The organism is Mesorhizobium sp. WSM1293, from assembly GCF_000513875.1.
GTDB lineage: Bacteria > Pseudomonadota > Alphaproteobacteria > Rhizobiales > Rhizobiaceae > Mesorhizobium > Mesorhizobium ciceri.
In genome coordinates this window covers 228931-285541 of sequence record NZ_AZUV01000010.1, presented here as the reverse complement: position 1 = coordinate 285541, position 56611 = coordinate 228931, and the positions used below count along the sequence as shown (strand labels likewise).

General features: G+C 60.9%; 56 protein-coding genes and 2 pseudogenes (2 of these 58 running past the window's edge). 17 read left to right on the top strand and 41 right to left on the bottom strand.

Translation table 11 applies throughout. The features are described from left to right. The 8 genes from M729_RS0114780 to M729_RS0114755 form a co-directional block, all read right to left on the bottom strand. Positions 1 to 2530: the 5' portion of a DEAD/DEAH box helicase gene (locus M729_RS0114780; protein WP_027162017.1), read on the bottom strand. It extends 860 nt beyond the left edge of the window; only the first 2530 of its 3390 coding nucleotides appear in the window; the start codon lies at positions 2528 to 2530; its stop codon lies off the left edge, out of view. Positions 2531 to 3515: 985 nt separating this feature from the next. Beyond that, positions 3516 to 4046, bottom strand: a complete 531-nt coding sequence (locus tag M729_RS0114775; protein WP_027162016.1) for a DUF1003 domain-containing protein — start codon at positions 4044 to 4046, stop codon at positions 3516 to 3518. Between the two features lie 40 nt (positions 4047 to 4086). After that, a complete protein-coding gene (locus tag M729_RS0114770; protein WP_027162015.1) occupies positions 4087 to 5130 on the bottom strand; it encodes an alpha/beta hydrolase in 1044 nt (347 codons plus the stop codon). Positions 5131 to 5377: 247 nt separating this feature from the next. Next, complete coding sequence (locus tag M729_RS1000000139265; RefSeq protein ID WP_245267578.1) at positions 5378 to 5494, bottom strand: DUF488 domain-containing protein; 117 nt, start codon at positions 5492 to 5494, stop codon at positions 5378 to 5380. A gap of 359 nt (positions 5495 to 5853) precedes the next feature. After that, positions 5854 to 6135 carry a hypothetical protein gene (locus M729_RS1000000139850; protein WP_164753914.1) on the bottom strand — a complete coding sequence of 94 codons (282 nt, stop codon included), beginning with the start codon at positions 6133 to 6135 and terminating at the stop codon, positions 5854 to 5856. A 159-nt stretch (positions 6136 to 6294) separates the two neighbouring features. After that, positions 6295 to 6579 carry a hypothetical protein gene (locus M729_RS0114765; protein WP_013525246.1) on the bottom strand — a complete coding sequence of 95 codons (285 nt, stop codon included), beginning with the start codon at positions 6577 to 6579 and terminating at the stop codon, positions 6295 to 6297. Positions 6580 to 7111: 532 nt separating this feature from the next. Then, positions 7112 to 7345, bottom strand: a complete 234-nt coding sequence (locus M729_RS1000000139845; protein WP_013525245.1) for a hypothetical protein — start codon at positions 7343 to 7345, stop codon at positions 7112 to 7114. 68 nt (positions 7346 to 7413) lie between these two features. Beyond that, complete coding sequence (locus M729_RS0114755) at positions 7414 to 8133, bottom strand: SOS response-associated peptidase (RefSeq protein WP_027162014.1); 720 nt, start codon at positions 8131 to 8133, stop codon at positions 7414 to 7416. Positions 8134 to 8208: 75 nt separating this feature from the next. Between M729_RS0114755 and M729_RS0114750 the strand changes: the two genes are divergently transcribed. Further along, positions 8209 to 8442: a hypothetical protein gene (locus M729_RS0114750; protein ID WP_027162013.1), complete on the top strand. Its 234-nt coding sequence runs from the start codon at positions 8209 to 8211 to the stop codon at positions 8440 to 8442. A 361-nt stretch (positions 8443 to 8803) separates the two neighbouring features. Here the strand turns inward: M729_RS0114750 and M729_RS01000000135190 are convergent, their stop codons facing one another. After that, on the bottom strand, positions 8804 to 9616 hold the full coding sequence (locus M729_RS01000000135190; protein WP_348626669.1) for an ATP-dependent DNA ligase: 813 nt from the start codon (positions 9614 to 9616) through the stop codon (positions 8804 to 8806). Positions 9617 to 9949: 333 nt separating this feature from the next. Between M729_RS01000000135190 and M729_RS0114740 the strand changes: the two genes are divergently transcribed. Then, the gene (locus M729_RS0114740) at positions 9950 to 10135 is read left to right on the top strand and encodes a hypothetical protein (protein ID WP_027162012.1); all 186 of its coding nucleotides are present in this window, start codon (positions 9950 to 9952) and stop codon (positions 10133 to 10135) included. A 536-nt stretch (positions 10136 to 10671) separates the two neighbouring features. Here the strand turns inward: M729_RS0114740 and M729_RS0114735 are convergent. The 8 genes from M729_RS0114735 to M729_RS0114700 form a co-directional block, all read right to left on the bottom strand. After that, the gene (locus tag M729_RS0114735) at positions 10672 to 10875 is read right to left on the bottom strand and encodes a CsbD family protein (protein WP_027162011.1); all 204 of its coding nucleotides are present in this window, start codon (positions 10873 to 10875) and stop codon (positions 10672 to 10674) included. Positions 10876 to 11031: 156 nt separating this feature from the next. Continuing rightward, a complete protein-coding gene (locus M729_RS0114730; RefSeq protein WP_027162010.1) occupies positions 11032 to 11691 on the bottom strand; it encodes a response regulator transcription factor in 660 nt (219 codons plus the stop codon). Between the two features lie 89 nt (positions 11692 to 11780). Further along, the gene (locus M729_RS0114725) at positions 11781 to 12188 is read right to left on the bottom strand and encodes a response regulator (RefSeq protein WP_027162009.1); all 408 of its coding nucleotides are present in this window, start codon (positions 12186 to 12188) and stop codon (positions 11781 to 11783) included. Positions 12189 to 12410: 222 nt separating this feature from the next. Next, positions 12411 to 13283 carry a DUF1515 family protein gene (locus M729_RS1000000139255; RefSeq protein ID WP_245267577.1) on the bottom strand — a complete coding sequence of 291 codons (873 nt, stop codon included), beginning with the start codon at positions 13281 to 13283 and terminating at the stop codon, positions 12411 to 12413. A gap of 66 nt (positions 13284 to 13349) precedes the next feature. Next, a complete protein-coding gene (locus M729_RS0114715) occupies positions 13350 to 13544 on the bottom strand; it encodes a hypothetical protein (RefSeq protein ID WP_027162008.1) in 195 nt (64 codons plus the stop codon). Beyond that, complete coding sequence (locus tag M729_RS01000000135180) at positions 13529 to 13762, bottom strand: hypothetical protein (RefSeq protein WP_032808467.1); 234 nt, start codon at positions 13760 to 13762, stop codon at positions 13529 to 13531. Before M729_RS01000000135180 ends, M729_RS0114715 begins: the two co-directional genes overlap by 16 nt. Next, the gene (locus M729_RS01000000135175) at positions 13762 to 14469 is read right to left on the bottom strand and encodes a glycosyl hydrolase 108 family protein (RefSeq protein WP_245267576.1); all 708 of its coding nucleotides are present in this window, start codon (positions 14467 to 14469) and stop codon (positions 13762 to 13764) included. Before M729_RS01000000135175 ends, M729_RS01000000135180 begins: the two co-directional genes overlap by 1 nt. A gap of 171 nt (positions 14470 to 14640) precedes the next feature. Continuing rightward, positions 14641 to 14865, bottom strand: coding sequence for a hypothetical protein (locus tag M729_RS0114700; protein ID WP_027162007.1), 225 nt, complete (start codon positions 14863 to 14865; stop codon positions 14641 to 14643). 488 nt (positions 14866 to 15353) lie between these two features. On the opposite strand from M729_RS0114700, the gene M729_RS1000000137240 reads away from it, so the two are divergent. After that, positions 15354 to 15545, top strand: coding sequence for a hypothetical protein (locus tag M729_RS1000000137240; protein ID WP_082827649.1), 192 nt, complete (start codon positions 15354 to 15356; stop codon positions 15543 to 15545). A gap of 123 nt (positions 15546 to 15668) precedes the next feature. Then, the gene (locus tag M729_RS0114690) at positions 15669 to 15932 is read left to right on the top strand and encodes a hypothetical protein (RefSeq protein ID WP_013525235.1); all 264 of its coding nucleotides are present in this window, start codon (positions 15669 to 15671) and stop codon (positions 15930 to 15932) included. Positions 15933 to 16710: 778 nt separating this feature from the next. Here M729_RS0114690 and M729_RS0114685 read toward each other — a convergent pair. From M729_RS0114685 to M729_RS1000000137225, 5 genes and pseudogenes are all read right to left on the bottom strand, one after another. Beyond that, positions 16711 to 16929 carry a hypothetical protein gene (locus M729_RS0114685; protein ID WP_027162006.1) on the bottom strand — a complete coding sequence of 73 codons (219 nt, stop codon included), beginning with the start codon at positions 16927 to 16929 and terminating at the stop codon, positions 16711 to 16713. A 12-nt stretch (positions 16930 to 16941) separates the two neighbouring features. Further along, positions 16942 to 17145: a tyrosine-type recombinase/integrase gene (locus M729_RS01000000135170; protein ID WP_050596255.1), complete on the bottom strand. Its 204-nt coding sequence runs from the start codon at positions 17143 to 17145 to the stop codon at positions 16942 to 16944. A gap of 140 nt (positions 17146 to 17285) precedes the next feature. Then, the gene (locus M729_RS0114675) at positions 17286 to 18434 is read right to left on the bottom strand and encodes a PHB depolymerase family esterase (protein WP_027162005.1); all 1149 of its coding nucleotides are present in this window, start codon (positions 18432 to 18434) and stop codon (positions 17286 to 17288) included. A 134-nt stretch (positions 18435 to 18568) separates the two neighbouring features. After that, positions 18569 to 19051, bottom strand: coding sequence for a hypothetical protein (locus M729_RS1000000138410; RefSeq protein ID WP_156949299.1), 483 nt, complete (start codon positions 19049 to 19051; stop codon positions 18569 to 18571). 683 nt (positions 19052 to 19734) lie between these two features. Further along, positions 19735 to 19995, bottom strand: a pseudogene (locus tag M729_RS1000000137225) (ATP-dependent DNA ligase); the annotation flags it as partial. A gap of 472 nt (positions 19996 to 20467) precedes the next feature. On the opposite strand from M729_RS1000000137225, the gene M729_RS1000000137215 reads away from it, so the two are divergent. Beyond that, positions 20468 to 22630, top strand: a complete 2163-nt coding sequence (locus M729_RS1000000137215) for a serine hydrolase (protein WP_084652644.1) — start codon at positions 20468 to 20470, stop codon at positions 22628 to 22630. Between the two features lie 109 nt (positions 22631 to 22739). Beyond that, the gene (locus M729_RS0114645; protein ID WP_084652637.1) at positions 22740 to 24455 is read left to right on the top strand and encodes a ShlB/FhaC/HecB family hemolysin secretion/activation protein; all 1716 of its coding nucleotides are present in this window, start codon (positions 22740 to 22742) and stop codon (positions 24453 to 24455) included. Positions 24456 to 24482: 27 nt separating this feature from the next. On the opposite strand, the gene ampH (M729_RS0114640) is transcribed toward M729_RS0114645, so the two are convergent. The 12 genes from ampH (M729_RS0114640) to M729_RS0114585 form a co-directional block, all read right to left on the bottom strand. Next, complete coding sequence (ampH, locus tag M729_RS0114640) at positions 24483 to 25640, bottom strand: D-alanyl-D-alanine-carboxypeptidase/endopeptidase AmpH (RefSeq protein ID WP_027162000.1); 1158 nt, start codon at positions 25638 to 25640, stop codon at positions 24483 to 24485. Positions 25641 to 25685: 45 nt separating this feature from the next. Continuing rightward, positions 25686 to 26834, bottom strand: a complete 1149-nt coding sequence (gene ampH / locus M729_RS0114635; RefSeq protein WP_027161999.1) for a D-alanyl-D-alanine-carboxypeptidase/endopeptidase AmpH — start codon at positions 26832 to 26834, stop codon at positions 25686 to 25688. A 61-nt stretch (positions 26835 to 26895) separates the two neighbouring features. Continuing rightward, entirely contained in the window at positions 26896 to 28068 is a 1173-nt protein-coding gene (locus M729_RS0114630) for a M23 family metallopeptidase (protein WP_013525221.1), read from the bottom strand. Between the two features lie 621 nt (positions 28069 to 28689). Further along, positions 28690 to 28920: a hypothetical protein gene (locus M729_RS0114625; protein WP_027161998.1), complete on the bottom strand. Its 231-nt coding sequence runs from the start codon at positions 28918 to 28920 to the stop codon at positions 28690 to 28692. Between the two features lie 239 nt (positions 28921 to 29159). Further along, a complete protein-coding gene (locus M729_RS0114620; RefSeq protein ID WP_013525219.1) occupies positions 29160 to 30236 on the bottom strand; it encodes an ABC transporter ATP-binding protein in 1077 nt (358 codons plus the stop codon). Next, positions 30233 to 31033 carry an ABC transporter permease gene (locus tag M729_RS0114615; RefSeq protein WP_027161997.1) on the bottom strand — a complete coding sequence of 267 codons (801 nt, stop codon included), beginning with the start codon at positions 31031 to 31033 and terminating at the stop codon, positions 30233 to 30235. Before M729_RS0114615 ends, M729_RS0114620 begins: the two co-directional genes overlap by 4 nt. Position 31034: 1 nt before the next feature. Continuing rightward, complete coding sequence (locus tag M729_RS0114610; protein WP_027161996.1) at positions 31035 to 31895, bottom strand: ABC transporter permease; 861 nt, start codon at positions 31893 to 31895, stop codon at positions 31035 to 31037. Between the two features lie 59 nt (positions 31896 to 31954). Then, positions 31955 to 32959: an ABC transporter substrate-binding protein gene (locus M729_RS0114605; RefSeq protein WP_032808463.1), complete on the bottom strand. Its 1005-nt coding sequence runs from the start codon at positions 32957 to 32959 to the stop codon at positions 31955 to 31957. A gap of 59 nt (positions 32960 to 33018) precedes the next feature. Then, positions 33019 to 34488 (bottom strand): aldehyde dehydrogenase, encoded by a 1470-nt coding sequence (locus tag M729_RS0114600; RefSeq protein WP_027161994.1) that lies wholly within the window; start codon positions 34486 to 34488, stop codon positions 33019 to 33021. Between the two features lie 10 nt (positions 34489 to 34498). Then, positions 34499 to 35536, bottom strand: a complete 1038-nt coding sequence (locus M729_RS0114595) for an LLM class flavin-dependent oxidoreductase (protein WP_013525214.1) — start codon at positions 35534 to 35536, stop codon at positions 34499 to 34501. Beyond that, entirely contained in the window at positions 35533 to 37332 is a 1800-nt protein-coding gene (locus tag M729_RS1000000139690; RefSeq protein ID WP_027161993.1) for an alpha/beta fold hydrolase, read from the bottom strand. Before M729_RS1000000139690 ends, M729_RS0114595 begins: the two co-directional genes overlap by 4 nt. After that, entirely contained in the window at positions 37325 to 37912 is a 588-nt protein-coding gene (locus M729_RS0114585) for an amino acid synthesis family protein (protein WP_027161992.1), read from the bottom strand. The genes M729_RS1000000139690 and M729_RS0114585 overlap by 8 nt, the downstream gene beginning before the upstream one ends. Positions 37913 to 38045: 133 nt before the next feature. Between M729_RS0114585 and M729_RS0114580 the strand changes: the two genes are divergently transcribed. Next, positions 38046 to 38717, top strand: coding sequence for a GntR family transcriptional regulator (locus tag M729_RS0114580; RefSeq protein ID WP_013525211.1), 672 nt, complete (start codon positions 38046 to 38048; stop codon positions 38715 to 38717). 503 nt (positions 38718 to 39220) lie between these two features. On the opposite strand, the gene M729_RS01000000135160 is transcribed toward M729_RS0114580, so the two are convergent. The 3 genes from M729_RS01000000135160 to M729_RS0114565 all read right to left on the bottom strand — a co-directional run bounded on the left by M729_RS01000000135160 (position 39221) and on the right by M729_RS0114565 (position 42499). After that, a complete protein-coding gene (locus tag M729_RS01000000135160; RefSeq protein WP_032808462.1) occupies positions 39221 to 40411 on the bottom strand; it encodes an ROK family transcriptional regulator in 1191 nt (396 codons plus the stop codon). 141 nt (positions 40412 to 40552) lie between these two features. Beyond that, a complete protein-coding gene (locus M729_RS0114570; RefSeq protein ID WP_027161991.1) occupies positions 40553 to 41575 on the bottom strand; it encodes an SIS domain-containing protein in 1023 nt (340 codons plus the stop codon). Then, positions 41576 to 42499 carry a BadF/BadG/BcrA/BcrD ATPase family protein gene (locus tag M729_RS0114565; protein ID WP_050596253.1) on the bottom strand — a complete coding sequence of 308 codons (924 nt, stop codon included), beginning with the start codon at positions 42497 to 42499 and terminating at the stop codon, positions 41576 to 41578. A 136-nt stretch (positions 42500 to 42635) separates the two neighbouring features. Between M729_RS0114565 and M729_RS0114560 the strand changes: the two genes are divergently transcribed. From M729_RS0114560 to M729_RS1000000139240, 6 genes and pseudogenes are all read left to right on the top strand, one after another. Beyond that, complete coding sequence (locus M729_RS0114560; protein WP_027161989.1) at positions 42636 to 43886, top strand: extracellular solute-binding protein; 1251 nt, start codon at positions 42636 to 42638, stop codon at positions 43884 to 43886. Between the two features lies 1 nt (position 43887). Further along, positions 43888 to 44823, top strand: a complete 936-nt coding sequence (locus tag M729_RS0114555) for a sugar ABC transporter permease (RefSeq protein ID WP_027161988.1) — start codon at positions 43888 to 43890, stop codon at positions 44821 to 44823. Then, complete coding sequence (locus tag M729_RS0114550; RefSeq protein ID WP_027161987.1) at positions 44820 to 45668, top strand: carbohydrate ABC transporter permease; 849 nt, start codon at positions 44820 to 44822, stop codon at positions 45666 to 45668. Before M729_RS0114555 ends, M729_RS0114550 begins: the two co-directional genes overlap by 4 nt. Before the next feature lie 31 nt (positions 45669 to 45699). Continuing rightward, positions 45700 to 46632, top strand: a complete 933-nt coding sequence (locus tag M729_RS0114545) for a 3-keto-5-aminohexanoate cleavage protein (RefSeq protein ID WP_027161986.1) — start codon at positions 45700 to 45702, stop codon at positions 46630 to 46632. An 11-nt stretch (positions 46633 to 46643) separates the two neighbouring features. Next, complete coding sequence (ugpC, locus tag M729_RS01000000135155; protein ID WP_050596252.1) at positions 46644 to 47756, top strand: sn-glycerol-3-phosphate ABC transporter ATP-binding protein UgpC; 1113 nt, start codon at positions 46644 to 46646, stop codon at positions 47754 to 47756. 310 nt (positions 47757 to 48066) lie between these two features. Then, positions 48067 to 48162 (top strand): annotated as a pseudogene (locus M729_RS1000000139240) (IS630 family transposase); the annotation flags it as partial. 155 nt (positions 48163 to 48317) lie between these two features. Here the strand turns inward: M729_RS1000000139240 and M729_RS01000000135150 are convergent. From M729_RS01000000135150 to M729_RS0114525, 3 genes are all read right to left on the bottom strand, one after another. Beyond that, complete coding sequence (locus M729_RS01000000135150) at positions 48318 to 49298, bottom strand: Dyp-type peroxidase (RefSeq protein WP_198032097.1); 981 nt, start codon at positions 49296 to 49298, stop codon at positions 48318 to 48320. A 130-nt stretch (positions 49299 to 49428) separates the two neighbouring features. Continuing rightward, positions 49429 to 50487: an alpha/beta hydrolase gene (locus M729_RS0114530; protein WP_027161985.1), complete on the bottom strand. Its 1059-nt coding sequence runs from the start codon at positions 50485 to 50487 to the stop codon at positions 49429 to 49431. A gap of 322 nt (positions 50488 to 50809) precedes the next feature. Next, positions 50810 to 51394: a glutathione binding-like protein gene (locus M729_RS0114525; protein ID WP_027161984.1), complete on the bottom strand. Its 585-nt coding sequence runs from the start codon at positions 51392 to 51394 to the stop codon at positions 50810 to 50812. A gap of 480 nt (positions 51395 to 51874) precedes the next feature. Here M729_RS0114525 and petA point away from each other — a divergent pair, with 480 nt between their 5' ends. The 4 genes from petA to M729_RS0114505 all read left to right on the top strand — a co-directional run bounded on the left by petA (position 51875) and on the right by M729_RS0114505 (position 56301). Further along, the gene (gene petA, locus M729_RS01000000135140) at positions 51875 to 52351 is read left to right on the top strand and encodes a ubiquinol-cytochrome c reductase iron-sulfur subunit (RefSeq protein WP_032808458.1); all 477 of its coding nucleotides are present in this window, start codon (positions 51875 to 51877) and stop codon (positions 52349 to 52351) included. Positions 52352 to 52366: 15 nt separating this feature from the next. Then, the gene (locus M729_RS0114515) at positions 52367 to 53716 is read left to right on the top strand and encodes a cytochrome b N-terminal domain-containing protein (RefSeq protein ID WP_027161983.1); all 1350 of its coding nucleotides are present in this window, start codon (positions 52367 to 52369) and stop codon (positions 53714 to 53716) included. 99 nt (positions 53717 to 53815) lie between these two features. Further along, entirely contained in the window at positions 53816 to 55387 is a 1572-nt protein-coding gene (locus M729_RS0114510; RefSeq protein ID WP_027161982.1) for a mechanosensitive ion channel family protein, read from the top strand. After that, positions 55384 to 56301: a pirin family protein gene (locus M729_RS0114505; protein WP_027161981.1), complete on the top strand. Its 918-nt coding sequence runs from the start codon at positions 55384 to 55386 to the stop codon at positions 56299 to 56301. Before M729_RS0114510 ends, M729_RS0114505 begins: the two co-directional genes overlap by 4 nt. 41 nt (positions 56302 to 56342) lie before the next feature. On the opposite strand, the gene M729_RS0114500 is transcribed toward M729_RS0114505, so the two are convergent. Continuing rightward, on the bottom strand, positions 56343 to 56611 hold the 3' portion of the coding sequence (locus M729_RS0114500; RefSeq protein ID WP_027161980.1) for a DUF1810 family protein. It continues 163 nt past the right edge of the window; 269 of the gene's 432 nt are visible here — the last part of the coding sequence; its start codon lies off the right edge, out of view; it ends in the stop codon at positions 56343 to 56345.

Here is a 56611-nt window from a genome sequence, read left to right as displayed (position 1 = left end):
TGACTTCGTCCAGCTGCCTCCCTTTCATTTCACCGTGCGCCGTCATGATGCCGAGTTCCGGCACCAGCCTGTTCAGCTGGTCAGAGACCGGGCCAATGTCCTCGATGCGAGGAACCACGAAGAAACTCTGTCCACCCCTGTGAAATTCACGCAAGAGGGCCGCGCGCACCGATGCTGGATCGAACGCTGCCAGGATCGTGCGGACGGGACGTCTTTTGGCGGGCGGAGAGTTTAGAACGCTGACATCCTGGATGCCCGACAGCGCCGATTGCAGCGTCCGCGGTATCGGCGTGGCGCTCATGCTCAGCGTGTGAAGGCAGGGCGCCATGTTCCGCAGGGCCAGCTTCAACTTGACGCCGAACCGGTGCTCCTCGTCAATCACCAGCAGTCCAAGATTGGCGAAAGTGACGCTCCTGGACGACAAGGCCTGAGTACCCACGACGATCGTAACCTGGCCGCTCCGCAGGCCCTCCTTTGCCGCTTTTGCCTTTGCTGCCCCGACCATCCTTGACAGGTGGGCGACCTGCAGGCCCGTTCCTGCGAAACGGCGGCTGAACGTCTCATAGTGCTGTCGTGCCAACACGGTTGTCGGCGCTATGACCGCAACCTGTTTCCCGCAGAGGGCGGCGGCGGCGCAAGCACGCAAAGCCACCTCTGTCTTGCCGAAGCCAACATCACCGCAGACGAGCCGGTTCATTGTTCTCCCCGAGGAAAGGTCGTCGAGCACAGCGCGGATGGCGGCGGCCTGGTCAGGAGTCTCGGTATAGGGAAATTTCGCCGCAAAACGGGCCAAGTCCGCGCGGGAGGGCTTGATGATCTCGGCGGGCTGGCTGGACCTCATCTCGGCAAGGCCCACCAGGCGCTTGGCCAGCCTGTCGATCTCGCGCAACGCAGCCTCGCGTCGCTTGGGCCAGCTCTCGCCGTTGAGGCGATCGAGCGACACGGCCTCCGGTTCCGAGCCGTAGCGCCATATTTTCCCAAAGTCGTCGACCGGAACCAGCAAGGAAGCCCCGCCATGATATTCCAGCCTGACAACATCCTGGTGCTGACCAGCCAAGTCGACCTGTTCGACCGCCGCGAGCACGCCCAGGCCATGGTCTTCATGGACGACGACGTCGCCGATGCGCAACTCGGGTTCGAGTATGCTTGCGGCCATGCCGGCATCCGCCTTCAGCGCAGGGCCAAACAGGTCGGCTGCGGCGACCATCGCGATACCGGATTGCGCGTCGACAAACCCTTCATCGAGGACGAAGCCAGCCTTGAGAAGAGAGCCTCTCGCGGCCGAAAGTATTTGCGGTGAGTCGACCGCTTCCTCAGCCCGCCGGCCTAGCTTTCTATTGAGCAGGCGATCTGCTCGCTGCAGTTCAGAGGCATCGCCGGTCAACACCACCCTGGCCCCGGCGCTTGTTTGCCTTGTCACGAATTCAGCGAATTCGTACCCGGGCCGGGCCAGGCGAAAGAATTTGGGAACTCGCTCGGCAGAAACGGCAAGTCTCGTGGAGCGGTTGCGCACGGAAGCATCCCACTCTTCACGCGACAGGTAAAATTGTTCCGGCAAAGGTTTCTCGCGCCCGGCAGCCTCCTGCCTGGCACGGCGTGCATCCTCGATCAGGTCCAGAATTTTGTCGAGCGGCTGCCCGTCGATACCTTCAAGGAAGGAGATCGAGGCGCTCGACGCAGTGTCGAAGACAGATGGCATCGCGCCATATAATGCGACCAGGCGCTCTTCCATCGACGTCGCGCGCATCGCTGTCAGCTCAGGATGATCACCAGCTTTAAACATCAGCTCGGATGCCGGTCCGACAGCAATCGAGTCTCGAACCTGGTCGCTGAGTTGACTGATCGGATCGTAGGTCTTGAGCTCTCGAATGCAGCTGTCTGGGCCAAGGACGACGCGAACGGGGTCCTCCGCGCCAGCGGGGAAGATGTCCATGAGATCGCCCCGAAAAGCTATTTCACCCGGTTCGTCGACCCTCTCGTCGACGACATAGCCAAAAGCTTCGGACCTTGTTCTGAAATCATCCCGGTCGAACTTTTGCCCCACCTCCAGAATTGCGAAACCGCCAGCAATGACCTGGGCGGGCGGCACCCGCTGCAGACTGGCTTCGATCGACATTACAGCGATGCGCGCACGATCGGGCTTCGTTGCCATGTGACACAACGCACGAAGCCTCCGCCCCATATTGGCGCGTGTGGGCCACACCCTGTCGTAAGGCAGGCAATCCCAGGACGGCAGCAAGATGATCTCCGCGTGCGGCAGGAACTGACGCAAAGCCCCGACGATCTCGTCGGCGCTGCGTTCCGAGGCAGTTATATGGATAATGTGCTTGTGCCGGCTGGCCTCCAGCCCACCGGCCAGCGCTGCCGCGATTGCTGAAGATGGCGGGACGCCGTGCTCTATCGTAAACCCGCTGTCATCCGTGTGATCGATTTGTTCGACATCCGTCCGCGAAATATGCCTGTTCACTGAAATCTCACCTTGTCCCCAGAAGAACGTCAGCACAGCGACCCCGTTCCTGGCGGCGCGCATTAAAGTGTTCCAGGACGGGGCAGCCGGTGCGGCGTTGATGCATTGCTTCCTAGCTGCCCTAAGAACTGGCGGCTGTGATTCTGTCACCTTGAATCACGCTCGACGCCGGCAGAACGCTCTGTGCGTCGGGCCATGCCGCGCGGTGGCCCGTCCGCCGGAGTTAGTATGTGCACATGCTGAATTGCCGAAATGACGATAACCACGCGAGGGATTGTCGAGAAAGCTGTTCGAGTTCGTCCTCGTCCGTTATCCCAGCTTGGTAGTAAGCCAGGATGCGCGATGCACTCCGTTCTCTCTTGGTCTCGGTCTCGGTCTCGTTTTTTGGGGTTGCTGCGCGCCAAAACGCGGCTCAGTACGGCCAGCTCTGATGGGGTGAAGGCGTCTCTATGCTTGCATCAACTCCGCGCCGCCCGCCTCGGGTGGGGAGCCGAGGCGGGCTGAAGCTGTGGGGATCCAGCTTCCGATGCCGGGCGACAGGCGATTGTGCAAGAGGGATTGTCCGGCGCGGCCCAACGCAGGATGGACAGAATGTTCCGGGAGTTTTGGTGAGGCGAAAATAATTGGCCAAGAGCCAGAAGCACGGCGCAGGATACGGCATGTAAGACTTGCCGGCGTGCGATCCAGTCAGCAGCTCGGGCCAAGATCCGAATCCTGGATGTGAGTTTCTGGACCTTGCTGAGCATTTAAGAGTTGAGGTACGGCCGTTATGATCTGCGGCAGAAAGAAGGGCTTGGTGATCATATTATGCTGTTGGGAACACCTTCGGCTCCCCAGTGTACCTCGCTATCGCCGCTGATACGCTGCCGCGATCGATTGACGTCCTGAGGTCGCCTTGGACAACGCCAAGACGGGCTTGGTGCTTCGACAGCCAAGTGCCAGACGATGAGGACGATTGCAGGCCTACAGCAGCCGCGCGAATGGTTTCTCGCTGTAAGCTCGTGTTGGGTTGGTACGCTGCGGCGGCTTGCCGGCGCGGTCGCTTTGATCAAGCTTCCTGCTGATCTTCAGAAGCCTGCTGGATTTGGGTCATCACCTTTCGGGGATCGACATTCTCTGCCAGTTGCCGCAGCTCTTTGTCGGCCGGGGTGGAGACATTCAGACGCACCGCCAAGGCAGCCACCATCTCGATCAGCCGCGTGGTTTCATGTTCGTTAAGGAGGCTGATCTGCAAATCCAGTTCCGCTCGGCGCTCGCTGTGTTCGGCCATTCTGTTCTGATTGATCAGCACGAAGGTAGACAGGAAGATTGCCTCGACGGAAGCGACCATGGCCAGGATCACGAAAGTTGGGTCCCAAGCTGGGATGGCTGGTATCGCGCCTAGGTTTACAAGGATCCAGGCGACGAGGATTGCGAGATGCAGATAGACGAAAGTCATGCTCCCCGCGAAGCGCGAAATAGCCCCGGCAATCCGCACCTGAACGCTTTGGTGCTCCTCCTGTTGTCGCCTGTGCTCGACCAGTGCCTCTATGTTCTGGTGGAGCACCGAATGCATGTTGGCTGGACGTTGGTCGCTCATTTGAAAAGCTCGTTTGAACGACGATCTCGTGCAAGCGGCGTCACTTGTCGCCCGCCTGGAACATTTGCGGAGCCGGACCTGGCTTGAACTCGTCGGCACGCAGCTTACCTCGCTGCCGACGGTTCGATTGGGAAAGGGCGTGCCGTGCTGAAATCGTGTGCACCATACCGACTACTGCCTGCGGGGCGCTCTGATGAACCATATGGCCAGCGCCCGGAATCACCTCGAGGAGAGACCCACCAACTTCGGCATGCAGGCGCCGTGCATCCCGTTCCGCATCGAACAACCGGTCTCCAGATCCCGCCAGGATGCCGGTCGGTACGGAAATGTCCTTATAGCTGGCCTTCTTCGACAGGGCCGCGGCCAGCATAGATGCTGACTCCGAACAAACCGCCCGCAGTTGGGAAGGGCGGCTGGCGGCATCCTTGGCGGATGCGGCGAAGTCGCTGGCGATCATAGCGGGTCGAAATATCTTTTCCATTGCCCAAGGCCAGGCAAGCCTCACAAGCAGCGGCAACAAGGTGTGGCGAAACCCCGTTCCGATCACCGGCAATGCCGGGAGTGCGGCCAGTGCAAGATCCAGCCGCGGTGGCGGATAGTAATAGCCTGAGACAAGCACAATGCCGGCGACCGATGAAGAATGCCTGCGCGCCAACTCGAGGGCGATCCAGGCTCCCCAGGAATGTCCAAGCACGAGATATTTCTTAATACCCAATCTGCCGGCGGCGGCATGTATGAGGTCGGCTTGGTCGCAAGCGGACCAGCGCCGGGTGCGCGAACGTGAGCTTCGCCCAAAGCCGGGACGGTCAAATGCGAGCACCCGGTAGGTCTTTGCCGCCTCATCGAAGACGCCGCTCGACTTGAAATCCTCCGCCATGGATCCATTGCCATGCAGGAGAAGCAGCGGCATGCCGGTTCCGGCTTCGATAAAATGCAGGCGCAGACCATCAATTGCCATCATACGTCCGCATGTCAGGCTGACGATCGCACGTTTGGCGCGGATGGCGTTGTATCCCGCTAATGCCGCTAATGCAGCGACGGACAACCCGGCCGCTAGTTTCGCCCCGTCTCTGTCCAACGCCATGCGCGTGCCTTAGAAGCTGTCTGCGTGACCCAACCTTCGAGGTCACAGCTTGTTCCGCCACCCTGTGCCTGGCGCGGAAGGCTTTTCAACGCCTGGCGATCGCCATGGCCGCGATCTTGCAATGATCCATGCTTGCGTCCCGAGGAGATGCTCCCCGGGATAAACGATCGTTCCATCATCGCGCACACAGCGCCTGGCGTCAGGCTGGCCTCCTCGGCATGACCGGCCCAAGAGTATGCATGACGCGTCAGCCTTCTCCGAGCAGGTAGTCGGAAATAATGCGGCGGTGGCACCGCCACCAGACGGCTTCCGCGCACATGATTGGGCAGCGATGCCGGCTGCTAAGCTCTCGCAGTTCCGCCAAGCCTTTGGCGAACGGCTCCGCCGGTGAGCGCTGTCTGCTAACGTGGCTCTCTTTGGAAACGTAAGCCCGCTGCCTGGGCGGGGGGCTTGGGGTTAGGCAGCGGGCTTCGTAGGCGATTAGGGGTTCAGACGAACCGAACCCACGCAAACGGTGCTCTCAGAGTGTTAACGAGACCTTAACGAAGCTCGGAGCGTTTTACCAATCTTGGCGACCTGTGGATAACCCTCGCAGTTACGCGTTCAATGACAGAGTTGAGGTCCACGGCTTCGCGGTCCCCTGGACAGCGTATTTCGAAAGTTCAGCAAGGTGCATCTCATGTCTTTCGTCCATTGAAGCCCGCCCGCGAGAACCGTGGCCCCCTAGTGCGGATCCAGCCAAGATGATTTTCCCGCGTTCCTCGATACCCCGTTGTCTAATTGAATTGCTGTGTACTGTTCGGCGAGGTCGCTTCGAAATGGGCCTTTGTCAAAGAACTTGAGATTGCAGCCGATGGCATAGCCGACATGTTTCGGGCGAATCTTCAGATCATCCTTCGGCGCGCTGCGTTGATGCTCCGGAACGTCACCGGCCTCCCGCCAGAGCCAGCAACACAGGACGCATTGAACTCCCTCGCCGCCGAGATGAACATCGGCCGGTATCATTCAGATCGTGCTGAGGGAGTGGCTAGAAACGAATGCATATCTGCCAGTCCCGATGATTGACGATAGCAACATGGCTCGCAAGGAAATGGCCCGCAGAAAAAGGCCCGTGCCTGACGGCCGGGCCAAATTTTGGGAACTACGCCTATAGAGCGGTTATTCTCAGCCGCCCATCTTCTTTGCCATGGCACAGAAATCCGCGTGCGACTTGTTGAGCGTGGTGTCGCCGCAGTCTTTCAGCACCGCCTTTTGTTCATCCGGTTTCATGGACATCCATGCGGTCTTGAAATCCGCTTCCGACCTCAAGGTTTTCATGCCGGCATCCGTGAAGAAAGGTGACATCTTTGCAGGATCATCGAGCGCGGAAGTGGTGCTGCTGCCAGCCAGCGCTGAGCCCGTCATCACTGCGAGCGCCATCGCGCCCATCGTAAGCATTTTGATGCTCATTTTTACCTCCGTTAGTTCTACACGCGCAAATCGCGTGACCTGGGGAAAAAACGTCGGCGTCTGAACTCTGTTCCCGCATCTCGCCGATTCCGCATCGGCAGCCGTCTGACGCGCGCTGGTGTCGTGGAGAATGGCCGGTGCAGTGAGCAGTCCACCGTGCGGCGACGGACCACTGCGGCCAGCCTAAAGTGCGATCGGCAAACGCGGGCCCATTAACCACCTTCCTGGATAGATCGGACCCCAATGGGGATGCGGGGAGTTTGCCCTGCATGGAAAATCACAAGCACAGATTCTATTGTCATATTGAGCGCGACGGATTGTGGGGAGTTTGGGATTGCGTCGCCAACAGGCCGGCAAGGTTGGGCGGTGGCGACCTTCGCGATTGCACTGCCCAACGGGCTGAAGCTGCGGAACACGTCCTCACGAGAATTTACGACGGCGGACTTGATGCCGTCGCTATCCGCATCGCTGGCATTGTCAGTTCTGCGGGTTCGGCCTGATCGATCCCCGGCAGCCAGGCGCTTACCCAGCCTTAGGGGGGCAGCACCGGTCCAGTGGTGTTCCACCGGATGAACTCGACCTCTTTCCCGGTGACGTCCCGCACGGCCTTCAATAGCACCTCGTGCAGGACGCGCGTCTGCCTGTAGTGGTCGCAATGTGGTGATATGAACGGCTTGATGATGCTTAGGTGCAGCGCTTCCGCTGCCACCAGGAAGCGCTCGATTTCAGCCTGTGATAACTGCTTTGAGGGTTTTGACCTAGCCATTGCGACACCTTTTGAGAGTCGCCCCACCTGAGGACAATATTCCTACCGCGAGCGTTCACTGTAAAGGCTCAAACGTCGAAAAGGTCGTTTGGTCCCACGCCAATTTCGTCAATGAGGTCCGGCGTGTTGTTTCGCGGGCTTCCGACCTTCCTGTCAATCGGCCACATCTTCATCAGTTCCGAAGGATATGGCTTCATAAGGTCGCGTGGATCCAGTTCCGGTCCGAGCCAGCGCATGTAATCGGCAGGCGCCAGAATAACCGGCATGCGATCATGGATCGTCGCCATCAACGTATTAGGCTCGCAGGTGACGACAGCGAAGGTCCGGATCAACTCGCCGGTGGCCTTGTCGGCATATTCTTCCCATACTCCAGCCATGGCAAAAGGCTCGTCATCCTTCATGGCGATAGCGTAAGGCTGCTTTTTCTTGCCCGAAACATCGAGCTTTTGCCATTCGAAATAGCCGTCGACGGGCACCAGGCAACGGCGCGCGGCGTATGCTTTTCGGAACATGCCGTTGCTGGCAATCGTCTCGCACCGCGCATTGACAGGCGGTGGCCGCCCGCCGCCATCGCGCGCCCAGCCGGGAACCAGCCCCCACTTCGCAGAAACGAAACCGGCCATGCTCGTGGAAAGCTCTTCACGTACAATGATTGGATAGGTCAGGCTGGGAGCGCCATTCCAGACCGGGAACCCGTTGCCCAAACGCTCAACGTCGCCAGGGTGCGCGAACTCGAAGCGCCGTACCATGTCCGGGATGGTCGATTTTACAAAAACGCCTCCACACATTTACGGTCGTCTCATTGACAAGGATCGAGGCCGCCCAAAATGGGAACGGAGTGAGAACGAGTCAAGGTTGTTGTGATGCCGAAGAAGCCAAAGGACGTAATGCTGCCAGGAGTATCGGGCGTCACAATCGATATCGATGACCGTGACAATCCTAGGGTCTGCCTGGTCGGGCTGTTGACTGACGAGGGAAAGCGATCCTTCACATTGAACGAAAACGGGGCACGGATGATGGTGAAGGCGTTGCACTCATTTCTCGATCTCCTCGACGGATCTACCTCCGTGACAAAGCCAAAACGCCCGGCCAACTGAGAACACAGCGCATGATCAACCCGCCGAAGCGACAGGACGAATATCAGGACCGCGCTAAGGGTCATTAAAGCCCACCGGGTGCATAAACTCTTGCGCCGACCTGGAGGAACATGCGTCCGCAGTCGAAGTTCGGAATGCGCTTGGTAAGGAAATCTCCTTGAAACAGCCGAGCAAGGCCCGCCACTGGCTCCGAGACCCGGTGGCGGGCCACCCGCAATCAAATCTTTTCGTAGGCTGGAACCTGTTTCTGAAATCGAAGTTGGAAATGTGCTTGGTTGAGATTCCCCTCCTCAAATCCAAGCTCTGGTGCAAGTGCAAGGCCCGCCGCTGTAATTGTGTCCTCAGCGGCGGGCTTACTTCGTCAGGCGCTCCACGGTCTCAATGATCGCCTTGGCCAATGCCTCGCCTTCATAGATCGGCTCTGGGCCATAGTAGCCCCGTCAACCATTCCTCGGATGGCAGCACGCCGGGAGGGCAGACCTGCTCGATGGCCATTCGGACGGGCTTCAAGGCTGCGCGTTCGCCAGTGAGTTCGATTGCCACAGGGGGCGATACCGGCTGCGGTGTCATAATTTCGCCTCGCGGATCGCAAAGTCGCATGGCGCAGCTTGTCCTCGCGCTTCAAGGTCTTCACGCGTCCGACAAGGCCAGGTTTGATCCATTCGGCGTCGGGCTTGTCCGCTCCCTTCGGCGTGCCTTTCCCCTCTTGCACCTTGGCCCATAGGCGTTCGCGCATGGCTTTGGTCAGGGCGATGTTTGCTGATCCGACGTAGCGGCGTTCCGCATCGCGGGTCGCCATCAATGCGAGGGGAGCTGAACCGGGTTTTAGCTGCACGCCTGCAACCTCAAAGTCGACTTCCTCGTAGCATTTGGTTTTCAGCCACGCTTCGGTGTCGCCTGACCGATACACGCTGTCCGGCCGCCTCGACACCATGCCCTCCAGGCCCATGCGATCAACCGCAGCGTAGAAGTCAGCCCCGCCGCCATGTACATGGTGGCTGTACTGGATCACGCCCCTGGCAGGCCCGACGAGTTCGAGCAGCTTTTCGCGACGTTCCAGCAAAGGTGCGGGGCGCAGGTTGATGCCATCGTGGTGCAGCAGATCGAAGGCGACGAAGATGATCCGATCCGGGGCCCATCGCATCGCCGACCGCAGCGAATGGAAAGCCGACACACCCTTTTTGTTAAGGACGATTGCCTCGCCGTCGATGATTGCCGAATTGGGGAAAGGGTTGCCGCCGCCTCGACAATCGTCTTGTACGTCGATGACCAGTCGTAGCCCCTTCGCGTGATCGCTCGGGCCGTGCCGTTCTCGACTTGCGTCCGATAGCCATCGTACTTGATTCCGTGAACCCAGTTGTCCCCTGTCGGCGGCACCTCGACAAGCGTGGGAAACATTGGACGGATGAACTTCAGACGCATGAACTGACCCGCAAAACTGCGATTCAATTTAGCACGCGCTAAGATGGTTCCGGAACATTTTAGACGAATTGAATGTTTGATGGCCATGGCGAAGCTATCTGACCTTGGACCACCCATTCCCGGCAAGGAGCACGGCGGCGAGCCTGCCGACGAGGACGACAATTTCTACACCTGCCCGATCTGCGGTCAGCAGGTCGACATGCGCGACCTACGCCAAGTCATTTGGCACGAACGGCCAAAACACCGGCCTCTGCTCGTTTCGGTGGAGTAGACTTTTTACGTTTTGGCCGGAACGGAGACTGCAAGAGCGGTCAACCTGACATCCAAGATGCCACTAGCAGGGCGCATAAGGATGAGACCAGAGCAGCGGCTGCAAGAAGGACTCCTGTGCTCTGCCAATCTGGCGCCGGCTCGTATAACAGCTTGGCGGGCGGCTGATTATCATTCATGGGAAGCATCAAATTAGGTTCCGCTAATTCCTGACGCTGGCACCGGGACGGCGGCCAACCCGGTGGGGAACGCGTTGCAATGATCTCACCAGGCTGCATGCGCTCTCCGTGATGAGTGCCCGCCACGCCAAGCGAGCCGTGGCGGGCAATCAACCAACCGACGATGAGGGGACTATTGATCGTCGACGTCACTGCAAACGTGCACAAAACGCCAATGTTTCACGGGTCAGACCTTTGCGCCTCGGCATTGGACTTTCGTCGAGTGCTTACGCGGCCCGGCGCGCTCGTGGGGGGGCTGCTCGTGCCACCAAATTGAAAGGGCGCCCGTTAGGCGGCCCTCAAAATCTCGAATAGTCCCCTACCAACCCTGCATCGAGTACCAGTCGTCAACGTCTCTCCGAACCCGGTCCTTCTCAAGGCCGTATCTTTCCTGAATTTTTCCTTCGAGCTGATCGCGCTTGCCGGCAATGCGGTCCAAATCGTCGTCAGTCAGCTTGCCCCACTGTTCCTTAACCTTGCCCTTGACCTGCTTCCAATTACCTTCAACGCGGTTCCAATCCATGGCCTTGGCCTCCTTGGTTGCACCGTAGTTGAAACGTTCGCAGCCCGGCTAAGTTCCGGGCACTTGATGGACAAAGAGCCGCCGCTGATGGTGGAAAAGGCCCGCCGCTGAGGGAAGCAGTGAAGGGATGCCGTGTCGTGGTCAAGTTCCTTCAGCTCAAAGATTTGGTTGTGGAGAGCGGTCACGATAATCACTCATCGCGAGAGCCGCCTCGGTGCGGTTTCGCACACTTAGTTTTGACATAACCCTGGTCATGTGGTGCTTGATTGTCTTCTCGTGGAGGTTCAGGCGCCGTGCGACCTCCTTGTTGCTCAGCCCCTCCGCCACTAGCCGCAGGATTTCCGTTTGCCTTTCGGTCATCTGCCGCAGCCGGTCTGCTGTGCTGTTAGCAGGGGACTGGAGATCCGAGAGCAGCCGTGCCGAAAGAGTTGGCGTGAGGTAGCTCTCGCCGGCCGCTACGTTGCGCAGGATGTCAGCGAGCCCGCGCGACCCTACGCCTTTGAGGACATAGCCGCGCACCCCTGCATTCAGAGCCTTAGTTACATCGGCGTTGGCCTCCGATACGGTCAACATGACAATCTTCTGGGTGGGGTAGCTGGCGAGGATGCTCTCAACCGCCGCGAGGCCGCCGCCCGGCAAAGAGATGTCGAGCAGCAATATGTCGGGTCGCACCGTAGAGGCGAGGCGTTCGGCATCCTGCGCCGTGGCGCCCGCGCCAACCATCTCGAAGCCTCCGATCTCTGACAGGCTGCGCATCACGCCTTCGCGAAAGAGTGGATGATCTTCGACAACAGCGATGCGAATGGCGCCGACCATGCTTGCTCCCCTCAACAGCGTGCGCTGAAAACGTTATTGAACTTGCTGATGGATTTTAGGTTCCGCTCATAAACCAAAAAATGCCCGCTCTACGGAGAGGGTTCGCCGCCGTTCGACGCCGTTGGGTGTTGCTGATTGAGCAGTGTGGACAACGCCGTAATGATCTGGGGAGGGAAGAACGGCTTGACGATCATCACGCTGTCTGGGACGCCTTCAGAGCCCCAGGAAATAGCACCATCGCCGCTGATGTAGACCACAGGTAGGGTTGGATTGCTTCGCCTTACATGCCTGGCTACTTCCCACCCAGTTTCTCCCGAGCCGAGACGGATGTCCGTAAGGAGGCCGGCGAACTTGTTTGGATCCTCATCAAACGCCTGTACGGCGGCTTCGGCACTCGGCACTCCTACGACGAGAAAGCCCGCGTCCTGCAAAGCTGTTTCAAGGTCGAGCAGGATCAAGAGCTCGTCTTCGACGACCAGAATAGCGCTTTCGCTCATGAACCACCCTCCCGGCCGCCACAACGGCGCGATTGAGTGTTGGTTCCACCGATCAACGGGGTGGGACAGCGGCGGCGGGGGTCTGGAGTAGCTGGGATCGCCCAGCATAGGTCAACATGCGGCGGCGGGGTTGGTGCTTTAGCCGTTCTCTGGCGATGTTTCGCTTCGAAAATTGAAATATAAAGCCCCCAGGATCCGGTTTGCCCGCAAAGGCGCCAGCGCCTATATGCTTGGACTTAGCCGAAGCAGAGGAGAATGAGCTTGATCGACGAGGATGCCGATGGAGCGACGATAGCCAGAGAGACGATTTCCGCGGCAAGAGAATGCGCTCGTATGATCGGCAAGATTGGGCCTAGGTTCACGGCGCTCGAACTGGCCGAGATGGAGGAAGCTGTTGGACGAATAACCAACGCAATCGAATTGAAAAAACGAATGAACGCTGCCCCGTAGCAAAGGCATTGGGCGCCAGGGGGTGGCAGAAGCGCGCCGAGACCATAATGCGCGCGCTGAGATCGCCAATAAGGCGGCGGAAAGCCCCTGGACAAAAGGGGCTAGTTCGGCCCCTTTTCCTCTTCGAGCTAATCGATGCGCTTTTGTAGTTTGCGCATTAGCTCCTTCTAGGTCCACATCGGCGGTAATGCGAATGCGGTCATCGTAGAGCACGAGCGATGACGTGCCCTCCGCAACAGCGACTTGCGCTACAGGCGTGGCCACTCCACCGCCAAAGAACCTAGGCGCCGGGTGCCGACTCATCTCGGCGAATTTCTTCTCCATCGACACTTCCTTGTCGCACCAATATGCGGTGATCAGCGAAGCCAGGGCCGCAGCCGCCATTCCTGTGACGCCCAGCGCACCAAGCCCCATGAGCTTCCACCGGGTAACCTCGGCAGTGACCGCCTTCACTCCCGTCATATCGTCGTTGAGCTTGCTGACAGCGGCTTCGGTTGCCGCCACACAGTCAACCAGCTCGTCGGTTTTCGCATACATCTTGGACCGGCTGGCGGCAGCGCGCTGTTCGGACTGCTCGTAGCTCAAGGCAGCACGGGAATCGCTGTCCTTGATGTCGCGTCGGATCTCCGTTATGTCGCGCTGCATGTTCTGCGTGGCCTCCAAGAGCCGCCGATTATCATTTCCAGGCTCTTGTTTGCCGAAGTTGCCATGTCAGGCTTTCCAACCGCAGAGCTTGGCGCCCTTTTCATTGTGCGCCAGGATCGCCGCAACCGACCCATCCGAGAGCGTGGCGACTTCCGCCTTCGTGAGACGGATAGGATGCTCCACGGCGCAAAAGCTGCCTCCGACCGTAGTGCAGGAGATCGTTGCAAAAAGTGCAAAGATCATCGTCAGGATTTTGACCATTCGCCCAACCTCCCCCGGTTGTCGCCAAGAGCGCGGCCGGCCACGGCATCATCGATCTTCTGGCCTTCGATGCGCGCTGCGGCGTCGGCCGCGTCCTGCTTGGCCTGGTTCTTCGCTTTGCCCATGGCATAGGCTCGCCAGAGCGCGACGAGCCCGGCCGCGCCGGCAAGGAGGTACGGCCACAACTGAGCGACGAGAGCAGCGAGGAAGGCGGACATCACTCCGCGACCTCCGCCTTGATCTGGCGCACCGCAGAGACGATCTGTGAGCGAAACAGGAGCAGGACCAGCAGGAGCACCAGCAGGACCACACCGCCAGCCAGGACGGCTTGCCAGTCCATGCCCGCAAGCCAGCCAAGCCCGATAGCGCCGGAACCGAAGAGGCCGGTCAGCCAAGACAGAAAGCCGGATTTCTCCTTGACCTTCTGTTCGACCTTTTCAGGAACAACGGGTTTGTCGACCGGCACCTTCACCTCGACAGTGACCGGCGGCGGAGTGTCGGGCAAAGCTGACAGCTTCAGCGCTTCGGCGCGCACCGACTTGACGCGGTCGGACCAGCCCTTGCCGAGGGTCTTCCATGTCGGGAGACGCTTCAGGAAGCCTAGGCGATTGTCGCACAGCGCGTCGATGACAACGCCGGCCGGCTTAGCCTTTACGGCTGCAATGGTGGCCGGGCCAATGCGCCCATCCTGCTTAATCCCCACAACGGCCTGAAGATATTTGGCCGCGCGACCGGGACCGCTATTCACTGCGAAACCAAAAACAGCGTAGTCGACCCCGCTGGGAAGCTGGGCGCCGGCCGTCGCATCCCAGTAGAAACGGCGGTAGACCGTCGCGACCTGGGCGTCAGTGATTTTGCGCAGATCGGCCTTCGTCGCATCGGCCTTCACATAGCGGCGGAAGTTGGTGAGCGTGACGCCTTTCATGGTTGGCGCCGCTGGGATCGGCCGGGTTGTCCACCCAGAGGCCTTCAGATTTCAGAACGAGCGCAAGCGCCCGCGCGAAGTTGCGGTCCATGGCTAGTACCTTTCCGCCCTGAGGGGCAGTTGTTGAATTGGCAATGGAGGTGGACGGCTGAAATCAGCCGGTTAAGCAAATCAGCGGTCTAGCCGCTGGCACTCATCAAGTAGGCCACCAAGCTCCAGGCAGAGATCGACGCGGCCGAGGCTGTTGGCCTTGTCGTCAATCCCGATGCGGCGGTTGTAGGCCGTGACGGCGTCTTTTAGTTGAGAAACACGACCGGCCTTGTGACCGCTGGAGTAGGCGAAACCAGCGATGCAAATACTAGCAGCGATTGCAAGCGCGGCAGTCTTGGGGTTCATTGGCATTTTCGCCCCTCGATCAACTTGGGAAGAATTCGTCCATGGAAGACAGTTTGACTGAATTGGCAGCGCGGCTCCAGATGCAATGGAGGGCGTGGGCTCCCGCGATTGGCCTTGGTGTTGCCTCCGCCATCGGCATGATTTGGACCGTCTATCTACCGATTGTCGGATTGCGTCACCTGCTCGGATACAACTAAACCTCTAGAATCCGCACGACGGCATTCCACGCGTAGGATTTGCTGCAACGCCGGTAACAGTGACCTCCAGGCCGAGCCTACCGAGCGCGACCGAGCAATCCAGGGATGCCGCGTCAGTCGCATTTTCGCCTATGACCGTCTTCGTGATCGACCCTTCGGTTGCCAGCGTTCCAGAAGTGTGCGCACCACGCCGGTCACAGGACTTCTCCTTCGCTTTGTACATTTCGAACGTTGAAGCGCTTTGGGCGCTATGATTTGTTGGTGCCTTCGTCGTGTGTGGGAGTGCGGGCCGTGGACGATGACCAAAGGGCTGGTGTTCGTATCGAACACATCGACGGCCAGTGGGCGGTACAACTCGTCGAGAATGGCGAAACCACCCAGCATCTTTTCGAGACCGAGGAATTCGCGAGGAACTTCGCCGCCGGTCAGTGGCTAAGGCTAAACCCGAAGCCTATTCCCCCAATGCGCCGGCGACGCCGTTAGAGCGCTAAGCTTAAAAATGCTCTTTCGCGGATGCTGCACCGGGGCCGGAACTTTGATGCAATAGCGAAGTTCGAGGAGGGAGATGCTTTCGCAACAGGCGCCACTTCACGAGAGGCCGGAGCAATGGTGGACAATCTATCTCGCAGGGAAGAACAACGCGGCACGCGAAGACTCATGGCGTGGGGCGTGGCGGTTATTGCCGTCATTTTCCTAGGCCTAATGGCATTCTTTGTACTCACGCCCTTATCGAACGGCTCTTGGCAGACGGCACCGTTCAAGCGTGCTCCTGTGCAAAACCAGGGCGGTAATGCGCCAGTGGATACGTCACCCAGCCCGGGCGTGAAAAAAGACCCTCAGGAAAATACTGAAATGCCGGAGCAGCAGTAGTGTTCCGACCCGCTGGCAAACTTTTTCCGGGGCGGGGCGGCGATCTTGTCGAACACGTCCTCTTCCTCTGCGTCGCGAATGGCCTTGGTGTCGCCTCCAAGGATCGGGACCGGCCTTCCCTCGATTGCTGAGCTTACAAAATTGCCCAATTCGGAGGCCTGATGCTACACGTGTGTCGGCACAAGCAAATCTGCACAGCAGCTATGCACGATCCACGATTGCAGAAATCGCTGGGCAGCGGGTAGATTTTGATTGTCGGCCATCTACTCCTCCCAGATGCGATGCCGGCGCTGAATGAGGCGCACCTCCTCCCGCGCCACATTCGAAAATCGAGCCCGCTGCCACCTCCTCCCGGCAGCGGGCTTTTTTTGTCTTCGCCAGCAGACACAGTGGCAAGCATCCGCGATGGCCTGCGAAACCATCCGTAAACCATGCCAAGACGGTAAATATTTTATCTCGAACCGATCGGGTTGCAGGAGGTTGTGGGCGGGTCTGCAACAAAGAGGCCCAGCCGATCCATGCACCGCTTACCCATCTTGCCCGCCCTGTTGATCTCCTTCGGGATTGCCTACGGAATTTGCGTCTGGGCGACGTCGGATAAGCCGGTCAGCTTTTTCGAAGCCCAAGCGGCATCGCAAATGCGTGGACCTGTCGATCGCTCTGAATAGCTGTAACGCCACGGAAGGTGGGGCGGTCCGGTCCTACTATTCACATGGCCACCTTCGTGCACGAGCGCGCGGGCAAGCGCCTCACGGCAATGGCGTAGGTCGAGTTGAGCTTAATAGGTTTCGGAGCGCCGTGCCTTTGCCATCGCCGTGGCTACAGCTTCTCGCACGGTTGGACCTAATGGCTCGGCCAAGCGCCGAGCGGCGTCATCTTTCTGTTCAAGGTAAGAAGGATGGGTAGCGGACTTCGCCAGCATGAAAAACGCGATTATGCACAACGCGCAGAAGCACGCGATCACGGCAAGTGAGCAGGCAATTACGACCTCAGCCATTGGGATTGTCCTCTAAATGTCGGGTGCGAGTCGGCGAATGATGTCCGCTACATAGGACGGGGCGAGGTGAGCATAGTGCTTCTCCACCATTCGGGTGTCGCTGCGACCAAGGGCCTGTGCCACGATGATCAACGGAGCGCCATTTCGAACCATCGTGCTGGCGTAGGTATGCCGCAGCTCATGTAGCGTCACATCCGACAGGCCGGCCTGTTTCAAGAGCGCTTTCCAGGGCCGATGGTAAATAGCCTTGGCCCAAACGACGCCGCTGTCTTGGGTAAGCAGGGGTTCACTGCCTTATCGATGGTTGGCTCTTGGTTCAGCAGGGTCCAGACAAAGAGCTCCTCCGCCACAACAATTCAGCGCATCAACCCCGCCGCGCGCAGAGCATTTTCGATGACCTTGGAAATCCCACTTGCCGGACCGCGCGCATTGGCTCGCTCCGGCGTGGGATCGATTCGGACTGCCCGCCGTTTTTCCGTTGGTGCAAAGGACTGCAATGCGGCGCCTGAAGCGACCTCGGCTTTGGCTTTGCGTCGCACGTCCGGCTTCGTCAATTCCCAGAAGCGGGCGATGTGGCGTGTCGAGGAAATCCCAACATCCAGCATGAAAGGCCCCGCGTTGCCGAGACCATCGCCGTCGCCAGTTTGCAGTGGCGTCCCATGGCCCATGCCGGCAATGGTGAACGTCTCGACTACCTCGCGCCCGTTGCTGTCGCTCCAGACCTTCCGCGTCTGGCCGTCGACCTTCTCTATGCGTGTTGGCTTTTCGCCGAGATTGTGCACGCTTTGCCACTGCGCCAGGACTGCATCCGCATTGGCAGGCACAACAGTCGTGTCGGCCGAGCCCTGCCATATCGAAATACGCGGCCACGGACCCTTGTGCGGCGAGGCCGCCCGCAACAGCCGCTGGAGGTCGGCTTGGGACGGACCGCCATGGCCGCGCATGCGGTCGAAGGCTGCGGAGATCGTCGAGGCACTTCCATAGGCGAGCCCGGCAATGATCGCGCCGCCGGCAAACAGTTCGGGATAGTCCGCCAGCATCACCGCCGCCATAGCGCCGCCGGCGGACAGACCGGTGAGAAAGATCCTCTTGCGATCGAGGCCATGCGTAACCACTGCCGCCTCGATCATCTGGCGGATGGACAGTGCCTCGCCGCTGTCGCGCCTGATATCGCCTGGTACAAACCAGTTGAAGCAAAGATTGGGGTTGTTGGCGCGCTGCTGCTCGGGGAACAGCACCGCAAAACCATGCTCGGCGGCGAGCTCGCTCCAGCCGGAGCCATGATCATAGCTGGCCGCGTTCTGGGTGCAGCCATGCAGCACGACGACCAGCGCCGCCTGCCGGGCCAGGTTCTTCGGAAGATAAAGCCTCGCGCGCAAGGCTCCGGGATTGGACCCGAACCCTGTAATTTCGGACAAGTGAGCGTCGTTCCGTTCTCCGGATCCAGCTGCTGGCCGCGCGTGCATCGCGTTCAGGCGAGCGATCGTATCGGATATATTTCGCAAGTCGGTGTCCTTGTGCGCCGGAATGGCACGGTCCTGCACAACGCACATGCAGCAATATCGTTGCTGCGATGCACAAGAACAAGCCGTTGCGTCCGTGAACCTATAGATTGAATTGCGCGCTCGGTGAGGCGAACTCAGAGGCCCAGCGCTAGTCTAAGTTTGCGGAGGAAACAAACCGGGTTTGCGGAGGAAACAAACCGGGAAACGTCCTCGCCGTTTGCAAGCCGCCTCTCGAGTAGCCCGAGCGACGACACAATGACTGAGAGCATGTTATCAAAATCATGGGCGATGCCGGCGGTCAGTTGGCCAACCGCCTCCATTTTGTGCGCCTGGTGAAGTGCCCGCTCGCTCTTCAGGCGACCTCGGCCGCCTCGGCCACGCGACGTTCGAGTGTATGGGAGTTTAAGCAGTTCGGCGTTGGCCCGCTCTGCAGTGCGGCGCGCTTCCAGAAGCTCTCGTTCATAGCGGCGGCGGTCGGACGCATTGAAGACGGTGATGCGGATGAACCGCAGATTGCCCGATTCGCCTCGCCGCTCCGCGGCGTTGACGAGGACAGGAAGGGTCGATCCATCCGCGCAGACCAGGTCCAGCGCGACCTCGCTGAAAAATGCTTGCATCCGCATCAGCGGAGCAAGTGGGTTTCGTAGTAGATTTTGCCCGCGATGTTCAGGTAATCCTGAAACCACCTGAGCAACGATAGCTAGCGTTGCCAGATCGCCTGCCGGTTTAGCGGTCGCGTAGTACGGCTCATGTCTTGCCTGGTCGGTGCCTTGGGTTCAGCCAAGGATCAGTTGAGCAAGCACCATAGTGAGAGCCATCGATACCGGAACGGCTATAAGGCAACACGTCTCAATGATCCTGTTCTCTCGCTTATCCATCTTCGTCACCTCCCGATTTTCGTTCTCATTTTGACGTCTACAGCCAGCCGTGAGAAGCGGTTCCAGGCGGTGGCCGTCAGAGATGCCGCCGCTGCTGCATATTAGCAACACCTTGTCGAACCCTCGGCTGCCGAGCATTAGTCCTCCTCGCAGCGGCGAAGCGTGGCGCCCCGCAACCCTGCATGATGTCTTCGAAGATCGGGCCGATCTCTTCATCGATCTCCTGGCCCGGAATGCCCTGGCTCGCGCTGCCCGTTTTGCGTCCACAGCCATATCGATCACCATCCGATATCCAATGGGAGAGAAAATCGCTTCCCCGCTTGCTCATTCTTCCCGAAAGTCCTGCAGCCATGCATGGCAAGAGTCTGCCTCGCCACGCACATGCTTCACGCTTCATGCCTTTTGGCGCCGATCAGGCGTGGCTTTGATGCCAGCCCCTCCAGACCGGCTTCATCGATCAGGTGATGGATTGGCCTCGCTGGGCAGCGCCTGGCTGAATTGGATGCGGATGTTGGCGGGGATCACGCTTTCAAGGATCTCACGCCGTTCCTCCAGTGCCATGTCGCGCAGGTCATGACCGTTGAGGTGCAGCAGGTCGAAGGCGACAAAGTAGAGGTCGTGCTGCCGTCGTGTGATGCCTTGCGCAGCTCGGCGAAGTCAGACAGGCCGGCATCGTTCAACACAGCCGCACTTTCGCGACGCCAAGTGACTCCACTTGGCTGCAAATGCGCGCTGGTCGCCGAAGGTGCGTAAGCGCACCCCTTGATAGGGATCGGAATTCCGCATGTCAGGGTCTGCTCCAATCGGAACCGCACGGCTCAACCATTCGCCGGAAAGGACTGTTTCTCGCCGATACGAGCTCGTAAACATGGCTCGCTCCGAGTTCACGTCGGACAAGCGGAAGCTCTCGGCGCTGAAGTTGCAGGCTGCCGCGGCGATAGCGGCGTTTCTGACAAAGATTCGCCAGATCAGAATCGAGTTCACCTTCCGTCATCCACTCTTTGGATGATATGGAAAAGGTGCTCGGGAGACGAGAATGACGGTTAAGGAGGCGAACTGACATTCGCCGAAGATCGGAGGATGCATGTCGAAGACCGATGCAGTCGACGCATGCGGTGAAGTCGCCAAATGATAGGCGGTTGTTTCAGGCCGGGGATGGGCGGTTGGCTTGGCATTGCGCTCCTGGCCCTCTTGCCTTCCGGTCCGGCCTTCGCTTTTGAAAGCCCGGATGAAGTTAGCGCAGCGAATCCCCTGAAATGCGGAGCACCTGACGATTATTCCGGGTCGAGCGAATGGGTCAGCAACTTCAGCATCAGCGACAAGCGTCAACCCGTCGGTCCGGTCTTTCAGCAAACACGAAGCAACGTTCTTGATCGTAGGGTTGCGCTTCTACAGAGCGTACTCACGGACAAATCTGTTTACGCCTCAGCGATTGATGGAGTGTTTGGTTCGCAGACAGCAAGCGCTGTGAAGTCCTTCCAGAGCACATATGGAATGCCCGTTGACGGCACAGTGGGGATGCAGACCGGTAGTGCACTCGGGCTGCCGTTTTGGGAAGCGAACAAGGCGCGCAGTCTAGCCCCGCCATTTCGCGACGATGCGAAATATCCTGAAGCTACTGAATTCAACTTCAGAAGTCTGGTCGGGATCGGCAATTTCTTTAGCAGCCTGCCGGACGCTGACTATAGTTCCTCAAATGCGCTTACTCGGAGGGCCCTTCGAACAAACAATCCCGGCGCCATAAACATCTCGAAATGGCAGCGAGACAGCATGAGAGGATATGTGGGTTGCACTCTGCCAGACCGGTACGGCAACCAAACTGCCATTTATGAAACCCCAGAGTATGGGGTAGCTGCTTGGGGTTTTCTCCTCCGCAAGATCTATTTCCACGGAAACAAGTCTAAGGTCACCGTCGGCGACATTGTGGATAAGTATAGAGGCAACAATTCCCGCGATCCTTACATTGATGGATATAAGAAATATTCGGATGGCAAATTGGTCGAAGATTATGAAGTCGACCTGTATAGCAATCGTGAACTCGCGATGCTGGCCATTGCCGCCTACTCGCACGAACTCGGCTCCTGGTATCCTCTCACGGACAAACAGCTTCTGGCAGGCTTTTCAATTACCGATGATTATATTGACTCGGGCGTCAATGACGAAGTCATCGTGTCTTCTGAAGAGATGAATCCGGATCTCTATGTAAAACATCCTGATAGCGAAGGCCCGGCACGCTCGACCGGCTTAACCGCGGCTCAGTTGAGAACAGCCGATGCAAAGGTCCAGGCCGGCCTACAGGAGCTCCTCGATGCAGAGGATGGACCTCCCGGGGCGATCGCCACGCTCTACCGCGACGGTCGCATGACCGTACTCACAGCGGGGCGCGCCGATGTCATATCGGGTGAGGCGCTGGGGGTCGACCAATACATGCGCATCGCCAGCATCTCAAAAGCATTCAACGGCGCCATTGCCCTGCACCTCGTCCAGAAGGGCCGGCTCGGCCTCGACGACACCATCGGCCAGCACCTGCCTGATCTGCCGGCGGCATGGTCGGCCGTCACGGTCCGCCAGATGCTGAACCACACCAGAGGCCTGCCCGACTACTTGCAGTCCAAGGGCTTGGCCGAGCAGGTCGCGACAAATCCTCAAGGTTACGTGCAGCCCATTGAGATCATCGGCTGGGTCCGCAACGACCCGCTCGAGTTTACGCCCGGCACCCAGTATACCTACTCCAACACGGACAACGTCGTCGTCGGGCTGATCGCCGAGGCGGTCACAGGAATGCCCTACGGGACGCTGCTGAAGAACATCGCGTTTGGTCCTGCCGCCCTCGCCCAGACGAGTTTCCCCACGCGCGACATCGCGCTGCCTGGGCCCGCCATCCACGGCTATGTCGTCGCGCCCGGATCCGAGCCGAAAGATGTCACGACCTTCGTCAGCCCGAGCGGTGCGTGGGCGTCGGGCGCGATCGTGTCGACGCCTGATGATTTGTCGATGTTCATACGGGCAGATCTCGGACTGAAGTTCTTCGGCGCTGCCGAGCAGATTGAACAGATGAAGTTCGTGGCCGGCAATTCCAGTCCGCCCGGACCCGGGACGAACGAGGCCGGTCTCGGACTGTTCCGCTACACCACGCCGTGCGGTGTCGTTTATGGCCACACCGGCAGTTTCCCGGGCTACACGCAGTGGGCGGCATCAACCGCCGACGGGACGCGCTCGGTCACCACCACGCTGAACATCGCTGAGCCGGCTGGCGCGTTGCTCGACCGCTTGCGGGAGGTTCAGGCTCAGGCGGTCTGCGCTTTGTTGGGGCACTGACGGGTGTGCATCGCGGGATGACGGACCCCGACATATTTGCTAATTTGCTAAACCAAGTTTCGAATAACCGTTGATTTTCCCTGCCACGACATGTCAGCGAGTTTGATTGATGCCTCTTCGCAAGGCGCTGTCCCACTGGTTCGACGCAGTACGTCGCGTGTCCATCAGTCTTGCAACCAGTGCCTTCATGGTTGGACCGAGCCTTAGCCAGACGATCCCCGAGCGGATCGATTCGGTGGTTTCGGATCAGAACGAGATCATCCGACGCTATTCCGCTCCGAGGAAGCCCGGCACGATTGACCTGTCAGTTCCGGATGCACGCAAGGCAACGAGCTCGGAACAAGCCGAAAAAACAATGTTTACCTTGAGGTCGATAACCGTTCGAGGCGCGGTGACGGTGCCCAGCGCTACGCTGGAGCAAGCGTGGGCCGCGCAGCGGAACAAAAAGATAAGCGCCGCCGACCTTTACGCCATCGCCGAGCGGATCGACGAGATCTACCAGAAGGCCGGATATTTCTCGTGGGCCGTCGTTCCCGAGCAGGACTTTTCATCCGGCAACGTCGTCATCGTTCTCTACGAATCCTACGTGCGCCGGGTCACCATCAACAGCGCCATCCCTGATATTGAGCGGCGTTTGAAACCTTACATCGATCGCATCGTCGCCATGCGGCCAATCCGGATCAAGGAGGCCGAGCGCGTGCTGTTGCTGATGAGCGATCTTGGCGGCCTGACCATCGAAGGCACTTTCATTCGGCCCGAAACGCCCTCCGCCGGCGGTGATCTGAAACTCGACATTGGCTTCAAGCGGGCCGGCGCAAACGCAATAGTCGACGATCTCGGCAGCAATGCCGTCGGCCCATTTCAGCTGACCGGCACCGGCACCTTCAACGATGCGCTTAGGCTGTTCGATGTGGCGAACATCGCCCTGGTGACCATTCCGGACAGTCCCGAGGAGTTGAAGTTCGTGCTGGCTTCGCACGATGTCCCGATCGGGTATGACGGACTGCATGTAGGCTATAGCATCGGTTATGTCTCTTCCCAGCCGGGCGCCGACCTCAAGCCTCTCGATCTCGACATAGCCTCTAGGTTCGGCAGCGCGTATGCCAACTACCCACTGCTGCGGACAATTGACCACAGCCTGTTTAGCCGCCTTGAATTGAACTTCAAGGACAACTCGCTGGCGTTGGGCGGCGAAACGCAGACGGATGAGGACCTCCGATGGCTGGCGGCCTCCCTTAAGTATACCGGTGAGTTGGAAAACGGCGCCATCACGCTGACAGGTACTTTCGGCCAAGGCCTCGACGGCTTTGGCGCGAGCAGCAGCACCGATCCGCTTGCACCGCGTCCAGGCGTTCCTGATGACTACAGGTATTTTCGGGGCGACCTCGACCTTACCAAGGAGATCGCTTCGCTGGCCGTCGCCCACCTCAGAGTGGCTGCGCAATATGCGCCGACGGCGGTGCCATCGTCGGTCCAGTTGGTGCTCGGCGGCGATCCCTATGGCCTGGCTTTCGATGGCTCGGCCGCTTCAGGCGATAGCGGGATAGCGGCCTCGCTGGAATTGGGACGCAACATCGAACTCCCGGAGGCTTTGCCGATCCCAAATCTGAACGTGTTTGCTTATGTCGATTACGGTGCGGTCTGGAACCACGATACGGGCGTGGATTACATTGAGGCGGAACTCGGCTCGGCCGGAATAGGTGCAAAGGCTGCATTTGGGCAACACCTCAATGCAAGGGCGCTTGTTGCGGTACCGTTCAGAGATAACCGAGGTCTGACTGATACCGGCACGCGTTTTTTGTTCCAGCTAATCAGCTCGTATTAGGTGGCGTAGCTCCCGCCTGAACTGCCCTTATCTTGGCGCAAGTTGCGCGACGAGATCATTCGTTGCTGCGACCATCGCCTTGAACCCGCCGACACTGAACTGATTGATCGAGGCGAAGACACCGACACCGCGCGTTGGCGCCAACACCACATAACTGAACTGCCCCTGCAATCCGCCGGTCTTGTTGAGCATCATGGGTTTGTCCTTGTCGGCCAGAACTCCGACCCAGCCAAGCGTCATCATTCCCATCGGCCCCGCATCGTCGATGCCGATTACCGGCGAGAGACCGTCGCGCCAGAGCCAGCCCGCATGGTCGACGGTACGCTCCGCATCGCCGGCCGCATCCTTGCGAAGGTGCCAGGCCATGAACTTCATCATGTCGGCGGCGGAGGTGTAGAGCCCGCCCGCGCATCCGATCGTTTCCGGCGAAGGAACGAGGGGCAACGGTGTGCCGTCGAAGAAATGGCCCTGCATGGTCCGCGCCGCATCGCCTTCCGCCAGGTTGAGCTTGGTGTCGGTCAGTTGGCGGGGCGTGAGCACCCGCTCGGCCAGCAGATCGCCATAGGACTTGCCACCGGCATTGGCCAGCGCGAGGCCGAGCAGATCGTAACCCCAGTTCGAGTAAAAGGCACCCGTGCCGGGAGAGAAAAGATAGGGTTCTGGCTTCGCAAGCTCAGCGCGGCTGAGGTCGAAGGTATTGCCGGCGAACGGGTCGTCCGGCGTGCCGCCTGTCTGGTTCGGTACCTCGCGCGGCAGGCCGGATGCCTGCGTCACCAGATCGATGAGCCTCGGCGTTCGTCCTTCGAGCCCAGGCACGGTCCAGTCCTTCCCGAGGTGTTTGGCAAGGGGATCGGTCGCGCCGATGACGCCATCCACAATCATCGAGCCCATCAGATCGCCGCAGAAGGTCTTGGAGATCGAGGCTATCCGCATCAGCGTATGTTCGTCGGGCACCTGCCCCGAGCCCTTGCGGATTTCGCCGAAGCCAGCGAAGGCCGTCTCGTCGTTGCGAACCGCGGCGATCACGAGGCCAGGAGCGCCCGAGCCCAGGAAGGCGATGCCGCCGGCAAATCCCACGGCTTCCTCAAGCAGACGATCTTTGGCGGCGGCGACGTGAGGAGCCGCAAGGACGCAGGCTGCCGTGAAGCAGAGGATGAGCAAGCGCCTGTGGCCTGAACCGGTCATTGGAATGTCCTCGACGAGAAATCTGATTGTGAGACGAGAGCGCAGTCAGCGGGGCGCGAGCTGATAGATCAGTTCGTTTACTGCGTGCACCATTGCTTCAAAGCCCCCGGCGTTGAACTGGTTGATCGCCGCGAAGACGCCGACGCCGCGCGTCGGCGCGATGGCAACATATGTAAACATGCCTTGTCGCCCTCCGGATTTGTGAAGCACCAGCGGACGGTTGCCGTCAGCCTCTACCACAACCCAACCGAGTGCCATCGCATCCATCGGCGCGCCACCGTCGTCGAGGCCCAGCGCCGGAGAGAGCCCATCCCTCCTGACTAGGCTGGCGTGGTCGATAATGCGGCGTGCATCGTCCTCGGAGCCGCCTTGAGCCAAGTGCCAGGCGATCCACTTCAGCATATCGTTGGGCGTCGTATAAAGCCCCGAGGCGCATTCCATTGTCATCGGTGTCGGCACGAAGGGAAGCGGCGTGCCGTCGAAATTGTGGCCCTGCATCAGCCGGCCCTCGTCACCAGGTCGCGGATTGAAGACCGTGTCCACCATGCCGCGTGGCCGCAACACGCGCTCCTCCAAGACGGTAGCGTACGGCTTGCCAGCCGCTCCGCTGAGCGCCAGTCCCAGGAGGTCGAAGCCCAGGTTCGAATAGAGCGCGCCAGTTCCGGGAGGAAACAGAAACGGCTCCCCGTGCATGGCTGCGATCATCGCTTCCTTTGTGTGGCCGGCGTAGGGATCGTTGGGTGTTCCACCTGCCTGGGCCATCTCGCGCGGCAGGCCGGATGTCTGTGTCGCGAGGTCGATGATCCTTAGGGTCCGCCCATCCTTCTCCGGCACCACGAAACCGTCAGGCAGGTGCGTCTGAACAGGGTCAGTCAGGCCGATCTCTCCTTTTACCAACAAACTGGCGAGAGCGTCTCCGCAAAATGCCTTCGAAATGGATGCCACTCGCATCATTGTGTCGGCATTCGGCTCTATGCCGGATCCGCGGACCGTTTCGCCGAAACCGGCAAACGCCGTCTCGCCGTTGCGAACGCCGGCGATCACCAGGCCCGGCGCGCCTGAACTCACAAAAGCGAATGTACCGGTGAATTCGACCGATTCGTCCAGCAGCCGATCGGCGTTTGCAGGACTTGCGCAGGTAAGGACGGCAGCGGCAAGGAAAAGACGTAAGGGTATTGTGCGGGTGGCGGTCATCGGCTTCGAGCTCACCATTTCGGAAATCAGGGCGGACTGTCCACTGCCTTTTACAAGGCGATCACTGTGGCCAGTCAACAACAGAGAGGTCAAGCGGCAGCACGTCTTCCAGTTTCTGGGGCGGGACGCGCGGCGTGAGCGTCATCGGCGATCCGGTCGCTTCCGCCATGTCAAAATCCTCGGTGGCCTCGCCGACGGCGGTGATGGTAAAGCTGTCGAACACGTAGGGGAGGCCGTCCGAGGCCAACGGAGAGGCGCTGTCCATGACATGCAGGTGCAAATGCGGCGCTTGACTGTTCCCGGTATTGCCGACTTCGCCAATCTGATCGCCGCGCTGCACCTTGTCTCCGAGCTTCACCTTAATGCTCCCCGGCCGCATGTGGGCGTAGTTGACGAACAAGCCCGAGCCGATGTCGAGCACGACGAAGTTTCCGTCGGCCTCGTCAATCGGCAAGTTGGCGGGCAGCGCACCGGGCACTTGGTCCTGCAAGTCGTCGCGCGTCCCGACCACGGTGCCGTCGGCAACGGCAAGGATAGGCTTGCCATAGATGTGGTAGTTCGCAGGAACCTTAAGGTCGCCCACGACCAGCGTGTTGTTGTCGTCGATTTGCTCCCAGTCGATAGCGAAACGTTGGGCAAGGTAGAACTTGCCGTCGAGCGACAGCAGGGCGCGGACATGGCGGATGGAATCGCAGCAGCCGTCAGCCGCGACATAACCCTTGCCGCGCAAAGGCGGCCCAAGAGCCACCGGTGCCTTCGCAACGACGGCACCCTCGCCAATCGTCACCGTCATGTCGGCGCCGATGACCGCGAAAAACGCCGTGATCTCGTGGGTAATGCGAGCCGGAACCGCCGCGCCGTCCGCAAGCACGACATGCAGAAAGATGACGGCGAACTGATAGGCGGCCAACTCGCGGTTTTCGTTGCCGCGGCTTGCGCCCGGCGTGACGCGCGTGCGCAATTCATCCGGGCCGAGTTCTGCAAGCGGTGCTCCGCTGTCGGCATCGACGACCTTGAGCTTCTCGAAACGGACATCGCCGCCAGTGATATTCGTCACTGCCAGTTCGTAGACGATGTGACGCCTGCCGTCCGAGCCTGGAATCACATGCGGGGGAGCGATGATCTCCGCAACGAGTGGCGTGAGCTTCGGATTGTCGCTGGCAGCGTGCACCCCGGATGGAAATGTTGCCAACAACAGCACAAAGGTCGAAAGGAGCCAAATTGGAACCCGCATTCGAACGCGCCTCCTCTGCACACGCTGACTTTGCGACGCGAGGGTACGACAATGAAGGCCGGGAGCCAAGGTGGCGTGCGGCACATGGAAGATTCGCCGAACCTGGCGCAACCGCGGCCTCAAGTGTTATCGTTTGCATGTCTGGGTTACGGGAACTTTGCGGGCCTCTGATGACAGTTCAAATCAGCCGGCCACCACAGCCAGGGGACAGGATGTGATTCTGTCGTCCCTGCTTGCGAGTACATTCAACAGACGAACTCGGTAGCAGCGGTGAATTGGCGGTAGCCCTCTACCGACTCGAACCCCCATAAATGCTTGGATCAAGGTTGCACCACAGCGGATCCAAAACACCCCGACCTCCTCCAGAGGGCCCGCATCTCGACGGGAGCCGCAAGACAGAAAGTTCGAAAAGCTTCTAGGAAACCCAAGCAGACTGAACGGCGCTGCGGACAATGAGGTTTACGAATACACCGGCGAACATTCGCATTGGGGCGGTCAATATCGTCGGCAGAAGAGCGTCCGAAAGGGCTACCGGCGGCTCCCTCGTAGGAACGAAAAAAGAAGAGAAGCAGAAATTTCTTGTGCGTTTTTTGCACACAATGTTCCGCAACCTGATTATATTCAGGTATGCAAGACGCCAATGTCATCCTCGACCAGATGTAGGTTGACGCTGCTCAGCTCCGAGGTCGCGCGTGCGCCCTGGTCCTTGAGCAAATGCGCGAGCTGAGCGACGATGCAGTCGCGGCGTCTCACGACGTCCAGCTGTTCGCGGCGATCCTCCACCTGCATAAACGCCTCGGCCGATCGCAGCAAGAGCGGCCACCGCACGCGCTCGGGGTAGAGGTGCCGCATGCATAACGCGCAGGCCAGGGACACTGGTCGGCGGGTGTTAAGGGACTGCAGACCAGCAGGCGTGCGATGGCAACCGCACAGCTTTCCAGCCAGAGGCGTCTGACCCTCTCGCTAAGCCGTAAGCAACTTTGTTTGGCAGATAAGGGGCCTGAAGCGGACTGACAGCTTCTAAGCACGCATTTTCACAAGCGGACTTTCTTTCCGCAACGGAATCGCTTTGACATGCGCAATCCCGGCCATCAGGCCGGGAACAGGAACGCCGAAGCGGGATCGAAAAAGATGCGCTGACCTGATGTGGCGGTGCCATCGCCCACCTCTGCGTCAGAGGTTGGCCTGACGTCGATCTCATCTCCGCCGGCCGTGCGTGCCACGACCCGCCGTCGGTCGCCGAAGAAGGCGGTATCGACGATCTCGACGGCGAGTGCGACGCTTGTCGGCGTAGGCGTCAAGCGGAAGGCTTCCGGGCGCACCATCAGCCGGACGTTCTGGCCTTGGCCGAACGACGTTGTCGCCTTGACGCCGGTCACGATCGAGCCGCCGGCCAGGCGGATCGTCGATGCGCCATCTGCGGTTTGCAAATGCTCAGCCGGCAGGAAATTCGAGTTGCCGATGAAGCCGGCGACGAACTCGCTCGCCGGCCGGAGGTAAAGATCCTCGCCAGTACCGATCTGTTCGATGCGGCCTTCCCTGAACAGAGCGATGCGATCCGAAAGATGCAGCGCCTCCTCCTGGTCGTGCGTGACATAGAGGATGGTGACGCCGGTCTCGCGGTGGATGCGGCGGATCTCGGCCTGGATTTCCTGGCGCAGCTTCTTGTCGAGCGCCGACAGCGGCTCGTCCATCAGCAGGATCGGCGGGTCGTAGGCGAGCGCGCGGGCAAGCGCCACGCGCTGCTGCTGGCCGCCCGACAGCGCGCCCGGATGGCGGTCGGCGAAGTTTTCGAGGCGCACCAGCGCCAGCATGTCGGCGACCTTGCGCTTGATCTCGCCATCCGGTCGGCGGCGCACGCGCAGCGGAAAGGCGACATTCTCGGCGACACTCAGATGCGGAAATAGCGTGTAGCGCTGGAAGACCATGCCGATGTTGCGCTTGTGCGACGGCACCGAAAGCAGCGACCTGTCCTCCAGGAGTACATCGCCCGAGCTCGGATCCTGGAAACCGGCGATGGCGTAGAGTGTCGTCGACTTACCGGAACCCGACGGGCCAAGGAACGTCAGGAACTCCCCCTTGGGCACATCGATGGTGACGTCATGGACGGCGACGAAGGCGCCGAACGTCTTTCTCACCGCGCGTATGGACAGGAATGGCCGGGTCATCTTGACATTTTCCTGCGAAGGAGTGCGGTCACGATCATCAGGCACAAGGTCAGGCCGACAAGCAGGCTGGAGGCGGCGGCGACGACCGGGCTGAGGTCGGCGCGCAGGCTGCCCCAGATCTTGACCGGCAAGGTCTGCAAGGTCGGGCTTGCCATGAAGATCGCCACCACGACCTCGTCCCATGAGGCCAGGAAAGAGAAGATCGCCGCGGAGAAGATGCCGATCCTGATCGACGGCAAGGTGATCCTCAACCGTGCCTGCAGCGGGCTGGCGCCGCAGACTATGGCCGCGTCCTCGATGGATTTGTCGAAACCCTCTAGCGCCGCAGTGATCGGGATAATGGCGAAAGGCAGCGCCAGGATGGTGTGGGCGATGACGAAACCGACCGTGGTGCCGGCAAGGCCGATGCGCAGGAAGAAGGCGTAGATGGCGATGGCGAACACGACGACTGGCAGCACCATCGGCATCAACAGCAAGCCGCGCAGGACCTGGCGTCCGCGAAACTCACCCCTGACCAGGCTGAAGGAGGCGAACAGGCCGATGACGACGGCGAGGATGGCGGCCATGGCGGCAATCCGGACACTGGTCAGCGCGGCATCGATCCAGGTCGGATCAGCCAGCAACTGCTGGTACCATTTCAGCGTCCAGCCGGGCGGCGGGAAGGCGAGCCAGCGCGACGAGCCGAACGACAGGAGCACGATGAAGACCACCGGCAGCAACAGGAAAGCCGCCACTGCCGCCGTGAAGCCGACAAGTGCCACGCGCAGCCATCCGAGCCGGTCATAGTCGAGCAGCATGTCAGAGCCCTCCGCCGGCGCGCCTGGCGCCGACCAGGCGAAGCTGGATCGCGTAGAGCGCCATGGTGACGACAAGCAGGACGAAGGCGGCCGCACTTCCAAGCCCCCAGTTGAGCAGCGACTGCACCGTCTGGGCGATCATCTCGGCCAGCATCATGTTCGATGTGCCGCCAAGCAGGGCAGGCGTGACGAAGTAGCCAAGCGACATGACGAAGACCATCAGCCCTCCGGCGGCGATGCCGGGAAGCGACAGCGGCAAAAGGATGCGGCGGAAGGCCTCGGACGGGCTTGCGCCGCAAAGGGCGGCCGCGCGCAGCGTCATAGGGTCGATGGCGCGTAAAGTGCCGACCAGCGGCAGGATCATGAAGGGCAGCATGATGTACACCATGCCGATGGTGACCCCGGCGAGGTTGTTGATGAGCGGCAGCGGCTCATGGATGATGCCCAACCCCATCAGCGCCCTGTTGATGACGCCGGTGCGTTGCAGCAGCACCATCCACGCATAGGTGCGGGTGAGAAGGTTCGTCCACATCGACAGAATGATGATGCCGAAGACGATCGAGCCCGGGGCCGGCGGCATGATCGCCAGCATCCAGGCAACAGGGAAAGCCACCAGGATGGTGACGGCTGTGACGACCGATGCGACCAGGAAGGTGTTGAGGAACACCCGCACATAGGTGTCGCTGCCGAACAGCGCCGCGTAGTTCTGCAAGCCGGGTTCGGGATCGGTGACGCTGCGCAGCAGCAGGGCAACCACCGGCACGATGAAGAACAGGCCAACCAGAAGCAGGGCCGGCAAGGCGCTGCCGCTGCCGGCTGGCAGGCCGGCAACCGAGCTGCGTCTGAAAGAACTTCCCTGCATCGAGCGGTCCTGTCTCAAAACGGGGCGCGCAAGCTGCGCCCCGTCGGTCTGCAACGGTGTTACTTGGTCTGCCAGGCATACCAGCGCGCGGCGATCTCGTCGCGATGCTCGGCCCAGTAGTTCATGTCGAGGTTGATCTGGCCGTCGACATGGGCATCAGGCAGGGCCTTGACGGCATCGGCGGGCATCTCCGCCTTGGCCTTGGTGTTGATGGGCGCATAGCCGCTTGCCTCGGCGAATTTCGCCTGGCCGGTCGGGCTGGTGGCGGCGGCGAGGAACTTCATCGCGCTGTCCTTGTTCTTGGCGCCCTTCGGCACGACGAGCACGTCGGCGGCGGTGAGGTTCTGCTTCCAGGCGACGCCGACATCGGAGCCATCCTGCTGGAGGGCGAAGACACGCCCGTTCCACAACTGACCGAAGGCAGCCTCGCCGGAGGCAATCAGCTGCTGTGATTCAGCGCCGCCGCCCCACCAGACGATATCGGATTTGATGGTGTCGAGTTTCTTGAAGGCACGATCGAGATCAAGCGGATAAAGCTTGTCCGCCGGCACGCCGTCGGCCAGCAAAGCGATCTCGATGACGCCCGGCGCCGACCATTTGTAGAAGGTCCGCTTTCCGGGAAACTTCTTGGTGTCGAACATGTCGGCCCAGCCGGTCGGTTCGCCCGAGACGGCGCCCTTGTTCCAGGCGAGCACGAAGGAGTAGTAGAAGCTGCCGACGGCATGCTCATTGCTGAAACGCGGGTCAAGATCGGCCTTGGGCACGACCGCATAGTCGATCGGCTCCAGCAGCCCGTCCTTGGCGGCCTTTATGGCGAAATCCATTTCCACGTCGACGACATCCCAGGTGACATTGCCGGCGTCGACCATGGCCTTGAGCTTGCCATAGTCGGTCGGTCCGTCCTGCAGCACCTTGATGCCGGAGCTGGCTTCGAAGGGGGCTGCCCAGGATTTGGTCTGCGCTTCCTGCGTGGTGCCGCCCCAGCTGGTGAACGCCATCTCATCGGCCTTGGCGGCGGTTGCCGTGAGTAGCCCGGCCAGCAGGCCGGTCAAAATCAGTTTCATGTCATTCTCCTCTGTTGGTCTGTTCTTGTTTTTCTCAGTGCACCTGCGTCCCGCGGTTCTCAGCGCATGGCGAAGGGATCGGGGATCGGCTCGTCCGAGGTGTTGATCCAGACGGATTTCGAGCGTGTGTAATCTCTGATGGTGTCGAGCCCACCCTCCCGGCCGAGCCCCGACAGGCCGTAGCCGCCGAAGGGAACGAGCGGCGATACGACGCGATAGGTGTTGACCCAGACGACGCCGGCACGGATGTCGCGCGCCATGCGGTGCGCCCTAGCGAGATTGCTGGTGAACACGCCTGAAGCGAGGCCGAAGGGCGTGTCGTTGGCGAGCGCCAGCGCCTGCGCTTCGGTGTCGAAGGCAAGCACGCTGAGCACTGGCCCGAACAGTTCCTCGCGCACGCAAGGCAGGTCGCTGGCGCCGGCATCGATGATGGTCGGCGCATAGTAGAAGCCGCTGCCGGCTGGCCTTGTGCCGCCGGTGACCAGCGTGCCGCCCCCGGCGACGCTTTCCGCGACAACTTTCTCGATCCAGTCGCGCTGACGCAGCGTGGCGAGCGGACCCATTTCGGTCGCCGGATCCTGCGGATCGCCGATGCGGATCGCCTCGGCCTTGCGCTTCAGGCGGGCGAGGAATTCATCCTTGACCGAACGCTCGACCAGCAGCCGCGAGCCGGCGACGCAGCTCTGGCCGGTCGCGGCAAAAATGCCGGCGACCACCGCATTGGCGGCGCTGTCGAGATCGGCGTCGGCAAAGACGACGACCGGGCTTTTGCCGCCGAGTTCCAGAGTGGTGTACGCAAGGTTCTCCGCCGTGTTCCTGACGATGGCGCGCGCCGTCGAGGGACCGCCGGTGAAGGCGACTCGCGAAACCAGCGGATGGCTGGTCAGGCGCCGGCCGCAATCATGGCCCCAACCGGTGAGGATGTTGACGACGCCTGGGGGAAAGCCAGCCTCATGAACCAGTTCGGCAAAAGCGAGCAGCGGCCCCGGGCCATCCTCGGAGGCCTTGAGCACGATGGTGCAGCCGGCGGCGAGCGCCGGACCGAGCTTGACGGCCGAGAGGAAGAGCTGCGAATTCCACGGAACCACCGCGGCAACGACACCGATCGGTTCGCGGCGGATGGTGACGTCGAGATCCGGCTTGTCGATCGGCACATGCGCGCCTTCGTGCTTGTCGGCAAGCCCGCCATAATAGCGGTAGTAGTCGCCGACATAGGCGATCTGGGAGCGGGTCTCGCGGATGATCTTGCCTGTATCGCGGGTCTCGAGCTCGGCAAGTCGCCCGGCATTGGCGGCGACGAGGTCGCCCAGCTTGACCAGCAGCTTTCCACGCGCCGTCGCGGTCATCCTACGCCATGGGCCGGAACGCAGGGCGCGGTGCGCCGCCTCGACGGCGCGGTCGACATCGGCTTCGCTCGCCGCCGGCATCCTGGCCCAGGCCGCCCCGGTCGACGGGTCGACGCTGTCGAAAGTAGCGGACGGTTCGTCGAAGCGGCCGTCGATGAAGTTCCTGAAGGGGGCGTCGGTCATGGGCTCGCGATCAAAGGAAGGCCGGCATCACCCGGTCGATGAACAGTTGCAGCGACTTTTTCTTGTGCTCGTGCGAAAGCCCGCTGTCGATCCAGATCGAATACTGGTCGTAGCCGAGTGCCTCATAGGTCTTCAGCCGGGCGATGACCTCATCGGCCTCGCCGATCACCAGGTTCTGTCTGATCTTGTCGGGCGCGTATTGCGGCATGGCCGCGATCTCGTCCGGCGTCAGCGGCTCCAATATGCCTTGATGCACTGGTTTCTTGTTCTGGAACCAGGCGCCGAACTGGCAATAGAAAGTCGACAGGTCCTGCGTCAGGCGATCGGCGTCAGCCGCGTCGTCGGCAACGAAGGTGTGCATCAAAAGCATGATTTCCGGTCGTTCGATCTCGGGATGCGCGGCGCAGGCGGCGTTGAAGCGCTGCATCAGGCTCGTCACCTCGTCATCGCCGGAAGCCAGCGGCGTTACCTGGACCTTGCATCCGTTGGCGACGGCGAAATCGTGCGAGTTCGGGTCACGGGCTGCCACCCAGATCGGCGGGTAGGGTTTCTGCAGCGGCTTGGGCGAGGAGGTGGTGGCGGGGAATTGCCAGAACTCGCCGGAGAGTTCGAAGTCGCCGTCCCATAGGCCGCGGATCGCCGGTATGATCTCGCGCATGCGCTGGCCGGCGCCCCAGGCGTCAAGACCTGGGAAGATGCGCTGATATTCATAGCTGTAGGCGCCGCGCGCGATGCCGATGTCCAGCCGGCCACCGCTGATGACGTCAGCCATCGCCGCTTCGCCGGCAAGCTTGATCGGGTGCCAGAAGGGCGCAATCACGGTTCCGGTGCCGAGGCGGATACGGCTGGTCTTGGCGGCGAGATAGGCGATGTTGATGAAGGGATTGGGCGAGATGGTGAATTCCATGCCGTGATGCTCGCCGATCCAGGCGGTCTCGAAGCATGCCTGTTCGGCCATCAGGACCAGTTCTTCGAGCTCGGTCACAAGCTCGGAATGCGGCTTGGCCAGATCCGACCGTTCCATATGCACGAATAGCGAGAATTTCATCCGTGGGCACCTGTATTGACGGTGGAAGCACTGGGTCTGGCGAGCGGCCGGACCTCGCCTTCGACATCGTTGCCGACATAGACGCCGAATGCATCCACCGAGCATTCCCTGATATAGCGCGTGAGCATCGAGCGGATCGCCGGATCGGCGATCTTCAATCCTTCGATCGCGTCGATCTCGATGAGCCGAATGCCGCGATCGCTGGAAGCGGGCACGTCGAACGTGCCGCGATAGTAGACATGCGTGCGCGAAACAGGTCCGGCGTCGTCCCAGACGGCGAACAGGAAACCGAGCTGGGCCTCGATGGCCTTTGCCGCAAGCAGTCCACGCAGACTATTGCCATCGCCTGCCGAACCCAACCCTCGGCCGCGCGGCAGTTCAAAACCGTCCGTCGTTTCCACGAACAGGATCCGGCCACCATTTTCGAGGATGGCGCCGACATCGGTGCCGGGCTGGGTGGCGGCCAGCGCGTCCTGGCTGAGGCCGGGTGCAACATAGGCGCCGCGGCAATAGCCGAGCGGCTGCGCGGAATTGTGCTCGAAATCGCGGACGCGGCCGATGAGGATCGAATGATCACCGGCCTCGACCAGCCGCTCCATGTCGCAGTCAAAGGACGCGACGGAGCCGTCCAAAACGGGACTGCCGGTCCTTCCCGGCCGCCATGCTACGGCGGCGAACTTGTCGGCGGCTTTCGAGGCGAAGATGCCGGACGCTGCCTTCTGGCCCTCGTTGAGGATGTTGATGGCGAAGCTTTTCGATGTCGCGAAGACAGGATGGCCTAAGGCCTTGTGGGCGATGCAGACCAGCACCAGGGGCGGATCGAGCGACACTGAGGTGAACGAGTTGGCGGTGAAGCCGCGCGGCTCGCCTTCTGGCCCGATGGTGGTGACGATGGTGACGCCGGTGAGGAAGGATCCCAGCGCACGGCGGAACTCGCCGCTGTCGAACCCGGTATTCGCCTCAGCAGTGCCGCTTCGCTCGATCGCTTCGTCCTCCGCGAGGAAGTCAACGATATGGCGCGTGGTGAGGTCCGGCGTCGCGACCGCCATCATGTGCTTCTCGCCCGGCAGCACCGTGCAGCGGCCATGCGGCGCCAGCCGTGCCATCGCGGCCGACATTGCCGGCGAAGAGTTCCTGTCCTCGGAGCCGGTCATGAACAGGGCCGGTACGGCCAGCGTCGGCAGGCGGTCGGCATGATCGCCGTCGGCACGAGCGAACAGGCGGTAGGTGCGGGCATAGCCTTCCGGGTCGACCGCGATCAGTGCGTATGCCGTGTTCCGCGCTGCCGCCTCCAGCTCGGTCGGCACCGGATCGCCGAACCAGCGCGCAATGGTCTGTGCCGTGCCGGCCGTATCGCTGCGCCCGTTGAGCGCCACCGCGCGCTGGCGAACGGCTTCGGCCAGTTCAGGTGGCCGCCGGAACACGGCATTCAGGGAAACGATGCGGCGGACGCGCTCCGGTGCGCGCAGGGCCAACTCCTGGGCAACGAGCGCACCCATCGAATGGCCGACGACGGACACCCGGTCGAGGCCAAGATGGTCGAGCAGGCGAATGGCCTGGTCGGCGTAGTCAGCCAGTTCCGGGTGCTGCGGCGGCAGTGGCGACTGGCCGTGGCCGAGCATGTCGATCGCGATGACGTCGAAGCTGTCGGCCATGCGTTCGAACTGCGGCTGCCAGATCGCGGCGTTCATGCCGACGCCGTGGATGAACAGCACCGGCGTGCCAGCGCCGGCACGGATGAAGCAGGTGCCATCGAACGTTGTGCCCTGTCGCGCCCAGGTGGAAGCGTCAGCCATGCACGTCCCCAAGCTCCTTGAGGTCCTGATAGCGATCGCCGATACGATGATGCGGGCGACCGCCGATCGACGCACCAAGCGCCACCACCAGTTCGTCCGGCGCCGGCGCATCGCCGATCTGGAAATGCACGGTCAGGTAATGCGAGCGCCGTCCTTCGTCATTCTTGTCCATCAGTGGGATCATGATCGGCGTGTTCGGCCCGCCGCGCAGGTTGGTGAAGGCAAGATAGGTCTTGGCGCCGACGGCGCGGCGATAATGATTGCCAAAATGCAGCGTGTGGATCAGCGCCGAGGCATGCTCGATCTCGCCAGACGTGCCGCAAATGGCTGCCTTGCCATAACCCTCGATCGCGTCGCCGGAACCGGCGATGGCAATGATCTCGCGGGATAGGGTCTCTCCGAGCACAGGCGCACAGTCGCGGATCTCGGGCGACAGATCGTCGGTGAAGCCGCGTCCCGCCCAAGGGTTCGTCAGCACCGCGGCGACGCCGATCAGGCGCAGCGGCCGCGGTGCAGCCTTGCCGCCTTCGATCAGCGTGTTCTCGGTATAAGTCACGATCTTGCGGATGGCAGGCTGCATGGAATCCTCGGGTCGGCGATGCCAGGGACCGTCCGATCTCTGTATCATCTTATGGTATACCATGCTATGGAGCACCAGGTGCCTTGTCAACCGGGCATGGAATCTGTTTTCGTGGCGGTGCAGGAGCCAAGACATGCCAGACGACACCCTTCGCATCGACCGCAGCGCCAAGACCTTGAGAACGCTGGCGCTGGAGCGCATGCGCGAAGCCATCATGGATTTCCACTTCCAGCCTGGCGAAAGGTTGGTCGAGCGGCCGCTTTGCGACCAGCTTGGCGTCAGCCGTTCCGTCGTGCGCGAGGTGCTGCGGCAACTGGAGGCCGAGGGGCTCGTGCAGATGATCCCTGGGCACGGGCCGGCCGTAGCCAGGCCGGATCTCGGCCGCACCGACGAGATCTATGAGTTGAGGGCACTGCTTGAAGGCATTGCGGCACGCGCCTGCGCCCTGTCGGCCACCGGCGAGCAACTGGCAACGCTCGAACGCGCGCTGGCGGACTTGTTCGGGGCATGGGCGTCGGCGACGCCGCCGGCAGTGATGCGGGCGACGACGAAATTCTACGAGGCGCTGTTCGAGGCCGCCGACAAGCGTGTCGCCTGGGAAATCGTCAGCGGGCTGAATGTCCGAATCAATCAGCTTCGTTCGATGACCATTCTTTCGGAGAACCGCCGCGAGCCTGCGATCAGCGAGATGAACGAGATCATGGACGCCATAAGGTCGCGCAAGCCCGATGAGGCGGAAGCGGCGGCACGGCGACATGTCGAATCGGCTTGGCAGATCGCTCGAGATAAACTTCGCCTGGTCTAGATCCCGGTGAGTTCAGCCTATCCAACCCGTCGAAGGGCCTTGAAGAAAGTGTCTGCTTCCGGGCAATTGAAAAATGCAACTTTACGACTGAGATGGGGCGCAAAGCTGCCGTCCGCCTTCGAGCCTGGAACTGGATGCCCACTCGATCGTTTAAATAGCATATATTCCATTGAAATTTCTCATGAGGAGGAGCGCATCGAGCGAGCGCTCGACCGCGTTGCGGAGATCATCGTCGCGCCTAGTGACCAAGGCGAGGAATGGCTTCCTTTATACGACCACCTAGAACGAGCGATGCAGGATCTTCAGGCGAAGGAAAAAAGTCTCGTCGCAGTACGTGGGCGCGCCAAACGAGCGCAGGGCCGAGCGAAAGCACGTTCCCGAACACCGCAAGAAACGAAATCCATATGGCCCAGTCTCTCTCGTCCGTCAGGCGCTTCTTTGGCGCGATGAGCGCCAGCAATGCTCAGTGACGACGAGGTATTGTCCTCCACGATACACCACCTCTAAGGCTCCACGTTTGACGTTGGGGGCAGCACCACAGCCGGGTGGCGCCCTTCGCGCAGCATCAGCCCGAGAGTGTAATCAACCGCCAGCTTCACGGCACCCAGCGCGGTCCCGTCGTCCCCCAGGGAACTGACGGCGATCCGTGTCGGCCACGCAAGCTCTGCCGCGACGCGCTCGACGTTTTCCGTCATCAGCGGGTTTCTGCCGACACCGCCGCCAAGCACGATCAGGCCGGGGTCGAGTATGCCGATACAGCCAGCGGCCAGCCTGCCGATATCGGCGGCATGGCGCGCGACAGCCGCCACCGCCGGTGCTGAGCCCTCCAGAGCACGCGCGAACAGATCCTTGGCCGAGTCGGGCGGCGCGCCTTCCCCAGCGGGCCAGTCGACACGGCAGCGCTCTATTAGCGCCCGAGAGCCGAGATAATGTTCGAGCCCTTCACGATAGGGCGTCTCGCTGGCCGACCATGGAAACGGCATGCGGCCGATTTCGCCGGCCGCACCACCGGCGCCGCGAAACAAACGCCCCTCGGTGATGAAGCCGAGGCCAACCCGCACGCCGACCTGCAGAAAGGCGAAGGTCTGGTGGCCTTGCGCAGCACCAAAATGCATCTCGCCAATGGCCGCGCAGTTGACGTTGTTTTCCAGGACGATCGGCACCTCGATGCTGCGCCGCAGCAGGCCAAGCACGGCGGACGGCCCCCCGGGCCGGTCGAAACGATCATTGGAGACGATGCGCGGCACCGCCACCGCAATGGCGCGCAACGCGCGAAAACTCTTGGCCACCTTGGCCATTGTGGCACGCGCGACCGACAGCACGACGGCGCCGACCGCGTCGGCATCGCCGGCTATCGTTTCCGGGATCGGTTCTTCCGCCGACGCCAGCTTCTGCGCATCCATCGAATAGGCGACGGCGCGCACCTGGGCGGCGCCGACATCGATGCCGATCGCGTAGCCGGCACCTGGACCGATGCCGTAGATCGTCGCCGTGCGGCCAATGGCGCCGCGCTCAATCCCACGCGAGGCGACGAGGCCGAGCGCGCTCAGCTCCGACACCGCCGCCGACATGGTAGGCTTCGACAGGTCGAGCATGGCGCCGAGCTTTGGCCGCGTCACCGGCCCGTGCGAGGCAAGCAGGCGCAGCACCGCCCGGGCGCTGTCGGTCAGATTGGGGATTTCCGCAGCCGCCATCTCAGCCGTTCGACCTTTGCCTGAAATCCTGTCTCCGGTCGGCGAAAGCGCATTCGCTGCCCCGACTCGAAAGCCATATCCTGTCCTCAATGCCTCATTGCTGACCGGTTTGGCAATTTCCGCGATGTCCGGACAAAGACGTCAGACTTCGGTCGGCGACCACGGCTTCAGCTTGGTATCGGTCTGGCGGTAGCGGAACACGATGTCGGTGAGGCCGGCCGCGTCCTGCATGTCGCCGACAATGAGCTGGATGGCGATGATCTCCAGTATGGCATCAGCGATGGCGTTGCCGAGCGCGGGAATCGAGATCACCACCAGCCTGTCGGCTGGAGCGACATCGCTGCGCCGCGTCACCAGCACCGAGGGGCAGCCCAGCGCCGCAAGATCCTGCGCGATCTTCACCTCGCGACCGTCGCCGATGGCGATCAGTCCGGTCGCCGCATCCTGCGATTCCATCGGCCCGTGCAGATAGTTCAGCGTGTCCCATCCCGATGCCGGCACCCGCACCGCCTCGCGTATCAGCATCGCCGCCTCGCCGGCATTGGCGAAGCCGACACCGGCGGCGACGATGTCGATGGATGTTCTGCCCTGCAGCAGCCGGGCCGCCTGCCCGGCAGCGCTTTGCGCACCGGAAAGGACGGTGGCGGCTGCAGGTGACAAAGTCGTCCAGTCGAATCTGTTGCCGGCGAGCCTGTCGATCAGCATGCCGAGCGCCAGCAAGGTCCCGGTATAGCCGGTGGAGCTTGCGCCATTGTCGGCGCCAGAATCCGTGGCAAGCACAGCACCAGTCAGATCAGCCAGCGGATTGCCGCTGCCACGGCAGACCGCCAGGCGCGGCGCGCCCGACGCCTCGCGCATGACGTCGTAGATTTCGCGGCTCTGCCCGGAGGCCGACAGCGCGATGAACGCATCGGCGGCTGCATCCGTCCGGCCATAGAGATCGGTCGGCGTATAGGCAAAAGCCTTGATACCGGAGGCGCGCAGATAAAGCGCACCGGCCAGCGCCGCCTGATAGCTGGCGCCGATGCCGGCAAGCCCGATCGTCTTGCCGGCAAAAGCGCCGAGATCGAGGTCGTCAAGCGACGAGGCCACCGAACGCCGGCCGATTTCGAGACTTTCCGTCTGGCGCGCCACCGCCGGGCGATAGCCGATACGCTTCATCATTCAAACCGCTCCAATTCCCGAAGATTGGCCCTGACCGACCAGCAGTCGTCTCGCCAAGGCGACCGCACCCAGCACCGGCGGCTCGCGCAGCAGCAGCACCTGGCTCGACGGCGAGACCTTTGCCATGGCCTCGACGAATGCCGTCATCAACATCGGCTGCTCCGAGATGACCCCGCCGCCAGCCACGACAAGGGCGGGATTGGCGCCGCGTTCGATCAAGAGTTCGACCAATGCGGCCAACCCTGCCCCGCCTTCGCTGATAACACGGATAGCCAGAGCCGAGCCGGCGATCGCCGCGTCGAATACGGCATTGGCATAGCGGCCCCAGACCGCGGCACCACGCGTTTCGTTGAGCAGGATGCCAAGCTTGGTCTGGTCGTCTGTACCCAGTTCGCGCATCAGCCCGGCAATCAGCGGGTCACCATCCTGGCCCCGGTCGAGGCTGTGCCGGATTGCTTTCGCCGCCTCGCGCACCAATGCCGGCGCGCTGCCCTCGTCGCCAAGGATCCAGCCCCAGCCACCGGCTGCCAGCATCTTGCCATCGGCCGTGCGTGCCACCGCGATCGAGCCTGTGCCGGAGACGACGCCGATGCCGTCGATATAGCCAGCGGCAGGAACCATCAGCTCGGCATCGTTGACCACCTGCACCGCACCACCGGTCCTGCTTGCCAGCAGCGCCTGGAAGCGAAGGCATTGTTCACCCGTGTCGCAGCCATGCGCGCCAACGGCCAGCACAGCGGGCGCGACCCCGCCGCACAATCCCGCGACGATCCCAGCCAGTGTCTCGGCATCAGTCTCCATCTGGCGAATGCGCCAGCTCTCCGTCACCAGCACCTCGTCGGCGATGCGCTCGCCCTGGCACGCCATGATGCGCGTCTTGGTGCCGCCTATATCCACGCCTGCAATGATTTTCTGGGTCACCATATCCACCGCGCAAGCCGGGCTGCCGCGTCCAATCCATTTAGTTAGGAAACTTTACAAACTATCTTTCCAGACGGCAAGAACTATGATTTGATAATCGTCGTAAAAAGCGCATCAAGCGCGATTGGGAGATTGCAACATGAGCAGGAGAAGGATTGGGCTGGCCCTCGCGGCCGCGTCTTTCGCATGGGGATTGGCAGCCAGCGTGGCGCATGCCACCGACATCTCGTTCTGGACCTGGCGCCAGGAAGACAAGGCCGCCTACAACGAACTTTTCGCCGATTTCACCAAGGCCAACCCGGACATCCATGTGAAGTTCGAGTCCTTCCCGGACGAGAACTATCCGACCATCGTCTCGACGGCCCTGGCCGCCGGCAAGGGTGGCGACGTCATCCACACCCACGCCTATGGCTGGCTCGAGCAGTTCGTGAAGGCCGGCTATTTCGAGCCGCAGGATCTGACCACGGTGCCTTCACTCGCTAACCAGCCCGCCGATGCGCTGGTGGCCGGCACCTACCGCGCCGATAAGAAGGTTTATTCCCTGCCCTTCGCCTCGCAGACGCTCGGCCTGTTCATCAACAAGGACGTCTTCGCCAAGACCGGGTTGACCCCGCCGACCACATGGGATGAGTTCATAACCGTCAGCAAGGCGCTGAAGGACAAGGGTATTTATCCCCTCGCCAACGGCATGGGCACAAGCTGGTTCAACGAGATGTTCGTCGCCATCTTCACCAACCCGTTCCTTGGCCAGGATTTTGTCAGCGACCTGACGTCGGGCAAGACCACCTTCAAGGACCCGCGCTATGTCGCCGCACTCGGCAAGCTGCTCGAACTGCGCGACTACATGCCGCCCGGTTTCGAAGGCATCGACTACGACACCGCCGGCCAGCTGTTCATCAGCGGCAAGGCGGCGATGCTGGCCGGCGGCAGCTTTGATATCGCCAGCTACCGGACGCAGAACCCGGCCATCAACATGGACTTCGTCGCCCCGCCAATGGCCAAGGCCGGCGATACGCCGCAAGTGACCAAGTTCTTCGACGGCGGCTATGCCGTCAACGCCAAGTCGGCCAACAAGGAGGCCGCGCTCAAGCTGGTCAACTGGATGGGCACCAAGGAGTTCGGTGACAAGTTCTCCGCTCTGCTCGGCAACATCTCGCCGATCAAGGGCGTCGTCATCAAGGACGAGCTTCTCGCCCATGTCGCCAAGTTGAACGAAACCGCCATGCCGCATATCAATGTCGTCTACTTCCGTTTCGAGAAGCCGACGGGATCGGAGCTGCTGCAGGGCGACATCACCAAGATGATGTCGGGTTCGATCACCCCGGACCAGCTGGCCGCCGACCTGACCAACGGCCTCGCCAAATGGTACAAGCCTTTCCAGGGCAAGTGACATGAACAGCGGCCGGCGCCACACCACAAAAGCCTTTCCGTGGCGCCGGTCACTCTGGATCGCGTCCCTGCTGACACCGGCCTTGGTGGTCATGGTGCTGTTCGTGCTCTGGCCGCTGCTCTCAGCCTTCCGCCTTGCCTTCTATGAGTTCAACGGCTTGCAGCCGACCGGATTCATCGGCTTCGAAAACTTCCGCAAGGTGCTGTTTGAACAGCCTTACAGCGACTGGACCTGGAATGCGCTGAAGCACAACATCATCGCCTTCGTGGCGCTGATGGTGTTCGAGAACGGCACCGCTTTCCTGCTCGCCTATGCCTTGCTGAAGGCGCTGCCCGGCCACCGTATCCACCAGGTCATCGTCTTTCTTCCGGTCGTGCTGTCGGCGGTCATCGTCGGCTTCCTGTGGAAACTGTTCCTGCATCCGCTGTTCGGCCTGGTGAACCAGACGCTGGCGCTGGTCGGCATCGGCGCCATACCGTGGCTCGGCAACGAACACACCGCACTCGGCAGCGTCCTGTTCGCCAATGTCTGGCACTGGCTCGGCTTCCCCACCCTGGTGCTGCTGGCCGGCATGCAGCGCGTCAGCAAGGAAGTCATCGAGGCTGCCCGTCTCGACGGCGCCGGCGACTATGTGCTGATGACCAGGATTATCTGGCCGCTGATTGCGCCGAGCGTCACCATCGTCACCATCCTGACCTTCATCGGCAGCTTCAACTGGTTCGAAATCCCCTATGTCATGGCTGGCCTCACCGGTTCGCCCGGCGGCGCGACAGATGTGCTCGGCCTCTATTTCTACCGCACCGCCTTCGGTTCGACGACGACCGGGATCCAGGATTTCGGCCAGGGCAGCGCGCTGGCCGTGATGATGTTCATCATCGTTGCAGGCGTCACTGCAATCGCGCTTCGCTACCTGCGCCGTCGCGAGATCGAACTGTGAGCGCGACAGCCCGCACCGGGCAACCCGCCGAGTTGCTGAAGAATGGCGCCATCCAGCTGATGCTGGCGATCAACGCCGTCATCATGATCTATCCGCTGTTCGTCATGGTGATGTCGTCGTTCAAGACTAATGCCGAAATCTTCAGCTCGCCCTTCGCCCTGCCGGCGCACTTTTCGCTGGCCAATGCCGAGCGGGTGTGGAGCGAAACCAACTTCGTGCGCTACCTCGCCAACTCCGTCGGCATCACCATGGCCGCGGTGGCGCTCATCCTTCTGTTCAGCACCATGGCCGCCTACGCGATTGCCCGCTACCAGTTCAGGCTGAGCGCGCTGGTGCTGATGTTTTTCCTCAGCGGCATGACGGTGCCGCTGAAACTGGCGATCATTCCGCTGTTCATCCAGCTGGAGTCGCTGGGGCTGGTCGACAGCTATGCCGGCCTGGTGCTGGTCTATGTCGCCATGGGCATTCCTTCGGCGGTGTTCATCATGACCGGCTTCCTCCGGACCTTGCCGCGCGAACTGGAAGAGTCTGCACGCATGGACGGCGCCAGCGAATTTCGCATCATGCGCTCGATCATGTTGCCGTTGGCGCGCCCGGCCCTGGTCATCGTCGCCATCCAGAACGCCGTGCCGATCTGGAACGACTTCTTCTTCCCGCTGGTGCTGATCACCTCGGACGAGCTCAAAACCTTGCCGCAGGGCCTCACCGTCTTCGTCGGCGAGTTCACCACCGACTGGGGCGTGATGTTCACCGGGCTCACTCTGGCGGCGCTGCCGATAACGCTGCTCTACATCGTGCTGTCGAAGCAGTTCATCTCCGGCATCACCCAAGGCGCGGTGAAATAGACTGCGGTCAAATAGACGAGGAAATCTTCAAGTGGCGAACCAGAACAAGATCATCATCACCTGCGCGGTTACCGGCTCGATCCACACGCCGTCCATGTCGCCGCATCTGCCGGTGAGCGCCCAAGAGATTGCCGATGCCGCGATCGGCGCGGCCGAGGCCGGCGCTGCCATCGTCCACCTGCATGCGCGCAACCCCGCCGATGGCCGGCCCGACCAATCGACCGAGGCCTTCGCGCCCTTCCTGAAGGTGATCAAGCAACGCTCGGACTGCGTGATCAACATCACCACCGGCGGTGCCGCGACGATGAGCGTCGAGGAGCGCGTCAAGCCGGCGGCAACCTTTGCGCCGGAAGTCGCCTCGCTCAACATGGGCTCGATGAATTTCGGTCTCTATCCGATGCTGGAGCGCTTCAAGACCTTCGAGCATGACTGGGAACGCCCCTATCTCGAAGGCTCGCGCGACCGCATCTTCCGCAACACCTTTGGCGACATCGAGCACATCCTGCGCACCTGCGCGGAGAACGGCACCCGTTTCGAAATCGAATGCTACGACATTGGCCATCTCTACACGCTCGCCCATTTCGTTGAGCGCGGCTTGGTCAAGGCGCCGTTCTTCGTCCAGAGCGTGTTCGGCATATTGGGCGGCATCGGCACCCATCCGGAAGATGTCGCGCATATGAGGCGCACCGCCGACCGCCTGTTCGGACAGGACTACCACTGGTCGGTGCTGGGCGCCGGCCGCAGCCAGCTGCCGATCGCCACCCAGGCCATTGCGCTCGGCGGCAATGTGCGCGTCGGGCTGGAGGACTCACTGTGGATCGGCAAGGGCCAACTGGCGAAATCCAACGCCGAGCAGGTGCGCAAGGTACGCCAGATCATCGAAGGGCTTGGCGCTTCGGTCGCCACCCCTGACGAGGCACGGCAGATCTTGCAGCTCAAGGGCGGCGACAAGGTCTCTTTCTAAGGAAAATACCAATGAGTGCGCTCACCATATCAGGTGTCGATAAGGCCTATGGCAAGGCGAAGGTCATCCACGGCGTGTCCGTCGACATCGCGTCGGGCGAATTCGTCATCCTGGTTGGCCCGTCCGGTTGCGGCAAGTCGACCTTGCTCAGGATGATCGCCGGCCTGGAAGACATCAGCGCCGGCGAGATCGCGCTCGAAGGCAAGGTTATCAACGATGTCGCGCCGAAATCGCGCGATATCGCCATGGTCTTCCAGAACTATGCGCTCTACCCGCACATGACGGTGCGTGAGAACATGGCCTTCGCACTGACGCTGAAGAAGATCGATAAAAGCGAGATCGACGCCAAGATTGCGCGTGCCGCGACGATCCTCGGACTGCAGGACTTGCTGGATCGTTATCCGCGCCAGCTTTCCGGCGGGCAGCGACAGCGTGTCGCCATGGGCCGCGCTATCGTGCGCGACCCGAAGGTCTTTCTGTTCGACGAGCCACTCTCCAACCTCGACGCCAAGCTGCGCGTGCAGATGCGCGCCGGAATCAAGGCGCTGCACAAGCGCCTGGGAACCACCATCGTCTACGTCACCCACGACCAGGTCGAAGCCATGACTATGGCCGACAAGATCGTCGTCATGAATGGCGGCATCGTCGAACAGGTCGGCGCCCCGCTCGATCTCTACGACCGGCCGGCCAATCTGTTCGTTGCCCAGTTCATCGGCTCGCCGTCGATGAACATCTTGGACGGCCGCACCACTACGGACGGTTTTGTCGCCAGCGACGGCACGGTATTTCCGCTGCCTGCGTTGGGACAGGGCGAAAGTGGGCTTGCCTGGGGCATCCGGCCCGAACATCTCAAGCTCTCAGACAGCGGCGTGCCGGCGGTGGTCGAAGTGGTCGAGCCGACCGGCGCGGAAACCCTTGTCATGGCCAAAGCCGGCAACAACACGCTGAGCGCGTTGCTGCGCGAGCGGATTTCCGTGATGCCGGGCCAGAAGGTTTTCCTGGCGCCGGACCTCACCCAGTTACATCTGTTCAACGCCAAGGGTCAGCGCATCACGTCCATAGTCGAGACGCCGCACTCAGCGACGGCCAGTACTTCTTTGTCGATATCCGTCGTGAGGGAATAGTCCTCTACGAGCTCGATGATGAACCACTGACCAATCCTGCACCTACAAAGCCGGCCGATCATTCCGATTACCAGCCAAACACCTTGAAGACAGGCTGCCGCACGCACGGGTATTTGCAAAGACAGCTGGATTTATTCACAGCGAGTCCAACGTCAAGGAAGCCGCATTTCTCCTTCACCAAGCAATCGAGCAGCCTTATGCAGTGCTGGTCCTAACAAGATACAGCCCTGCTTCTCACAACATCAAGTTTCTTCGCAGCCTCGCTGAACATCAGGCGCAAGACCTTACCAAACCTTCTCCGCGGCTTCGCCCGCACGGTCATTGGCCAATCCTGACCTTCCTGGGCGCGCTACGCCACGGTGAATTCACTGCGCCTTGCGTCGTTGACGGCCCAATCGACGGCAAACGTCCGGCCATCAAGGCCGCCGGCGCGGAACTCTACCGAACGATACGGTTAGCCCATGTTGAGGACATGGCGCTCTCGATCGGGTTGAGATCGGGCGAGTAAGGCGTAAGTTTTCATATTTGGTGGGAACCTATTTGACGGCGACTCCGAACAGGTCAACCCGACGGGCCCAGACCAGCGGTCGACATGGCTTCCCCCGTCGCAACCTTTTCCAGGAATGTCGCCGACGGTACGAAGAACAAATTGCCGGTGACTGCACGGCTGAAGTCCAGCAACCGATCGTAGTTGCCTGGCGGGCGGCCAATGAACATGTTCTCGAGCATCTGCTCGATTCTGCGCGGCGAACGGGCGTAGCCGATGAAATAAGTGCCGAACTCGCCCTTGCCCACGTCGCCGAATGGCATGTTGTCGCGGACGATCTCCAACTGCTCTCCGTTCTCGATGATTGTGGTCAGCGCATTGTGGGCGGAGGTCGGCTTTACGGCATCGTCCAGCTCGACATCGGTGAGTTTTTTCCTGCCAACAATTCCCTCTTGCTCCTCGATTGGGAGCCCGTTCCATGCTTTCAGATCATGCAGGTACTTTTGCACTATCACATAGCTGCCTCCGGCAAATAAGGGGTCCTCCTCGCCGATGATTGCGGCCTTGACGGGGCGCTCAGCCACCGGGTTTTCCGTGCCGTCGACGAAGCCGATCAGGTCGCGGTCATCGAAATAGTTGAAGCCGTGCACCTCATCTGCTGTGGAGACTGCGCCATCGAGCCGCGACATGATCTGCGTCGCCAGTTCGAAACAAAGATCCATGCGCGGCGCACGAATGTGAAAGAGGATGTCGCCTGGCGTCGAGACGGCGTGATGCAGGCCTTGTATCTCGCGAAATGGATGCAGGTCCTTCGGTCTGGAGGCTCCAAACAAACGGTCCCAGGCATTTGAACCAAACGCCATGACACACGAGAGCCGACCCTCAAGATCGCGGGACCCGACTGCGCGCAGAAGCGCGGAAAGATCGCCACATAGAGCGCGCACGGTCGCTTCGTGTTCTGGTCCGGAATTGACCGTCACGACGAGAAATATCGCGGCCCGCGTCAGTTGCGCGACGACGGGTTGAGAAACAGGGGATGGCAAAGTCAAATCCACAATAGATCCTCTTTTACTTGTTCGTCAGCGCAGCTGGTCGACGGGCCTCGGGGAAGGTTGGAGTTGCAACCTGCCCATTGGAGATAGCGCTTGGATCACCTCCGCATCAGCTGGTCACGATATTGCGCGATCAGTCTCCGCCAACGTCGATGACTGCCTGAGCGAAAGCCTGTGGGGCTTCTTGCGGCAAGTTGTGGCCAATTCCGCCCGTGATGATCCGATGCGCGTATCTGCCTGAAAATTTCTTGGCGTAGGAGCTGCTGTCGGGATGGGGTGCGCCATTGGCATCGCCCTCAAGGGTGATAGTGGGCACCGTGATCATGGGGCTTACGGCCAGCCGCTTTTCCAGGCCGTCATATTCCGGCTCGCCTTGCGCCAAGCCGAGCCTCCAGCGGTAATTGTGGATGACGATGCTGACGTGATCCGGATTGTCGAGGCACGCAGCACTGCGATTGAATGTGGCGTCATCAAAGTCCCATTTCGGCGAGGCGATCCGCCAGATAAGATTTGCGAAATCACGACGGTATCGTTCGTAGCCGGCACGGCCGCGTTCTGTCGCGAAATAGTACTGATACCACCATTGGAGCTCGGCCTTCGGCGGCAGCGGCATCCTGTTTGCCGCGAGATTGCCGATCAGATATCCGCTGACCGAGACAAGGGCCTTGCAACGCTCCGGCCAGAGCGCCGCAATGATGCAAGCTGTGCGCGCGCCCCAGTCATAGCCGGCAAGGATCGCGTTGCCGATCTTCAGTGCATCCATCAATTCGATGACGTCGACAGCCAGCACAGACTGCTGGCCGTTGCGGACCGTCTGACTGGAAAGAAACTGCGTCGTGCCATGACCGCGCGAATACGGAACGATCACCCGATAGCCGGCCATCGCCAACAAGGGTGCGACATCGACAAAGCTATGTATGTCGTAGGGCCAGCCGTGAAGGAGCATAACGACGGGACCGTTGGGCGGACCAGCTTCAGCATAGCCGACGTTCAGCAGGCCGGCGTCGATTTGCCGGAGCGCGAGCGAGGCAGCCGTCGAGCGTTCTGTCGTTGCTCCGTTCAGCGCTGAACCGCCTTGCGCCTTAGCTGAGCGTACTGTCGTGAATTGAGTAGCAGCCAGACCCATTGCAGCAACGCCGACAAAGGCCCTGCGATAGCGATCAATTTCTCCCGGCGGTCTTGGATTTTCCATCCTCGCAACCTCTTCCCCGGCACCATCGGATGCCACCTGTTTTGGCGCAGCATCGGCATCACCTTCATTCATCGGCTTGGCGTTCCCAAACTGCGTGCCTTGGCATGACGCGATTGCCGGGCAGCGTAGAAAGTTGCGTTTGAACACACGGGAAGGGCAAGCTGAGTGGCGCCTCGCCGACCATCCTTACAAATTCGGGGCGTAACCCGTCGCCGCGCTTGGCAGCGAACAGGTGGAGGTTCTGCAGCAACGGAAGCATGGACAAACTCCTTCGCAATGTGTTGTGGCTGAAGGGTGACACGACATGCGGCCGGTCTCGCACTTAGACAAGGCCCTCGCGCTTCATTGCGATGCGAACGGCCGGGCGGGCCGCAATTCTGGCGCGCAGCGCTTCCAAAGGAGCGGGAACAGGGACTTGGAAGCGGGCTGCCCAAAGCAGCATCACGAAAAGGTAGAAGTCCGCCACGCTGGGTTTCTCGCCGAACAGATAATCCGTCTTGAGACCGTTCGCGAAGAGATCGAGTTGCGCCGTAATCGTGGTGCGCGCCTTGGCTTTTTCAGCGTCGCTGCCTCGGTGCCACATGGGTTTGAAGCTTCGGTGTATTTCGGTCGATACGTAAGTCAGCGCTTCGAGAACGCGCGTACGACCCATCGGACCGTCCACCCCCAGAGCCGGGTATTGCGCCGCAATCCAATCGAGGACGGCGATATTCTCTGTCAGAATTTCCCCGTTATCGAGAACGAGAGCTGGCACATACCCCTTGCGCGTGACCGTGGTGAAATCATCGCCGGAGCCCGTTCGTTTGGTTTTGAGATTGACCGTTTCGCGCTCGAAAGCGGCACCGGCCTCCTCCAGCGCGATGTGGTCGGCCAGGCTGCAGGCGAGCGGGCTGTAATAGAGTTTCACGGTTTTATCCTTGTCTAAATCCGGACACGGCTCGCAAATTCGTCGAGCGGAAGCCCACCTGGCTCCGCGCACCGATTATCCTTGCGCGGGGCGTCCAGTGAGGTTCCAGAAACTCTCATTTGCCGTGGAGGACGGCTACGACGCCGACAGATAGGCCTGCCTATGCCGAGGTATGATCAAGCTAAGCAATCGTTCTGCGATTTGCCGCATCCAATGCTGAAATCCTGCTGAAGCGGGAAAGACAACAGCAAGGATTCAGAGCCACCAAGCCTGGCGTCCTCGACAGTCCGGCAGTCCTTCGCTCAGGAATCATAAACGAAAGTATTGGACGCACGGGCCCTTGGCACGATGGCCCACATCCCGCCACGGCCGGCATAGTTCAACTCGAAATGAGCAAGCGCGAAAGGCGAAGGCCGCGGTCGGGTTTCCCCGACCACGCCGACGCACTGAAGCAGCTTTCTAATCAGAGGAGTCCTCATCATGGCCGAGCTTTCCGAAATCGAGACCGGCACTGCCGCATTGCCCGCCGAGGCAATGGCCACGGTCGAAGTCGACGTCTCCTCGCTGATGCCGGGAATGTCGCTGGTCGTGCAATGGCGCGGCAAGCCCGTCGTCGTTCGCAACCGCACCGAGAAGGAAATTGAGGACGGCAAAGCTGTAAGCTTGGCCGAGCTCAAGGACCCAATCGCCCGTAACGCCAATCTGCCGGCCGATGCGCCGGGAATCGACGCCAACCGTACTGCTCCGGGCAAGGAAGCCTGGATCGTAATGGTCCAGGTCTGCACGCATAGCGGCTGCATTCCGGTTGGTCAGCAAGGCGAGTTCGGGGGCTGGCTCTGCCCGTGCCACGGCTCGCAATACGATACTGCCGGCCGCATCCGCAAAGGCCCAGCGCCCGAGAACATGGCGATACCCGTGTTCCGGTTCATTTCCGACACCAGGATCCGTATCAGCTGAGAGGGGGGCATTTCGATGAGCGACAAACATTCGACCTATACGCCCAAGACCGGTATCGAACGCTGGTTCGACGCCCGCCTGCCGCTGCCGAGGTTGGTGCACGATAGCTTCATCGTCTATCCCGTCCCGCGCAATTTGAACTATGCCTATACGTTCGGCGGCATTCTCACGGTCATGCTGGTTTCGCAGATCCTGACCGGGATCATGCTGGCCATGCATTATGCTCCGGATACCGGGCTGGCCTTCGATTCAGTCGAGAAGATCATGCGTGACGTGAATTCGGGATGGCTGCTGCGCTCTCTCCATGCGAACGGCGCCTCCTTCTTCTTCATTGCCGCCTACATCCATATCTGCCGCGGACTCTACTACGGCTCTTACAAGGCGCCGCGTGAGCTGCTGTGGGTGCTCGGTTGCACCAACCTCTTGCTGATGATGGCGATCGCCTTCATGGGCTATGTGCTGCCTTGGGGACAGATGTCGTTCTGGGGAGCCACCGTCATTACCAACTTTTTCACGGCCATCCCACTGGTCGGCGGCTGGCTCCAGCAGCTCCTGCTCGGCGGGTTCGCGGTCGGCAATCCGACGCTGAACCGCTTCTTTGCGCTGCATTACCTGTTGCCGTTTGTGCTTGCAGGTGTGGTGACGTTGCATGTCTGGGCGCTTCACGTCGTCGGGCAGAACAATCCAGCCGGCATTGATGTGAAATCAAAAACCGATGTCGTGGACTTCACACCCTATGCCACCGTCAAGGACGCGTTCGGCATCGTCGTGTTCCTGTTCTTCTTCGCCTATTTCGTCTTCTACCTGCCGAACTATCTCGGCCATCCTGACAACAACACAATCGCCAATCCGCTCAAGACGCCGGCCCATATCGTGCCGGAATGGTACTTCCTGCCCTTCTACGCGATCCTGCGCGCCATCACCTTCAATGTCGGGCCGATCGATTCCAAACTTGGTGGTGTGCTCGCCATGTTCGGCTCGATCGTGGTCCTTTTCGTCGTGCCCTGGCTCGACAGGTCCAAGGTTCGCTCGGCCGTTTACAGGCCCTGGTACAGAGTGTTCTTTTGGCTCTTCGTCACCAACGGCCTGTTTCTCGGCTGGCTTGGTTCGCGGCCGGCCGAAGGGAACTACGTCGTCATGTCTCAGTTGGCGACGCTTTACTACTTCGCCTTCTTCCTGATCGCACTGCCGGTGCTGGGCTTGATCGAGAAGCCACGGCGGCTGCCCAACTCGATCACCGAAGCGGTGCTCGAGAAGAACAAGGGGGTCGGCGGCAAAGGCGCGAGCGCGGCGGCCGGAGACCAGACGTTGATGAGAAGAGGCGATGATCGTGTCTCGCCAGCCGGCCTCGAAAGTCGCCGATAGCAACACGTTTTGGGTCGAGCCGCTGCGTCTAGGTGACGAGACAACTTCATGTCGCGCGCTAGGAACCACGCTGCTAGCTGAAAAACAGGGATTGCGATCATGGTCGATCTGGGTCCGGCGATGAATTTGTGGAACTCACCGCTAATCTACATCGTGTCGCTCGGCCTCGCCGGAATTGTCGTTTGGAACCTCGTTCCGGCACGCTTCGCCAATGCGAGGCTGATCGTCCAACTGGTCTTTTTCCTTGCAATGTCGATCATGGTTCTTGAACTGCGGGTCGTCCCGTACGAGCCCGCACGAGGCGATGAGACAACCAGCGGAGCGATCCTCATCGGATTGGTCAGGCTGCTGTGGTGGGTACATCTTGCTTGGGCGCTAATCGGGTTTGTCCGCATCTATGTCGTGTTCGAGCGAAAGCCGCACGAGGCACGCCTCCTGCAGGATGTCGTGGTCGGCGTCGTTTACACGGGAATGCTCCTTTCGATCCTCGCATTCGTCTTTGCCGTGCCGGTCGGAACGCTCATCGCCACGTCGGGCGTCTTTGCCGTCATGCTGGGTCTGGCGCTCCAGAATACGCTTGGTGATGTATTTTCGGGAATCGCGCTTAACCTCGGCCGCCCTTATGTGCTTGGAAACTGGATCATTCTGAACGACGGAACCGAGGGCCGCGTCGTCGAGACCAATTGGCGCTCGACCCAACTCCTCACCCCGGCCCACAACGTCATCGCACTTCCGAACAGCCTTGTCGCCAAAATCGGGGTAACAAACCTTAGCGGCCCAGACGAGAGCCATGGACTTGCCGTGACGGTAAAGATGTCTCTGACGAAGACGCCGGCTATCATCGTAGACACGATGCGCATGGTCCTGCTGAGCTGCACCTCGATCCTCCAGGACCCCTCGCCCGTGGTAGCCATCACAAGCCTGGATGCGGCGGCAATCGAGATCGAGCTGTCATTTCGCGTCGCCAGCCTTGATCAGCGGATTACAGCTCGGAACGAAATTTTCGATCTCGTCTATCGCCATTCAAGGTCGGTTGGGGTGCTGCTGGCAGCGCCACTTTCGGCTTCGATTGCCGTGACCTCCCCGCCAATCGACGGGACGGCGACCTACCAAGGCTTCGCCGCGATCGACTTGATCAAGGCCATACCGATCTTCTCGGCCCTAACGGATGCCGAGCAGGAGGCGCTTGCCGCGGCGATCTCGGTTCGCAGCTACCGCAAGGGCGACGTCATTGCAGAACAAGGAGAGATGCTGCCATCCCTCATGATTGTTCGGAAGGGCGTGATCGTTCGGCAACATGGCCAAGGCAATGCTAGCATGCAGGAGGTTGGTCGGCTTGCGCCTGGCGACTTCTTCGGCGAGACCGGCCTGCTCGCCGGTATTGGCGAGACGTCGACATTGCGGGCAATGACCCACGTCGAGGTCTACGAGATAGACCAGGAGAGCTTCGCGCCGCTGCTGCTCGACAGGCCCGAGATGGCCGAAGATCTTGCGGCAACCCTGTCGAGGGGGGCTTCGGCTTACGGCGAAACCGGCATCCCCGGCGGCCAGCAGCACGAGAGCTCCAAATTCGCGCTCCTGAAAGCCATTCAGGCTGTCTTCCACACCGCCCTATCGGAGCACGTTCGAGCACGTGGTCGACCAGGCATTCGAAAGGACAGAGATTCATGACCATCCGCCAAAGCGACATCGTCGGCATCGATCCACTCAGGCAGCCTGCTATGCGTGATTTTGCCGACGGTTTGAAGGTACGGCGCGTATTGCCCTCCTCGAACCGCCTGATGATCGGCCCCTTCATCCTGTTCGACCATTTCGGCCCCGCGGTATTCGACGCGGGTCGTGGTTTCGACATGGACCCGCATCCGCATATCGGGATCGCGGCCGTGACCTATCTGTTCGACGGGGAGATCATCCATCGCGACAATCTCGGTGAAGTGCAGGCCATCCGCCCCGGCGAAGTCAATTGGACGACGGCCGGGTCGGGCATCGTCCATTCCGAACGCACGTCGCCAGAAGCCCGAGCGCGCGGAAGCAATCTCTTCGGCGTTCAGGCGTGGGTGGCGCTCCCCTCCCGGCACGAAGAAGTTGCTCCCCACTTTGCACATTATGGCGCTCCCGAAATCCCACGGATCTGTGCCGACGGGGTCGAGTTCACTTTGATCGCAGGGACGTCCGACGGGTTGGTCTCTCCGGCAAGGACGTACTCCGACCTGGTCTGCGCCGAAATCGTGCTCACGGGCAGTGCGCGATATCAGGTGAAACCCGGATATCGCGAGCGTGCGATCTATGTTGTCGCCGGCGAGATTGAAGTCATGGGCCAACTTGGCACGTTCGGTGAAGGCGAATTGATCATGCTGGCGCCTGGCGCTGAGATCGTGCTCGGGGCGCCTGCCTTCCATGCCGCGCGGCTGATGCTGATCGGCGGCGAACCTCTTTCCGAACCACGCTATGTCCATTGGAACTTCGTCTCCTCCTCAGTCGAACGGATTGAGCAGGCAAAGGCGGACTGGCGTGAAGGCCGCTTCCCGGGCGTACCAGGGGAACACGGGTTGATGCCTCTGCCGCAGGAAGAAACAAAGTGGTGACGGTTTCGGCGGCGGCCACATCCGCGGGTCGCCGGGCGGCGTCATGACACCGAGTAGAGTTTGCGCATCGTGCCCTCGTCGATTTGACCATCGAACCAGACGTCGAAGATGGTCTCGAGCAGGAACTCGTCGTTACTTGCTTCGGAAAACAGCGTGAGGGACGCGTGCAATTTCATTGTATCCTCATCACCGAAGACCGCGCGAGCACTTAGATCGGAAAGTCGTTGCAGTTTGCCGACGCATTCCCGATAACGACCGCCCAGTATAGGCGATTGGAGGTAAGCGCCTGCCTCGTCGAGTGATGTGATCG

Bases quoted from the DNA above. Each gene is read 5' to 3' on its own strand.
- M729_RS0114775 (WP_027162016.1), bottom strand. From the start codon at position 4,046: ATGAGCGACCAACGTCCAGCCAACATGCATTCGGTGCTCCACCAGAAC.
- M729_RS0114770 (WP_027162015.1), bottom strand. From the start codon at position 5,130: ATGGCGTTGGACAGAGACGGGGCGAAACTAGCGGCCGGGTTGTCCGTC.
- M729_RS1000000139850 (WP_164753914.1), bottom strand. From the start codon at position 6,135: ATGATACCGGCCGATGTTCATCTCGGCGGCGAGGGAGTTCAATGCGTC.
- M729_RS0114765 (WP_013525246.1), bottom strand. From the start codon at position 6,579: ATGAGCATCAAAATGCTTACGATGGGCGCGATGGCGCTCGCAGTGATG.
- M729_RS1000000139845 (WP_013525245.1), bottom strand. From the start codon at position 7,345: ATGGCTAGGTCAAAACCCTCAAAGCAGTTATCACAGGCTGAAATCGAG.
- M729_RS0114755 (WP_027162014.1), bottom strand. From the start codon at position 8,133: ATGTGTGGAGGCGTTTTTGTAAAATCGACCATCCCGGACATGGTACGG.
- M729_RS0114750 (WP_027162013.1), top strand. From the start codon at position 8,209: ATGCCGAAGAAGCCAAAGGACGTAATGCTGCCAGGAGTATCGGGCGTC.
- M729_RS0114740 (WP_027162012.1), top strand. From the start codon at position 9,950: ATGGCGAAGCTATCTGACCTTGGACCACCCATTCCCGGCAAGGAGCAC.
- M729_RS0114735 (WP_027162011.1), bottom strand. From the start codon at position 10,875: ATGGATTGGAACCGCGTTGAAGGTAATTGGAAGCAGGTCAAGGGCAAG.
- M729_RS0114730 (WP_027162010.1), bottom strand. From the start codon at position 11,691: ATGGTCGGCGCCATTCGCATCGCTGTTGTCGAAGATCATCCACTCTTT.
- M729_RS0114725 (WP_027162009.1), bottom strand. From the start codon at position 12,188: ATGAGCGAAAGCGCTATTCTGGTCGTCGAAGACGAGCTCTTGATCCTG.
- M729_RS1000000139255 (WP_245267577.1), bottom strand. From the start codon at position 13,283: ATGCAGCGCGACATAACGGAGATCCGACGCGACATCAAGGACAGCGAT.
- M729_RS0114715 (WP_027162008.1), bottom strand. From the start codon at position 13,544: ATGGTCAAAATCCTGACGATGATCTTTGCACTTTTTGCAACGATCTCC.
- M729_RS01000000135180 (WP_032808467.1), bottom strand. From the start codon at position 13,762: ATGTCCGCCTTCCTCGCTGCTCTCGTCGCTCAGTTGTGGCCGTACCTC.
- M729_RS01000000135175 (WP_245267576.1), bottom strand. From the start codon at position 14,469: ATGAAAGGCGTCACGCTCACCAACTTCCGCCGCTATGTGAAGGCCGAT.
- M729_RS0114700 (WP_027162007.1), bottom strand. From the start codon at position 14,865: ATGAACCCCAAGACTGCCGCGCTTGCAATCGCTGCTAGTATTTGCATC.
- M729_RS0114690 (WP_013525235.1), top strand. From the start codon at position 15,669: ATGGTGGACAATCTATCTCGCAGGGAAGAACAACGCGGCACGCGAAGA.
- M729_RS0114685 (WP_027162006.1), bottom strand. From the start codon at position 16,929: ATGGCTGAGGTCGTAATTGCCTGCTCACTTGCCGTGATCGCGTGCTTC.
- M729_RS1000000138410 (WP_156949299.1), bottom strand. From the start codon at position 19,051: ATGCAAGCATTTTTCAGCGAGGTCGCGCTGGACCTGGTCTGCGCGGAT.
- M729_RS1000000137215 (WP_084652644.1), top strand. From the start codon at position 20,468: ATGGGCGGTTGGCTTGGCATTGCGCTCCTGGCCCTCTTGCCTTCCGGT.
- M729_RS0114645 (WP_084652637.1), top strand. From the start codon at position 22,740: ATGCCTCTTCGCAAGGCGCTGTCCCACTGGTTCGACGCAGTACGTCGC.
- ampH (WP_027162000.1), bottom strand. From the start codon at position 25,640: ATGACCGGTTCAGGCCACAGGCGCTTGCTCATCCTCTGCTTCACGGCA.
- ampH (WP_027161999.1), bottom strand. From the start codon at position 26,834: ATGACCGCCACCCGCACAATACCCTTACGTCTTTTCCTTGCCGCTGCC.
- M729_RS0114630 (WP_013525221.1), bottom strand. From the start codon at position 28,068: ATGCGGGTTCCAATTTGGCTCCTTTCGACCTTTGTGCTGTTGTTGGCA.
- M729_RS0114625 (WP_027161998.1), bottom strand. From the start codon at position 28,920: ATGCGGCACCTCTACCCCGAGCGCGTGCGGTGGCCGCTCTTGCTGCGA.
- M729_RS0114620 (WP_013525219.1), bottom strand. From the start codon at position 30,236: ATGACCCGGCCATTCCTGTCCATACGCGCGGTGAGAAAGACGTTCGGC.
- M729_RS0114615 (WP_027161997.1), bottom strand. From the start codon at position 31,033: ATGCTGCTCGACTATGACCGGCTCGGATGGCTGCGCGTGGCACTTGTC.
- M729_RS0114610 (WP_027161996.1), bottom strand. From the start codon at position 31,895: ATGCAGGGAAGTTCTTTCAGACGCAGCTCGGTTGCCGGCCTGCCAGCC.
- M729_RS0114605 (WP_032808463.1), bottom strand. From the start codon at position 32,959: ATGAAACTGATTTTGACCGGCCTGCTGGCCGGGCTACTCACGGCAACC.
- M729_RS0114600 (WP_027161994.1), bottom strand. From the start codon at position 34,488: ATGACCGACGCCCCCTTCAGGAACTTCATCGACGGCCGCTTCGACGAA.
- M729_RS0114595 (WP_013525214.1), bottom strand. From the start codon at position 35,536: ATGAAATTCTCGCTATTCGTGCATATGGAACGGTCGGATCTGGCCAAG.
- M729_RS1000000139690 (WP_027161993.1), bottom strand. From the start codon at position 37,332: ATGGCTGACGCTTCCACCTGGGCGCGACAGGGCACAACGTTCGATGGC.
- M729_RS0114585 (WP_027161992.1), bottom strand. From the start codon at position 37,912: ATGCAGCCTGCCATCCGCAAGATCGTGACTTATACCGAGAACACGCTG.
- M729_RS0114580 (WP_013525211.1), top strand. From the start codon at position 38,046: ATGCCAGACGACACCCTTCGCATCGACCGCAGCGCCAAGACCTTGAGA.
- M729_RS01000000135160 (WP_032808462.1), bottom strand. From the start codon at position 40,411: ATGGCGGCTGCGGAAATCCCCAATCTGACCGACAGCGCCCGGGCGGTG.
- M729_RS0114570 (WP_027161991.1), bottom strand. From the start codon at position 41,575: ATGATGAAGCGTATCGGCTATCGCCCGGCGGTGGCGCGCCAGACGGAA.
- M729_RS0114565 (WP_050596253.1), bottom strand. From the start codon at position 42,499: ATGGTGACCCAGAAAATCATTGCAGGCGTGGATATAGGCGGCACCAAG.
- M729_RS0114560 (WP_027161989.1), top strand. From the start codon at position 42,636: ATGAGCAGGAGAAGGATTGGGCTGGCCCTCGCGGCCGCGTCTTTCGCA.
- M729_RS0114555 (WP_027161988.1), top strand. From the start codon at position 43,888: ATGAACAGCGGCCGGCGCCACACCACAAAAGCCTTTCCGTGGCGCCGG.
- ugpC (WP_050596252.1), top strand. From the start codon at position 46,644: ATGAGTGCGCTCACCATATCAGGTGTCGATAAGGCCTATGGCAAGGCG.
- M729_RS0114530 (WP_027161985.1), bottom strand. From the start codon at position 50,487: ATGGAAAATCCAAGACCGCCGGGAGAAATTGATCGCTATCGCAGGGCC.
- petA (WP_032808458.1), top strand. From the start codon at position 51,875: ATGGCCGAGCTTTCCGAAATCGAGACCGGCACTGCCGCATTGCCCGCC.
- M729_RS0114515 (WP_027161983.1), top strand. From the start codon at position 52,367: ATGAGCGACAAACATTCGACCTATACGCCCAAGACCGGTATCGAACGC.
- M729_RS0114510 (WP_027161982.1), top strand. From the start codon at position 53,816: ATGGTCGATCTGGGTCCGGCGATGAATTTGTGGAACTCACCGCTAATC.
- M729_RS0114505 (WP_027161981.1), top strand. From the start codon at position 55,384: ATGACCATCCGCCAAAGCGACATCGTCGGCATCGATCCACTCAGGCAG.